This window comes from Acidobacteriota bacterium (assembly GCA_040752915.1).
Lineage (GTDB): Bacteria > Acidobacteriota > UBA4820 > UBA4820 > DSQY01 > JBFLVU01.
Window position 1 is genome coordinate 56051 of the sequence record JBFMHB010000001.1, and the last position, 57321, is coordinate 113371.

Consider the following 57321-nt stretch of genomic DNA (forward strand, 5'->3'; position numbering starts at 1 on the left):
CCTCCCCTTCTCGAAGTCCGTCAGCCCCATCCACTGGTGGACGACCAGAACACCGGGCCGGGACCCCGTCGCCTCACTCTCCGCCACCCGATACCCTTCGAGCACCGTCCCCCCTTCCTTGTACTCGACGGTTTCGCCGCGGATCTCTGCGCCCGCACGCAGGCCCACCGCAAGAACCGCAACCGCCGCGAACACGAGATTCTTCATCGGGAACCTCCCCAAGGGTAACGCGGGGAGGCGGGGGGGCTATTTCGGCAGGGTGGTAGGTCCCTCGAGGAACCGGCGCATTCTGTTCCGGCGGGCCTCACCAGGTCTTGCGAAGCGTTTCCTTGGCCAGGGCGACGCCCAGTTCGGCGAAGGAGACCATGTCCTCCGGTGAGGTCAGGGACCGGCCCAGAAGGACCGTCATCCCTTCCGACCCCCAAGTGAGGGTGAGGGCCCTGGCCTTCTGGCGGCCTCCGAAGTCCGGGGGAGCGAAGGCAAGCAGCGCCTCGGCGCTTCGGGCCGTCACCACGCGCCGGGCCGCTGCCTCATCGGTAGCCAGGACGAAGAAGCGCTCGGTGAAGTGGGGCATCCCTAAATCCACCTCCGCGCCGCGCTCGATGACCTGCTCCATGGGCCCCGTCTCCACCCCTAGCGCGTTGCCGAGGCCCACTGCCCAGCCCGTCACTTTTCGCCCCATGGGCGACCGGAAAAGGGCGGCCATTTCCGCCGCCCCGAGGAGCACCGCCCCTCCATCCAGGGAGGCCTCTCGGCAGGTGAACACGGTTCGGCCGGAGGAGTTCTTTCCACCGCTGCGGCACTCCACCCGCCAGGGCAGCCCGTCTTGCCGACCTTCCAGGCTGTATATCAGGCGATGGCCGCCGCCCGTCGAGTAGGTCCAGCCCCTCAGGGAGGCCGCTTCCGCCCGCGCGGCGGCCCGCTTCCGGTCTTGCCGGATGATCGCGGCCACAAGTAGGGCCATCCCCGCGACGACAACGACGAGCACGAAAGGCCCGAGCGACTCCATGGCCACCCCCTCCGAGAGGGTACCACAGGCCTTTCGCGGTCACATCCCAGCAGCGGTATACTTCGGGCTTCAGGGAGGGAAACCCCACCATGGCCACGACCTTCGAACTCGATTTCGCCGCGCTTCCGCCCAGGAAGCCCTTCGATCCCGCCATCCGGCGGGCTCCCAGCCGAGGTTTCCGCTTGAACCGGAAGGACACGGAGACGGCCCTGAAGAATGCCCTTCGCTACGTACCCGCCCGTTTCCATGAGGAACTGGCGCCTGAATTCATGGAGGAACTGCTCACCCGGGGCCGAGTCTATGGATACCGCTTCCGACCCGAGGGAAGGATCTACGGGCGACCGGTTCAGGAGTATCCCGGGAGGATCCTGGACGCCAAGGGCATTCAGGTCATGATCGACAACAACCTCGATTTCGAGGTGGCTCTCTACCCGTACGAACTCGTCACCTATGGGGAGACGGGACAGGTCTGCCAGAACTGGATGCAATACCTCCTCATCAAGAAATACCTCGCCGAGATGGACGAGAACCAGACCCTCGTGGTCTCCTCGGGGCACCCCCTAGGCCTCTTTCCCAGCCGACCCGAGGCCCCGAGGGCGATCCTGACCAACGGGCTCATGGTGGGGATGTTCGACACGCCCGAGGACTTTCACCGTCTGGCGGCCATGGGGTGCGTGAACTACGGTCAGATGACGGCGGGGGGGTGGATGTACATCGGTCCCCAGGGCATCGTCCACGGCACCTACATCACCCTCCTGAACGCCGGGCGCCTCTACCTGGGCATTCCCCAGGACGGGGACCTCCGCGGCCACCTCTTCCTGACCTCGGGTCTGGGCGGCATGTCCGGGGCCCAGCCCAAGGCCGCCGACATCGCGGGGGCCGTCTCGGTCACCGCCGAGGTGGACGCGAGCCGCATTGAAACCCGGAACCGCCAGGGCTGGGTGACGCGCGTCTCCGGAGATCTGCCTCAAATCGAGGCCTGGGTGCGGGATGCCCTCCACAGGAAGGAGCCCCTTTCCATCGCCTACCACGGCAACGTGGTGGACCTTCTCGAGTTCGCCGAGGCTCACGACTGGCCGGCCGAACTCCTGTCGGACCAGACCTCCTGCCATGCCGTATACGAGGGGGGCTACTGCCCGGCGGGCCTCAACTACGAGGAGGCCAAGGCTCTCCTCAAGGAAGACTTCCCTTCCTTCAAGAAAAGGGTGGACGAGAGCCTCCTCCGCCACTTCCGCGCCCTGAAGCGCTTGACGTCCAAGGGTTCGCGGTTCTGGGACTATGGAAACTCCTTCATGAAGGCCGTGTTCGACGCGGGTGCGAGGGAGATCGCCCGGAACGGACTGGACACCAACGACGGGTTCATCTGGCCCTCCTACGTCGAGGACATCATGGGTCCCATGTGCTTCGACTACGGCTATGGCCCTTTCCGGTGGGTCTGCCTGAGCGGCAAGCCCGAGGATCTCGACAAGACCGACGCCGCCGCGGCCTCATGCATCGATCCGACCCGCCGCGGCCAGGACCGCGACAACTACAATTGGGTCAGGAACGCCAAGAAGAACCGCCTCGTCGTGGGCACCCAGGCCCGCATCCTGTACGCGGATGCCGAGGGCAGGGTCCGAATCGCCCTCACGTTCAACGAAATGGTCCGGAAAGGCGAGATCGGCCCCGTCATCCTGGGCCGGGACCACCACGACACCCAGGGAACCGACTCTCCCTTCCGCGAGACGGCGGACATTTACGACGGGTCCTCCCTCACTTCCGACATGGCCCACCAGTGCTTCGCCGGCAACGTGGCGCGCGGAATGACCTATGTGGTCCTGAGCAACGGAGGAGGGGTGGGCACGGGGAAGTGCTTCAACGGCGGGAACGGGATCCTTCTGGACGGGTCCGAACGCATCGACCGGGTGGTTTCCTCGGGCTTGAACTGGGACGTCATGGGCGGCGTCGCCCGACGGGCCTGGGCCCGCAACCCGAACGCCCTGGAGACGGCGCGCCTCTGGAATGAGAACTTCTCCGGCAAGGGCCACATCACCGAGCCGGCCCTCGCCGACGAAGCGCTCGTTCGTCGAACGGTCGCCTCGGCACTTGGCGAGGAGTGAACCCCGCTCGAGACTCTTGATCGCTCTCGATTCCGGCTGGTCGGGACCCGCCGAGACAGATCCCACTTCCAGGACAAGGGATGTGGAGATCAAGTTCGGAGGGCAGTCGAGTCCGAAGGAGGAGCCGCGCTCCCGCCGGGTTGAGGCCCTCCTCCGCCCGAGACGTACCGGATTGTTCTAAAAGTGCGGCTGCAAGATTTTGATTTTTCTTGACTTCCGGCTTCAAACGTGCTAAGGTTCCCTCGCACACCCTAGCAAATGGTTTGTTTCGGTGGATGTATCAGACCAAGGAGTACAGCGTGGTAAACGGAATCGTGAAGTGGTTCGACGAGAAAAAGGGTTACGGCTTCATCACCGTCGATGGCGGCAAGGATGCGTTCGTCCATCACAGCAACATCGTGGGTGAGGGTTTCAAGACTCTCGCCGAGGGCCAGAAGGTCACCCTCGAAGTGACGCAGGGCCAGAAGGGCCCCCAGGCGGAGCAGGTCCGCGTCGCAAACGACTGACCTGCACGTCAGCGATGCACGAATAAAGGGGCCTTCGGGCCCCTTTTTTCGTTCCCGGCCACTCCCCTGCAGGAGCGAGGATCCCGCCGGACCGAATTCCCTCCAAGATCCGCCCGTGACGGCGACCCCCCCGTGAGTTGACTTCAGCCCAACGCGCTTCGGACCCAGGCCCTTCCGCACAGGATCGCACAAGGGGCCCATTCCAGAGTTTGCCTTTCAACCGTAGGAGTTCCGCGCCGAGGGTCGCGCGGTTTCGACCAGCTTGGAAACCGGCTGGCCGCCCAACGCGTATCTTGGTATCTTGAGACGCGCATCGAACCGGAACGGTCTTTCTCCCCGATGGATCTGGCCGGGCTGTTTTTTCGTGACCGCTGAAGGAGAACCCATGAGGAACCTGCGGATCGCTTGCTTTCTGACCCTTTCCCTTCTAATGGCCTCCGCCGCCTTCGCCGCCCCCCAGGCGGGATCCTACTCGGGCCACGGAGCCGAAACGGTTCCGCCGGAGGTCCTCGCGCAATACGCCCCGCCCCCTCTTCCCGCCGAACTTTCGCGAAAGATCCAGTCCATGATGGACATCCGAGCACCCGGCCTGGGCCTCGTTTCCCCGGATGGGTCCCGGCTCTTTTTCACGTGGTCGGTGACGGGGACGATCCAGATCTGGCGTCTCGACGGCCCCGACCGCTTTCCCATCCAGCTCACAGGCGGCGAGGACCGCACGACCCTCGCGGGCATTTCTCCGGACGGAAAGACGCTCTTCGTTCAGCGGGACCGGAGCGGCGAGGAGAACCCGGGGCTCTACACGATGCCCGCGGAGGGCGGTCCCCTTTCCGTCATCCAGCATATCAAGGGGGTCCAGACCTTCTTCTTCTTCTCGAGCGACGACGGCCGGTGGGTTTACTACGGCGCCAACGACCTCCGGCCGGATTCCTACGCCATTTACCGCTATGATCTGAAAACCGGAACCAAGGAGGCCCTCGTCACCGAGCCGGGGCTCTGGCAGATCGCGGACCACACCGCCGAGGGCCGGCTTCTCCTGGCCAAGTTGACCGGCTCCCTCTCGGCCGAATACTCCGAGTGGGACCCTGAAAGCAGAACGGTCCTTCCCCTTCTCGGCCAGGGGGAAAAGGAGGAGTACGTCGTCCGATACGGGGCGGCGCCCGGCCAATTCCTGGTGCTCACCCCCAAGTTCGGAGAATTCCGCCGTCTCTATCGTCTGGAACAGGGCCGCTTCCTGCCCGTCACGCCGGAGTTCCAATGGGACGTGTCCGGGTTCGACATCGATCCCGCCAGGAGCCGAATCCTGTTCAGCGTCAATGAAGGCGGTTACACACGGCTCCACGGCCTGGACGCCCGGACCTTCGAGACACTTCCCCTCCCTGCCTTCCCTGGCGCGGACCACGTTTACTATGGCGAAACCTCCCGGGACGGACGATACACGGCGCTGGGCATCGAGACCGCCACGTCGCCGAGAACCAATTGGGTCCTCGACTGGAAAACGGGCGCGCTCTCCCGCTGGGTGGTCCCGAGCGCCCCCGAGGTGGATACTCGAACCTTCTCGGTGGCGGTCCTGGAGTATTATCCGGCCCGCGACGGATCGATGATCCCCATGTTCGTGAGGCGGCCCAAGGCCGTTTCGGAGGGCCCCTGCCCGGTTGTGGTGGAGTTCCACGGCGGACCCGAGGGCCAGGCGACGCCCGGCTTCAGCCCCATGGCCCAACTATACGTGGACGCAGGCTTCACCTACGTGGAGCCCAACGTCCGCGGGAGCGACGGATACGGCAAGACGTGGCTCGCCGCCGACGACGGGCCCAAACGCCTCCAGGTCATCACCGATATCGAGGACTGCGCCCGGTTCATCCGGGAGAAATGGGCCGTCCACGGGAAGGCCCCGAAGGTGGGCGTGATCGGAGGGAGTTACGGGGGCTATGCCGTCCTCATGGCCATGACGCGCTTCGCCGGGGCGTACGATGCCGGCTGCTCCACCGTCGGTATCTCCAACCTTTTGACCTTCCTCAACAACACGGCGCCCTACCGGCGAATCCTGCGCATCTCCGAGTACGGGGATCCGGAAAAGGACAAGGAAGCCCTTCTCCAGCTTTCGGCCACCACCTACGTGGACCGGCTTCAGGGGCCCCTCCTGATCATCCAGGGAGCCACCGATCCCCGGGTCCCTGCCGGAGAGGCCCTGCAGATGTACGAGGCCGCCCGGAAGAAGGGCGTCCCCTCCGGCCTCATGATATTCCCCGACGAAGGCCACGGAGCGGGGAAGAGGAGCAACCGGGTCCTCATGTACGGCCACGAACTCCTCTGGATGCAGAAACATCTGCAAGGTCCTCAATAGGCGCACGGCGATCAGAGGGGACCGCACACAAGATCGATGCACCCATGGAGGAAACCGGGGAGCGGAGGGTGGCGCCTGAGAGTCTCCGGGGGCCGGCGGAGCAGGTTTGAATCGCGTGGGAGGCCCGGATTCGTGTGCTGGGGAACCCCCTCCTCTTGCGAGGTCCGGCCATGGCCCTGGGAGGGGGGTGCGTGGCCATCACCCTCCTTCTGCTCCTGTTGACCCGCCGCCCCGCGGCCCTCGTCGTGGGATTCGGCCCGGCCGTTTTGTTCGGGCTCGCATTCGTCGCGGTGGCCGGGGTCGTCGATCTTCTCGGAGGGTTCCGAGCCACGTTTGCATGGACATCCAAGGGGGTTCGACATCTTGCGGGAGGGGCCGCCGACCGGGATCCGGTGCAGGGGAGAGGGGCTTATCCCCCGTCTTTCGGTTCGCGAGAACCAACCCGATTCCATTCCGTAAAATCTCGCACAGGACGGCCCTGGGCCGGGGGAGGGAACCATGCGACATCCGGATGAACGAGCGTGGGGGGGATGGATCGGGATCGCCTTGGTTTGCGCCTGCCTTGGCGTATCCGTATCCGCGCAAGACCGGCCGGCGCAGATAGACGCCTACCTGGCGAGAGTCCATGACCTGCACCAATTCGACGGCGCCGTCCTCGTGGCCGACGCGCAGGGGGTCCTTTTCAAGAAGGCCTACGGCTTGGCGGACAGGGAATGGGACGTCCCCAGCACGCCCGCCACGAAGTTTCGAATCGGATCCATCACGAAGCAATTCACCGCGGCTCTCGCGCTGCAGCTCGTCGAGGAGGGCCGGATTACCCTCGATACCAAGCTCTCGGAGGTACTTCCGTATTACCGCAAGGATACAGGGGAGATGGTCACGGTCCGCCACCTCCTGAACCACACGTCCGGGATTCCCAGCCTCACGCAACTCCCAAGCTTTCAGGAGATTCGGACCCGAAATCCGCACAGCGTGGAGGAAACCGTCAAGCGCTTTTGCAGCGGCGATCTGCAGTTTGCACCGGGCACGCAGTTCAGATACAACAACAGCGGGTATTACATACTTGGGGCCGTGATCGAGAAGGTGACGGGCAAGCCCTACGAACAGGTCCTTCGGGAGCGCATCACCGACCCGCTCAAAATGACTGGGACCGGCTACGACCGCGCACGGGACGTACTTCTGAACCGGGCTTCAGGGTACCAGCGCTTTCCCGGCGGAGTGCGTAATTGTTCCTACATCGACATGGCAGTTCCCTTCGCGGCTGGGGCGCTGTACTCCACCGTGGAGGATCTCTATCTATGGGACCGCGCCCTCGATTCAGGGCAGGTGCTATCGGAATCAAGCAAAAAGGCCATGTTCATGCCGGGCCTGGGCGACTACGGCCTGGGCTGGTACATCCGAAAGGCCCCCGTAGGACCTGGAAACACGGAGCGACTCGTTTTCTCCCATTCCGGTGGAATCGAGGGCTTCACCGCTCACCTGAGGAGACTCCCCGAGGAGCGGATCTTCGTGGTTTTGTTGGACAACTGCACATTCGGGAGACTCGAGGTCATCGCCGACGGAATCCTGGACGTCCTTTTCGGGCGGGTCCCCCCGCCTCCAAGACGGTCCGTGGCCGAAGTCTTCTACGAGGCCCACCGCAAATCCGGGGCCGGCGCAGCGGTTGCGCTTCTCCGGGAACTCCAGGTCCGAAAGGCCTCGGAGTACGATTTTTCAGAAGCCGCCATCAACCTTCTCGGGTACCAGCTTCTGGGCGAACGCGAGCCCGATGCCGCCGTGGCGGTCTTTCAGATGAACGCGGAGCTCCACCCCGACTCATCCAACGTCTACGACTCCCTGGGCGAGGGCCTCGCCGCCCTTGGGAAGAAGGACGACGCCGTGCGAGCCTACGCCAAATCGCTCACCTTGGACCCCTCCAACCGGAACGCGGTGGAATGGTTGGACAGGCTTTCAAAGCAACCGGCCCCTTGAAGGCGCCTCTCGCTGACGCCATGGGTGCGGAGCCGGTCCATGGACTTCGCTTCGCCTGGTCAATCCTTCCCCACGGGGGTCCCGCTCCCGGTTGAATCGGGCGCCTGGGCGCCACCCATTCAATCCACGATGAGGACCTTTGCCCCCTCCGGTGCCCTCCCCCGATGGGGATTGTCAAGATCCCCACCACCCGTGAATCCCATCCCGGCCTCGAGCCGAACCTCCCCCCCCATTTTGAGCTCCACCACGAGGGCGCCTTCGAGAACGTACACCGCGTGTCCCCTGTGGCACCAGTGGTCGGCGACGTAGCCGGGGGCAAATTCCACGATCCGAAGCCTTACCTCGCCGGCGTCCACCGTCCTGGCCGAGGCCGTTCCCTTTGCCCCCGGGGCCTGGACCGCCGGCAGGGCCGCCCAGTCCGTGACCTTCAGGGGACCCCGGAATAGACTCCCCATGGACGCCGCCTCGCCCTCCAACTTCAGAAATTCCACGGGCTGTCCGTCCTCCAAGACGAAGGCGACGGTGGCACCGGGTGATGGGCCATTGGGAGCGATGAGGACTTCCTTACCCCGAAGCTCGGCCTCCAGGTCGTCCACTTCGAAGGCCACGTGCGGAGCCTTCTGGACGGCTTCGGGCACGGGGCTCCCTTCGTCGAAGCGCATCCATTCGATGCCGTACGGATTGCGGTCGTAGGGGAGGACGCGGAGCCCGTACCGCTCAAGGCGCACTTCGCCGCCTCTCACCTTTCGTGTCGGCACTCCCAGGTGGTGGTATCTACACATCTCGGCCCCCCCCGGCCACAATCTGAGGGCCGTCGTTGCAACCGCGGCTTCAGGGTTCCGAGAGAGCGTACGCCGCCACCCGGTTGTCGGTCCAGGTGGGAAAAACCAGGAGGCCTGATTCGGGCAGGAACGCGAAATTCGCCAGGGGCATGCCGACGGCCGTCGTGTCCAGGAGCTTCGTGACCCGGCCATCCATGCCCACGCGAAAGAGGCGTCCCTCGTTTTGGGAGACGAGGAGGCTTCCGGCGCCATCCGATTCGATACCGTCGAGGATCCCCGGCCCCAAGTCGGCGACGACCCGGACCGCTTTCGTGGTGAGATCCACCGCCTTCAAACGCCCGTCGCCGCCGTTCCCCACCAGGAGTTCGCCCCCCACGACATGAAGCCCGTTGGGCCGGGAGATCTCGGGCCCCGACAGCCACTCCTCGGCCTTTCCGCCGGCGAAGCGATAGAGGACCGAGCGTCGCGAATCGGAGAGGTACAGGGCCCCGTCGGGCCCCAGGGCCGCGTCGTTGAGAAAAGCGGCGCCCTCCACCGGATGCCGGGTGAGGAGGCGGCCCGTTGCCGTCTCCACCTCCGCCAGGCCGGTGGGCTCCACGACGAAGAGCGTCCCGCCCGACACCGCCATCCCGGTGGGATTCCGAAGGCCCCTGGCCCAATCCGGATTCACGATGGTCCCGTCGGCGTTCACCCTGGCGATGGACTGGCGGCCCTCGGCTCCGCTCGGATTGTAGCCGTCGTAGTTCGAGACATAGAGGGCCCCAGACGACGGATCGCGCACCACCGTCTCCGGGAGCGCGAAGGACCGACCGGTGGTCCAGGTTCCCCGCACGCCGGGCGCCTCGAACACGGCGGAAGCGTCCTGGAGGATCAGTCCCCAACCGCCCATGTTTTCCGTCACCGCGAACAGGACCTCGTTTTCCCCCTTCCGAAGCGGGAGGTAGAGCGCGTCGAACAGCCCCACGATCCCCAGGAAGGAGGGATCGCGGAACCTGTAGGTGCTGTCCCCGGAGAAAACGGGCGCCCCGTTCAGAAAAACGGCGACTTCGTCGCTGTAGCCGAATCGGAACTTCTTGACTTCGCCGCCTTCGGAAGCGATTCGAATCCGCGCGAAGGAGCAATCCGGCGAGGCCCCCAGGCGGCCGAGGTGACGGGAAAAGTCCAGCAGGCCGCCCTCCTGGGTCCGAACCGTCGTCCATCCCAGGGCAGACATGGCCTGAGACGGATAGGCGTCGCGGGGAACAGCGGCGGCCTTCACGGGTCCCGCGATCTCCCACTCCGTGACGATCCCCGGCGAAACGTGGCGGGGCGGAGGCGGGTCAAAGACCAGGCCGCTTCCGTCCATGTACCGAAAGTTGCTGAACACGGCCGACCCGTCACGAGGTCCGTTCAGTCCCAGGAATCCCTTTTCGGGGTCCCGCTTCAGATCGTGGACGATGAGGGCGGGGCGGGACAGGTCACCGACGTAGACGCGCGCCTGCCTTCCCTTCACCTCGATCCGCAGGGGAACCCACTCGCCATGAGGCAGGAGGGCGCCCGCCGTCACGCCGTCGCCGTTGTACAGCTGCCAGCTGTCCACGCCGTTCCAGGTGGGCACGTACTGGACGGCATCGGGGTATCCCGCGGGACCCGCGCGATGGGGCCGGAGGTACACACGTTCGGTTTCCCCCGGTGATTGCATTCGGAAGAGAACCCCGGGATAGGACCGGGCGCCCGTGCACGCCACGTCCACTTCGACCACCACGTCCTCGAGCGCCACGTCCTTGAGAAAGGCCGTGCCCACCAGACCCTTCCGGCCGAGGTGTTCGACGGTCCGGGCATCCACCATGGTCCAGGCGCCCGAGTCGAAGGGCACGGCTTGCGGAGGGACCGCTGCCGCTGCGGCCCGTCCCCAACAAGCCGCCCACAGAAGCCACGGGAAAATACGACCTATCCAATTCATGATCCCCCTCCCTTCCAGGGGCCGTGCGCCATCGAGACCGGGCCCGCCGCCGACCGGTCTCCCGGCCGAACGCCCTGCCGGCACCCGCTTTTCGTGGTCGCACCCCCTCGACGGAGATCCCCGCGGCCTGAGCGCGTTTACGGCATGGGACTTCGGTGGGTTTCAGAGGCAGGGCCTTCACCGCCATTCAGGGCATGATCCGGTTTCACGGGCGGTTGCAGACCGCCGGCTCTCGGCTTACAATGCCATCAACAAAATGGTTGGCAGCGGGCGTCGCGCCCCGATTTTGGAGCGGAGGGATGGCGTCCGTGCACATTTGCCCTACCGGGGTGGGGGTTAGCCATGGGAAAGAGAGCGGGATTCAGGGCGGTCGTGTGGGGTCTGCTTGGTCTCTTCTGCGGAGGGTTGTCGTTCCTGGGGACCGTTCCCGAGAGCGAGCGGGCGGCCCTGAAGGACTTCTATTACTCCACTAACGGGGCATCCTGGACCGTGAGCACCAACTGGCTCGGCGCGGTGGGAACGGAGGGGACCTGGTTCGGGGTCACGGTGGAGACCGTCGACGGCGCCGACCACGTGACGCGGATCGAACTTCCCGAAAACAACCTCACAGGGGATCTCCCCTTGCATTTCGACGACCTGCCCGAACTTCGGGTCCTGGATCTCCACTCCAACTACCTGCTCAACCCCGGCCCCATACCCGATTGCGGTCTTTGTTCAGACCTCCAGATATTGAACCTGGACGACACGTACCGGTCGGAAACATCCTTCCCGTCATGGATTCCGTCTCTCTCCTCCCTCCAGGTCCTTTCACTCTACTTCAACGACCTGTCGGGGACACTGCCCTCGACCCTTTGGGACATGACGTCCCTGACCAAACTCGATCTGGGCGTTCAGAACCAGTACGATGATACCCACGGTTTCTCGGGTGTGATCCCCGCCGACGTCACCGACCTCGTGAACCTCTCCTATCTCGACCTTTCCTACAACCAATTCACGGGAATGCTGCCCGACTTGAGTTCGATGACCAACCTGAACACCCTCTTCCTCGGCGTGAATCCAGTGGATTCGCAGTCTTTTCCGAATTGGGTCACGTCCATGACCCACCTGACTCAATTGGGCCTGGAGCAGCTCGGCCTCAAGGGATCCATCCCGGCGAGCATCGGCAATCTTACGAACTTGACGCTTCTCTCCTTGGAAAACAATCCCTTCAATCCCGCGCCCGCCCCTCTGGAACTGACCTTCCTCACCCATCTCGAGCAGCTCGATCTGCGGTCGTGCAACCTGACATCTCTTCCTGACCTGAGCCCGCTTACGGCCATGAAGAGGCTGTATCTGGGAAGCAACCCCCTGCCCCCGGGACCGATCCCCCCATGGATCCTCGGCATGACCTCCCTGGAGATCCTCCAAATGAGCGGCGTCAACCTCAACGGCACCGTACCGGAGGGCCTCTGCGCCTTGCCGAACCTCCTTTACCTCAGTCTGGCCGACAACGACCTCTCGGGGTCCATTCCGTCCCAGATCGGAAACCTCACCCTCCTCCGCTACCTATACCTGAACGGGAACGCGCTTACCGGAGACATCCCCGCGGGCCTGGGCAACTGCACGCTCCTTCGGTACCTGTATCTTCAGGACAACCACCTGACCGGAACGATTCCCCCCTCTCTTGGAAACTGCACCGCCTTGCGCAACGCCTTCTTGCAGAACAACGAACTTTCGGGAGGCATCCCGTCCAGCCTGGGCGGGTGCCTTCTCTTGTCGCGGTTGTGGGTGCATAACAACCGCCTGACGGGTCCCCTCCCCTCGGAATTGGGCAACTGCGCCGCCTTGAGATCCCTGTACGTGCAGGGCAACGCGCTCTCCGGCGAAATCCCCGCCTCCTTCGCAAACCTGACCTTGCTCTACCCGGGCCAACTGGACCTCCGGTGGAACGCGCTCCATTCCAGCGATCCCGCGCTTACGGCTTTCCTCGATTCGAAACAGGTGGGTGGCGATTGGCGGAGCACGCAAACGGTTGCGCCCACGTCGCTTAGCGTGGATTCCAGTTCATCGGATCGAATCGCGCTCTCCTGGACCACGGTTTCCTACACCTCGGATCCGGGCGGGTACGTTCTTTACTACTCCGGAGTCTCAGGCGGGCCCTATACCTACAACGGGAGCGTCGCCTCAAAGCTCACCGGTTCGGCAGCGGCTACCGGCCTTCTTTCGGGAACGACGTATTTCTTCGTCCTTCGAACCTACACGGCTCCCCACGCGAACAACAGCAACACCGTTTACAGCGACGACAGCCTGGAGGTCTCCGGCTCGACCACGGGCGAACCCGTGGCTCCCGGTGAGACCGCCCCCGATGGCAGCCTACTTTGGAACGATTCGGGAGGGGTCTCCTGGACTTCGAACCCCGACGCGGCGGAATATCGCGTCTACCGGGGAGACCCCGGCGACCTGCCCAACCTCTTTTCTACCACCGAGAACGCTTGCCTGGCCTGGAGTGGCACGACCGTGACTTCGGCTCCACTCACCGCGGAACCTGCCCCTGGCAGTTTCCACTGGTATGCCGTGGTTGGCGTGAACTCGGGCCTGGAAGGAATCGCCGGGCGCTCCTCCTCCGGAGACCCGGAGGTGGTGGTCAGTTCAGGAAATTGCCCTTAGGCCCAGGGTCCGCCCCGCTGGAAACGGGACGGACCCCTTTTTTCACCGGGCCGGACCGCGCCTATTGGGCCACGAGTTCCACCCGGCGGTTTTTAGCGCGGCCGTCCTCGGAGGTGTTCGGAGCCACGGGGGCGAAGGGCCCGCACCCGAAGGCCTTCAACCTTTCCGGGGCGATTCCGTGGTCCTTGACCAGCGCCTGTTTGACCGACTGCGCCCGAGAATGGGATAGCTGGAGGTTGTGGTCAACGCCTCCCGTATTGTCCGTGTGTCCTACCACGAAGATCTTGAGCCCCGGGTCGGCCTTCAGGAGCGTGGCGATTTCGGAGATGGTCCCGGCGGATTCGGGCTTGATGGCGGCGCTGTCCGTATCAAACAGGATCCCGTACACCGCGGCGTGACCCGTGGCGCGGAGGTCGTTCCGGAACACCTCGGCGTTGGCCTGGATGTCCTGGGTCATGCCCTCCTTCTTCACGATCGTGAAGCCGTGCTTGCCCGTAAACTCGGTGGTCAGGTCCACCCAGAATTCCTGGCCGGATTGGAGGACCTTGAAGGTCGCTCGGCTTTTCCCGGTCCACACGACGGTGCCGCCGATGCTCTTCACCGCATTCTCGAAATTGCGGAGAATTTGCAGTTCGCTCGGCTTTTCCTTGGCCGTGGCCTGGGGATAGTAGAAAACTTTCCAGAGGTGCCCTTCCACCCGTTCGGTGACGGCCTTCCCCTTATCCATCCCCACGACGAACTCGTGGGCGTCGAACTGGCGCTCGTCACAGTGGTGGATCCAGTAAGTTGGCATGCGCGTAAAGAGCGGGTGATCCTTGCACTTGGGGTCGTCCTTCTGCTGAGACGCCGCCCCGATTGTGGCCAGAAGCATGGCCGCTCCCAGAAACCCGATGAGGATCCTCTTCATGGCAGATCTCCTTTTTCCACGACCGGGGCACCGTTCTTTGCGCCGCTCAATTTTCCGGCTACTTGTCGAAGGCCGCTTTCTTCAGGTTGGCGAAGACCTCCTCGACCGCGGCCTTGGCGAGGTCGGGCGGCAAGTCGCCGTCCACCTTCACGACCACGCTGGTCGAGGCGCTGTGGGATACCCCCACCAGATGGACCACCGGGACGGCGTAGGCCGCGGGGTCGGCGCCGTCGGGCACACAATCCCCCGGGCAGTCTCGCTTGTAGTCGTACAAGACAACCGTCCCGCCCTGGACCGTCTCCTTTCGTGTCGCGTGCAGGTCGTTTTTCGGGGTTGGCTTCGGCTGACCGCTTCGAAAGTTGTTCAGGGCGTTCTGGATGGTCTGCTCCTCGACGGCGCCTATCTGCATCTGGAAGATCTCGGTCCCCTCGTCTCCATAGTGCAAAACCTCCAGGCTGATCTGGGCCCGGAGCTTGTCGTTTTTCAGGCAAGGGCACTTCTGGTCGAAAGGAAGTTTCGCGACCCCGGAACCCTTCCCCATGAATCCCATGGTTTGATACGCCCCGGTCGCCTTCGCGCAACCCTTGGGAAGGAGCACGGAGATTTCCGGCGGGCAAGAAGATCCCGCCTGCCCGAGAACGGCGAGTCCTGACCACGCCCCAAGAACAACCGGCAACAACCACCGCTTCATCCCGATCATTGGTCCCCTTTCTCTAACCTTCGCCGAGAAACCCGATGAGCGTTCTTGGCTCGCGGACAAGGGTACCGCTTCCGGCATCGCCTTCGCCAGTCCTCACCACCCCTTCGGAGATTCCGCGTGGCAAAATGGTGGCCCAAGGAGGACACATGGCCACGGCCCTCGCCGTGTTTATTGGAACCTACTTTCTGATCGCCGCCAGGAGGTTCCGCCTCCTTCACATCGGCCGTCCGGCGGGGGCCCTTGTGGGAGCCGTCGCCATGGTTCTGCTTGGGGTGCTATCGCCCGACGAGGCCTTCGCGGCGGTGGATCTCCCCACGCTGGGGCTCCTCTTCGGCATGATGGTCCTCTCGGCATACCTGGAGGAGGCGGGCTTCTTTTCCGCCCTCGCCGCGGCGACCCTCCGAAGGTCCGCCACACCAGGGCGCCTCCTGGGTGCCGTCGTCTGGGTATCCGGGATCTCGTCGGCCTTTCTCCTGAACGACACGGTATGCCTGGTCCTGACGCCCATCGTGGTCGCGCTCGTGATCGCCCTGAGGCTGGAGCCTCTCCCCTACCTTCTCGCCCTGGCCACGAGCGCCAACATCGGCTCCGTGGCCACCCTGGCCGGAAACCCGCAGAACATGCTCGTGGGGACGGCTTCGGGGATCCCGTACCGCGAATACCTGGCCGTCATGGCCCCGGCGGCGGTCCTTTGCCTCGGGCTGAACCACGCTTTGCTTCGGGCCGTGTTCCGCTCCCGGCTGGCTCCCGTGCGGACGACCGCCTCCGCAGACTGGCCCCATCGGGTTCGCAGACCCATGCTCGTCAAAACCCTGGCCGCCCTGGCGGGAGTGGTGGCCGCCTGGCTCCTGGGTGCCGATCTCGCCGCGGCGGCCATCGCGGGAGCCGCCCTGGCCATCCTTCTCAACCGCTTTTCGCCCGAACCCCTCCTTGCCCGGCTCGACTGGTCCCTTCTCGTGTTCTTCGCCGCCCTCTTTGTCGTCATGGAGGGAGTGAACCGCGCCGGCTGCCTCGCCGCTGCCCAGGCGTGGCTCCCCGAATCTTCTGGCCCCCTGGGAATCGCCGCCTTTGCCCTTCTCTCGGTGGCGGGGAGCAATCTCTTTTCCAACGTGCCTTTCGTCATGGCGGCTGGGGGGTGGGTCGGATCACTCTCCGATGCCCGGCTTCATTGGTACCTCCTGGCTCTCACGTCCACCTTCGCGGGGAACCTCACCCTCGTGGGCTCCATGGCCAACCTGATCGTGGCGGAACTCGCCAAGGGTCTTCACCCCATCGGGTTCCGCGAGTACCTTCGGTATGGGGTCCTCATCACCATTGTCACGACGGTGGTCGGCGTCGTATACCTGCTCGCCGTTTCCGACTGGATTCCGCGGCCATAAGGTTTGGGCCACACCTAACCTCGCCAGGTAGTAGGATGGCCGGGAGGCGCCCACCTGCGGGCGCCCGAGGAGGGCGACCGTGCGCATTCTCGCTTCCCTGGCCGTCGCGCTGGTGGCGCTACTCCACTTGGGGTTTCTGGTTCTGGAGATGTTCTACTGGGACAGGCCCCTGGGCCGGAGGCTGTTTCGCCTGACCCCCGAGGCGTCTTCCACCTCCCGCGTGCTCGCCGCGAACCAGGGCCTGTATAATGGATTCCTCGCCGCGGGGCTCTTCTGGGGTCTGCTCCTGGGGCCCGCGGGTTTCGGCGTGACGGTCTTTTTCCTTTCCTGTGTCGTCGTCGCGGGCCTCTTCGGCGCCGCCACGGCGGGGCGGCCCATCCTCTGGCTCCAGGCCGCACCGGGGGCGGCCGCCTTGGCGCTCACCCTCGCGGCGAGAGGGGTTCTACACCATGGCTGAGGTCTTCGTGGACGCGGACGGCTGCCCCGTCAAGGAGGAGGTCTACCGCGTCGCGAAGCGCCACCGCGTCCCGGTCACCCTCGTCTCCAACTCGAGGATGCGCGTGCCACCCTTCGATTGGATCACCCTGGTCATCGTGGGTTCGGGATTCGATGCGGCCGACGACTGGATCGCCGCCCACGCGGGCCGGGGAGATGTGGTCGTGACCTCCGACATCCCCCTCGCGGACCGTTGCTTGAAGAAGGGAGCCAAGGCCCTCAGCCCAAAGGGGAACCCCTTCACTCTCGAGACCATCGGGGAGGCCATGGCGAGCCGGGAACTGCTGGCGTTCCTGCGCGAATCGGGTGCCGTGACGGGAGGGCCCGCCCCGTTCTCGCCGCGGGACCGGTCCCGGTTCCTTCACGCCCTGGACGAACTCTTGCGGAGCCTCTGAATCCGCCACCCCGAGGCATGGAACGCCTGGTTCCGGCAATTCCCGACGGGCCCGCTGCGTTGGGCAGGATGTGGGCAATGGGGTCTTGGGACGATCCGTGCCGGTCGGCAGGCCGAGGTCCCTTCCTCCACGATCTTGCCCCAGGAGGACTCGATGGCTTCCCCCGTCAAACCCGTGCCGGAGGGCTACCACTCGCTCACGCCGTATCTCGTCGTCCATGACGGACACGCCGCGTTGGAATTTTACGCCCGCGCCCTGGGCGCCGTGGAGCTCCTCCGGATCCCGGCGCCAGGAGACAAGGTGGGCCACGCCGAGATGCGGATCGGTGACTCCCCTTTCATGCTCGCCGACGAAAACCAGGACATGGGATTTAAGAGCCCCAAGTCCCTGGGGGGGAACGCCACCAGCCTCCTCTTGTATGTGGAGGACGTGGATGCGGCCTTCCCCCTGGCCGTGGCGGCCGGGGCGAAGGTGCTCCGTCCCGTTGCGGATCACTTCTACGGCGACCGCGCGGGGACTCTTGAGGATCCCTTCGGCCACGTGTGGACCCTCGCCACCCACAAGGAAGATCTGTCCCCCGAGGAGCTGGCCCGGCGGGCCAAGGCTTTCGAAGAACGCTAGCCCTTCAACCGCCCGACGCCTGGACGCGGGATCTCCTCGGGAACCCCGTCGCCCTTCCGAGCGCTACACTGGAGCCGGGAGGGTTTCATGGATAGCATCCTGCGCTGCTATGGATACGAGGTCCTGATCCGCGACTTGGTGCGGGCCTCGGGATGCGACCTGTTCGACGGCCAGGGCCGGCGCATTGTGGACCTCGAGGCAGGGGTCTGGTGCGCCTGCCTGGGCCACAACCACCCCCGCATCACGGCCGCCGTTCGACGCCAACTCGACGCGCTCACGCACGTGGGCTATCGAGCGACGGCCCCGATCGTGGAGCGGGCGGGCGCGGCGCTGCTCGATGCGCTCGCGATGAAGGATGGGAAGTGTGTTCTTCTTTCCTCCGGAACCGAGGCCGTGGAGCTGGCCCTCCTCGCCTCGAGGCGGGTCACCGGACGCTCTCGGTTCGTGACGCTGGAGGGAACCTACCTCGGCGCCTTCGGGGCTTCCTCTCGCTCGCGGCCGGACGAGTGGATCACGGTCCCTGGAACCGCCTGCCCTTCCTGCCTCGGCGGCGTCCTCTGCGCCGGCCACGCGGCCCGACTGGAAGCCCTGAATCTGGAGGACGTCGCGGCCTTCGTTTTCGAGCCGGGAAACGCCTCGGGCCTCGTGAGGCTCCCCCCCACTCCGCTCGTTCGGGCCTTGGCGGCACAAGTGAAGGAGTCGGGGGGGCTCCTGGTAGTCGACGAAGTCACGACGGGGTTCGGCCGGACGGGCGCCTGGTTCGGGTTCGAACATTACGGGCTGAAGCCCGACTCCGTCGCCCTGGGGAAAGGGCTGGGGAACGGGTACCCCGTCAGCGCGGCCGCCTTCTCGTACGAGATGTCCTGCGCCCTCGAGCGACTCGACTTCCGCCATGCCCAGTCCCATCAAGACGATCCCCTCGGGTGCGCGGTGGCAAACGAAGTCCTGGCGGTGTTGCGCGAAGAGGGATGGGTAGAGAGGGCCGCCCTCCTGGGGGAAAGGCTCTTGGACGCGCTCCGGGACCTGGCCCGGAGAAAAGGCGCGGTCACCGACGTCCGGGGACGGGGGCTCATGAGCGTTCTCGAGTTTCGGCCCGACGGCACCGGCTTCTCGCTGGCGGAGGTCCACCGCCGGCTTCTCGGCAAGGGGTTCCTAGCGGGCTTCAAACCCTCCGCAAGGATCCTGCGCTTCTATCCTCCGCTGGTCCTGCCCGAGCCCGAGGTGGACCGGCTCCTGGCCGCCCTGGAGGAACTCCTGTGAGGGCCGGCCCCGGGGCCGGCCCCCCTTTCGCATGGAACGACCCTACTTCTTGTACATCATGAACTGCCCGTCGGCGGAAATCTGGTTCAAGCCCTTCACCTTCCCGCCTTCCATCACGAAGTCCAGGATCAGGTCCGAGTACTCCTTCAGGCGGAACTTCGTTCCCTTGTAGTGGACCAGCGGGTCCGCGGGACGGCCTGGGAAGGCCAGGTACAGGACGCCCTCCTTGAGCAACACCTCGAACTTCATCCCGGTGGCGGTTTCGTACGTTCCGGCCATGAGCGCCAGGGTCTTCTCGTCAAGGCTCTCGGGCCGCCGAACGAAGGTGACTTCCTTCTCGTCCAGGGACACCACCACCTTGTCCACGTCGCCCTGCGGGTTCGTCTGGAAGTTGAGGCTCCACTTCCCGAATTCCTCGTGGTCCGGCGTGTCGAAACGTTCGTAGTGGTAAGGCTCGAGGGGAAGGTTCATGGCTCGGAACCCGAAGGTCAGCTTCCCGTCCTGGAAGGTCACGGGCATCTCGCCGTAGGCCGGGTGCTCATAGGTTCCCGCATAGTCCTTCAGGACGTGGGAGGGAGGGGCGTTCGGAACGCGGTCGGCTCCGGCCTTGGCCCGGCCTTCCTTGCCCGCCTGTTTCCCCTTCTTGTAAAGAGCGAGGTACCGGTCGCTCCAGGGGGTCGGGTCCATCCCCAGAAGGCGCTCGTAGACGTTGTAGCCCACGGCATCGCGAAGCATGGCGCAATGGTCCCCGATTTCCAGGACCACGACGCCGATCTTTTCCTGGGGCATCATGGATACCTGCGAGTGGAATCCGTTGATGTCCCCCCCGTGGTACGAGTACAGCTTTCCCCGATACACGGCCACGTTGCGACCCATGCCGTAGGTGGAATTCACGAGCTCCCACCATCCGCGGGCCAGCCCCGCCGAGTTGGGCAGGGCCACCGCGGGGGTAAGGGTCTCCTTCAGAACCGAGGCGGGTATCACCTGCCTGCCTTCGAACTTGCCGTCGTTCATGAGGGCGATGAGCCAGCGGGTCATGTCTTCCACGTTCGAGACGATGGCCCCGCAGGGGGCCATCCCCTCCGTGTCTTCGTAGTAGGGAATCTCGTACAGCTCGTCGCTCTCCCGACGCTCGGTGTACGGGACACCGTGGTCGGGCGCCTTCTTCAATTCCTCGATCGTGAATCCCGAAGAAGTCATGCCCAATGGCTCGAAGAGCCGGGTCCGGACGAACTCCTCCCAGGTTTTCCCGGACTGGAGTTCGATGGCGTACCCCACGGCCATGAACATCATGTTGTTGTAGAGGAAGGTGGTCCGGATGGGCTCCTTGGGCTCCATGAACTTCAGCCGTTCGAAGAGTTCCTTTCTCGTGAAGTCCGCCCGATACCAGATGAAGTCGTGGCGGGTGATCCCCGTCCGGTGGGCCAGCATGTCTCGCAGCGACACGCTGCTGTTGAGGGCGTCGTTGGCGAATCGGATGGACGGGACTTTCTCCCGTATGGGCTCGTTCCAATCCAGCTTCCCTTCCTCCACCAGGAGCCCCGCCGCCACGGCGGTGAAGAGCTTCGTGTTGGAGGCGATGGGGCAGACGGTCCGGGCGCTCATGGGCACTTTCTTCCCCACGTCGGCGAACCCGTAGCCTTTTGCGAAAACGACCTTGTCGCCCACGACCACTCCCACCGCGACCGCCGGAGCGTTCCAGTCCTTCAGGGTCTTCTCCATGTAGGCGTCGAAGCCCTCCAGCCTCTTGGCGTAGTCAACCTCTTGAGCTTTGGACGAGAGGGTGACGGCAAGGAGAAACGCCGCGGCCAGCGCAATGACCGGACGCGCGGCGAGTCGGGCCGAAATCAAGCACTTTGGCTCCATCATTCTCAAGACCTCCCTAGACGATTTTCCACGTCGCCCGCCTTACTCTGTGTGGGCGGACGAAATGTCCGCCAGGCATTGCGAAACGGCAACCCTCCCTCCTTCCCTCCCTGAGCAGGGCCCGCCCTTCGGGGCGGGCCCGAACGCTTTCCCGAACCTATCGCGGACCGCCTGTGTGGCCCTTCAGCCAGTCGGCCATGGTCTCCCAGTAGCCGGGCACGTACCGCTTGCAAGTCCTCACCTCGGACCAGAGCCCCGTGGAGCATTCCAAGAGACCGTGGTTGGCCGGAGAAAGCACCTTGACCGTGTAGTCCGGGTTACCCGCGGCCGCCAGCGCATCCAGAATCCGCTTTTCGCTCACGGCGGCGGGCACCTGGCTGTCCCGGTCTCCCAGGAACCACAAGACGGGGCAGCGGACCTTGCGGAGCGCGTCGGCGGAGTCCGTATGGCCGCAAAGCCTTACCCATTTCCATAGGTAGTGGTCTCGGGGCAGCTTCCCGAACGCCGCGAAGGGAGCGTAGGGCTTCCCCTCGGCGGCCGCACCCACCGCCGCGATCTCTTCGTGCGGCTTGCCGTCGGCCATCATCCCAAGGAGCCTTCCCACCAGGGCCGAACCCTCCTCGAGGTCGGCGCCGGAGAGCCCCGCCCCCGCCATTTGGGACCGGGATTCGTGCGCCATGTTCTCCACCACCGAGACCCCCGAACCCGATTGCACGACGAGAAAGGACACGTCCGGCGAGCGGGATGCGGCGATGGCGGCCACCCAACCCCCCTGGCTCGCGCCCCAGAGGCCCATGCGTCTCGGGTTTACGTCCGGACGAGATTTCAAGACCTCCAGTCCTCTCAGGACATCTCCCGCCAGGTCCTCGAGGCTCGCCTCCTGCCACCGGCCCGTGGACTGGCCCGCTCCCCGCTTGTCGAAGGCCATGAAGAGGAAGCCCTGCCGGACGAAGAAATTCCCCGCGGGCCCCACGTCGGCCCGCGATCCCTGGGATCCGTTGACGTGCAGGACCGCCGGGAAAGGTCCCCGCCCCTCGGGCACGAGCACGTATCCCTTTAGCGTCGCTCCGCCGCTCTCGAAGGCCACGGGCTCGTATCGGAAAGGGTCCACCTTCCTGGCCTTTACGGGTGACCCGCCCCGGGGGGTCCAGACGAGAGAATCCGGGACGCCCTCGGCGCTCAGGGTGAAGGCGAATTCGTCCTCCGGCGGATAGGGCTCCCCCAGGTCGGGACCGCTGAAGAACCGGGTGGCCGAAACGGGGTACAGGGGACCGGTCCGACGGGTCTGAGAGTCCCTGAAGTACAAGATGTCCTTGCCGCCCGCCGTGAAGATCCCGGCCATGGGTCCCACGAAGATGACCCTCCCTGGGCCGACCTCGAAGTTGCCCCGGAATCGCTCCAGCACGCCGGGTTCAAGGGAGAGAATCTTGTGGGAGGCGTACTGGTCCGCCGAGAGTCGGAGGGTGAGCCTGATCTCGTAGGCTCCGGGCTTGAGGTTCGGGCCGGGTGACGAGACCTGGAACACGTATCGGCCCGACTTGGGGATTTCCCCCTCCCACGGCTCCGGGCCGAAAGCTCCATTGGGGCTGTCCACCTCAGCGATCCTGGCCCCATCGGGATCGAAGGCCGACAACACCAAATCCACACCCTTCTGAAGGGCCACAACCTTTACGTACTCTCCCTTCTCCAGGACCGCCGCGAACCGGTGTGCCTCCCCGGGACCCAGAAGCCCCGTATGAGGCTCCCCCACCTCCAACGAAGGACCCGGCGCCTCCTGCGCCCCCAAAAGCAGGGTCAAGAGAGTCAGACACGCCGCAACGAACCACCTGAATCGTCCCAGCCTCATACCCCGCCTCCTCTCTGTCCCCGCTGAAGGTGATACGGGAGGAGGGAGTTCCAGGTTTAGCGCGCAGGGGAAACGCACTCCATTCGCGCGAAACGCCTCATCTGGACGCACCACCGCCCGCCTTCGGAGGTCGGTTTCGCGCTCGGCCTCGAGGCCCGCCGGCAACCTTGCGGAGGGGCTTTGCGTATAGCCATTCTCGCGCGCCGTCGCTCGGCGCAGGGAGGCGGTTTTGGACGGCAGGCGGCCCCGGGTGGAAGAGTTCAGCGTCTCCGGCCTTCAAGTGCGCGGATGGCTCGTTGCAGGCTGGCAGGCCGTCTTTTCCCGCCGCGTCGTCCTGAAATCTCGCTCCGGGAGGAACCTTCTCTGGATCCCCCTCTTCCTGCTCGCTCCTCTGGTCCTCCTGGAGCCTTTCTGGGTCTTGGTGACCGCCATGCTCCTCCTGGCCCTCGGAGGGCGCCTCTCCCTGGAACGATCCGAAGCCGCGCCCGATGACCTCCCACCGGCCGCGGCTTCCTCCTCGGCTTGAGGGAAAATGGCCCCGCCCGCCAGGGGGATCCACCGAGGGTGTAGACTGGCAGATAGCTGAAAGGGGGTTCCGATGGCCCGTCGACCGTATCGCAGCCTTCCCTCCGACGCCGGGGTGGACCGGCGCCTCTTCCTGAAATCCCTGGGCGCCGCCTCGGCGGCGGTCACGGGCGGAATCGTCTTGGGCGTCCCCGCCGACGCAGAGGAGACCCCCAAGCCGCCGCCCCCCGCGGAAATCGAGACCAACCTCGAGGACTTTCTCAAGGTCCCAAGGGGACCCCATGCCATCCCGGGTCCTTTTCCAGGGAAGGTCGTGCGCCTTTCCAACGAGAAGTGCCTCCGGGGTGATAAGGTGGACCCGGCCGTCGTCGCCGAAATGGTGGAGGCGGGTATCTGCCGCCTCACCGGGAAACGCCTTCGGAAAAGTTTCGACCTCTTCTTCACCAAATCGGACGTGGTCGGCATCAAGGTCAACCCGGTGGGAGCCCCGCTCATCAGCACCAAACCCGAACTCGTCGAGGCGGTCATCGCCTGGCTGGAGCGCTGCGGCCTCCCGCGGAGAAACATCGTGATCTGGGACAGGTTTGACGACATGCTCCGGGAGGCCGGCTTCACGCCCCAGCGCTTCCCGGGCGTCCAGATCGAGGCCATGCAGACCATCGCCGAGGAGGGAAAGTCCTGGAAAAACGAGAAGGGCGAGCATGTCAGCGCCCAGAACTTCGACCTCGGGGCCTACTACTACGCGAAAGGGGTCCTGGGAAAATCGGTCCCGGGGTACGGCAGCGACGACGCCTACCTGAACCAGCACGTCTTCGACGGGGAGTACAGCTACTTCGGAAAGCTCGTAACCCAGAAACTGACGAAGATCATCAACCTACCCGTATTCAAGAATACCGGGAACGGCATATCCATCGCCACCAAGAACCTCGGCTACGGGGTCACGTGCAACACCGGGCGCCTCCACCAACCCCTGTTTTTCAGGGTGTGCACAGAGGTCGTGGCGGCCCCGTGGGTGCGGGACAAGCTGGTCCTCAACATCGCCGACGGAATCCGGGGTCAGTACGATGGGGGGCCCATGGGAAACGAGCAGTTCCAGTTCCCGCACCACACGCTCTACTTCGCCACCGATCCCTTCGCCCTGGACTCGGTCTGCCATGGGGAGATGGTGGCCAAGAGGAAGGCCATGGGGGTCAAGGTCAACGAGGCTCCCCGGTTCACCGATTACCTAAGGCAGGCCGAAAGGCTTGGGCTCGGCGTGGTGGATCCGGCCAAACTTGAGGTTGTTCGGGCATGAGGCGGACCCAGGCGCTCGAGGCGCTCCTGCTCGCCGCCAGCGTCCTGTCGGCGGCCATCCCGTCCCTCTGCGGTGCGCCTGCCCAGGAAAACCCTCCCCGCGACGCCCCCCCCGCGGGCTGGGTTCGATCCGCGTCCCCCCGGATCTTCTCCGGTGAGGCGCTCTACGACCACATCGACGGGGGAGCCGAGACCTTCCTGGAGCTGGGTTTCCGGACCTGCACCGTCTCGCGCTTCGAGAGCCCAGGCGACGCCGAACTGGTCCTCGAATCGTACGAAATGCAGGATCCGGCGGCGGCCCTGGGAATCTACCTCATGCAATGCGGCCGGGAGACACCCGACCCCTCCCTCTCCGAGCGAAACACGGCGGGGAAGACGCAGGTTCGTGCCGTGAAGGGCCGTTTTTATTTTGTTGCGACGACCGGAGACGCGGGCGGCGAGGCTCGGGCCGCCCTCCTTGGCTCCATGCGCGCCGCCCTGGCCGGCACGCCCGCGGAACCGGCCCCCGACTGCCTTTCGTGGATCCCTGAGGACGGGCGCAAGGAAGGATCCCTGCGAATCGCGCGGGGGGGCCTGGGGCTCCAGGCGTCGCTGCCTTTTGCGGATTCGGATATCCTCTTGCTGGCCGCCGGGCGGGCCACGGCCGTGTCGGCGGACTACCCGTCCGACTCCGGGTGGGTCATCCGGCTGGCCGCCGTATACGAAACGCCCCAGGCGGCCCGGTCCGGGGCGCGGCGGCTTGCGGAGGCCCTTGGATGGGAGCCTCCGGCCTCGGAGGCCTCGGTCTGGACGGGGCAGACGCCGGACCATCGGGTTTGCCGGGTCGCGGTTGCGGGCCCGCGCCTCGACCTCGAGGCCGGACCGCCCGCGGCGCCCTGATTCCGCCCTCTCCGACTTCCCGACTCCCCTCCAACCTGTGCTAGAATCGGCCCATTCGAGGATCGGGGCATGCTGAAGGCGTACCGGTACCAATTCAACATCGTGTGCGCCCTGTCTGATCTGGCCGCCCTCGCCGCGGCATTCCTGAGCGCCTACCTTCTCCGCCGCGACGTGCTTCCAATCCTCATTTCGGCGCTTGCCCAAAGACCCGTTTTCCCGCTCGGCGACTATCTCCCCGTTTTTCTCCTCTCCTCCCTGGTGATCCTGGGGTGCCTGTACGCGCTGAAGGGCTACGCCCTGAGCCCGAGCCTGCCCCTCACCTCCGCGTTCCTCCTCAACGCGCGGGCCATGGTCACCGCCTTCCTGGTGACCCTCGCCCTGGCCTACCTGCTCAAGCTGACCTTTCTGAGCCGGCTCTTTCTGGTCTCGTTCCTGCTCCTCTTCATGGCTCTTTCCACATCGCTCCGGTACGCCGCCGCCCTCTGGTTCCGGAGAGCCGCTCAGAAGGGACGCTACGTCAAGCGGGTTCTCCTGGTGGGAGCCGGCCCCCAGGCCAGGATCCTGGCCCGGCGGATCCAGGAACGGCCGGAGCTCGGCGTCCAGGTCCGCGGCTTCCTGAGCGTTCCGGGCGTGGACTCCGTCGAAGACGTCTCCCAGATGACCGGATTCGGCATTCAGAACCTGGGCGAGGTCACCGCCCTCCCCGCCCTCCTCGAAGCCGAAGTGGTGGACGGAGTCATCTTCTGCGTCACCGCGGGGAGCCTTGGGGCCTTCGAGGACCTCTTCCTCATGTGCGAGGACCAGGGTGTGGATACGCTCGTCGCCGCGAACCTCTTCCCGCACCTCGTGGCCCAGGTCCACCTCGAGCGTCTGGAGGAGCTTCCCCTACTCCGCTTCACGACGATCCCCCACAACTACATCGCCCTTTTCCTCAAGAGGACCCTCGACCTGGCCGCCTCGGCCCTGGGCCTCCTCGTCCTGTCGCCCCTTCTGGTTGTCGTGGCCGCCCTCATCAAGGCCACCTCCCGGGGACCCGTTCTCTTCAGCCAGGAAAGGGTGGGCCTCCACGGGCGCCGCTTCATGTGCCACAAATTCAGAACCATGGTGCAGAACGCGGAGGAGCTGAAGGCCCACCTCACCCACCTGAACGAAGCCGACGGCCCCGTCTTCAAGATCCGCCAGGATCCCCGCGTCACCCCCGTGGGCAGGTTCCTCCGCAAGTTCTCCCTGGATGAGCTTCCCCAGCTCTGGAACGTCCTGGTTGGCGACATGTCCCTCGTGGGTCCCCGGCCGCCCATTCCGTCGGAAGTGGACAAGTATGCCCGCTGGCAGAGGAGGCGGCTGTCCATGCGCCCTGGAATCACTTGCCTGTGGCAGATTTCCGGCCGGAGCGAACTGGACTTCGACACGTGGATGCGGCTGGACCTCCAGTACATCGACCACTGGTCTCTGACCCTGGATTTCGTCATTCTCGCCAAGACCCTTCCCGCCGTCCTCTCCACGCGCGGGGCCGCCTGACCTTTCTCGCCCGGGGACGCTGGGCTACAATGCCCCAGGAGAGGAATGACCTTGCCCTGGTACAAGAACGTGCTCGGACTCAGGGGCCCCCAGTCGAAGCGGCGGGGACGCTACGAACTCCCCGACGAGGCCCGCCTGAGCGAGATCCGCAAACACCCGGTCGGCCCCGAGGGAAAGGAAGCCCCCGACCTGAAGGCCCGCGCGGGAGAAGCCCCGCCTGGACCCATCGCAGGCCTTCGGGTGGAGGTCCGCACGGCCGCGGGAATGGAGCGCCTCCCCTTCCTGCTCCGCGTTCTGGAGGAGGAGGGGGCTAGGGCGACCTTCTACATGGGGTTTGGCCCGTGCCGGGCCCACCTCGCGGCGCGCGCCTTTCTGGCCGAGCCTTCCCTCGCTTGGAGGGCCTGGCGGAGCGGCCTTGTCGGCGCCTACGGGTGGAGGACCGCGGGATCGGGGCTCTTCTCGGCTCCTCCCCTGGCCCTTTCGGCCAGAATCAACGCGGTCGCCGTGCGGGACGCGGGCCACGAACCTGGCGCCATGCCGTGGGACCACTTTCTGTGGCAGGCGCGGGTCGCGGACATGGATCCGGAGCGGATCGCGCTGGAACTTGCCCGCGGGGAGGAGGCCTTCATCCAGGTCTTCGGCGCCCCGCCCCACACCATCGGCGCACCCGGATGGATGTGCAGCGACGAAAGCCTCCGGCTCCAGGACCGCCTTCATCTCCTTTTCGGATCGGACTGCCGGGGCACGGACCCGTTCCTGCCCGTCATCCAGGCTCGGGTGCTGCAGACACCGCAGGTGCCGGTCACGCTGCCCACGGCGCGGGAGCTCCTTCTGTCGGAGGGCATGGCGCCGGCCTCGGCCTTCGCGCGCCTGGCGGACGAGGCCGCCTCCTCAACCTGGCCCGTTTACGGAGCCTCCGCCGAACTGGAAGGTGGCCCTTATCTCGAGGACTTTCGCGGCTTTCTCTCCCGCCTTCGGGCCTCCGGAAGGACGGTGGTCGCTCTTCGCCAGGTTCTCGCGGGGCGCCTGGCCGACGGATCCCCCCTTCCCCGGTGCACCATGGCCTACGGTTGCATGGAAGGTCGCCCCGGGGTCGTGTCCCTCCAACTCCTCGAGGTGTAGCTGAACGCGCGGACATGGCACGGTCCGGAGACTCCTTCTCCGGCCCAAGGGGCGGTAGGACCGCCGGACGGGGCTGTCGATGGCTGAACCCATGAAAGCAGGACTCCGAGGATACTTCAGAGGGTCACGCCTCCCCGCCTCCTTGGCGGGCCTTGCGGCAGGCGTCTTCCTCCTCGGAGCCTGCGGGCTCCTATGGGTCGGGTACCTGTCTCCTCGCGTGGAACGGCACCACGCCCAGACCCCACCCGCCTCGCCGGAACACCCGCCGGAGGGAGCCAGGCTCGAGCGTGCGGCCTTCCTCGCCATCGGATTTCTCCTCTCGGTGACGGGAGGACTCGCCGCGTACCTTCTCGTGAACCGCCAGCGAAGGCTGGAGGCGCACATCGCGATGGCCGTGCGCGACGCCCGAGAACTGAACGAGAAGCTGGAGGCTCAGCTCGCGGCACGGCGCGAGATGGAGGCGCGCTTCACGGCGTTCATGAACCACCTGCCCGGAATGGCCTTCATCCGGGACCCTCAGGGCCGCTATGTTTGGACCAGCGGTGGCTGGTCCCGGGAAACGGGCCTTTCTTCGGAGGAGGTCTCGGGGCTCTCACCTTCGGCGGTCTTTCCGGACGTGGTGGCCCGGGACTTCCTCGATCTCGACCGGAGGGTCCTGGAGGAGCGCAGGGTGCTCCGACAGGAGTTCGCCCTCCCGGGACCGGACGGGTACAAGTTCTGGACGGAGACCGTCTTTCCCATCCCCGTGCCCGGCGGAACCGGACCCCTCGTGGGCGGGATCGCTCTCGACATCACGGTCCTCAAGCGAGCCCAGACCGAGCTGAAGGAATCCGAGCGCCGCCACCGCGAGCTCTTCGAAGGAAGCCTCGCGGGCGTCTTCTCCACCACCGTCGAAGGGGAGATCCTCGCCTGCAACGACGCCCTGGCACGCATGTTCGGCTTGTCCTCGGCGGAGGAAGTAAAAAAGCACTCGGCCTGGGAAGGGTACTTCGACCTCGACGCGCGCCGGGCCTTCCTCGACGTTCTGCGCGCCTCCGGTTCCGTGGAAGGCCACGAAATGGCCGTCCGCAAGGTGGACGGCACCAACCTCTGGATCCTCGTGAGCGCCAAACTGGAAAGAGACGCGAGGGATCGCTTGGTCGTGTCCGGAACCGCGGTGGACATCACGGAGCGCAAGCGCGCCGAGAAGGCGCTTCAGGAATCCGAGGCGTGCTTTCAGGCTTTCCTGGCCCGGGTTCCCGGCGTTGTCTTCATTCGCGACGCGGACGGGCGTTACGTATATGTGAACGAAGCCTGGGAGGTCCTGAGCGGACGGCGCGCCGAGGAGGTCCTGGGGAAGACGCCCGCGGACCTCTTCCCCAGTGAAGTGGCTGACCGAATCCTCGAGGAGGACGCGCAGACCCTGGCGGGCCGGGTCCAGGTCTGGGAGGAGGAGCCCGAAGAGATCAACGGTCGAACCCGGTACTTCTTCTGCTCCAAATTCCCGCTTCCCTGCGGCGAAGGACGCCCCCCGAGGGTGGCGGGCATCAGCATCGACATCACCGACCGCAAGGAGGCCCAGGAGGCCCTCCGCGCCTTCGTGGACCATATCCCGGGCCCCGCATTCCTCCGCGACGCCGAAGGAAGGTACGTCTACGTGAACGAGGCATGGGAGCGTCTCATGCACCTGGAGAGGTCACAAGTATTGGGCAGGACTCCCAGGGACCTCTTCCCGCCCAGCCTGGCGGAACCGATCGAAGAAGAAGATCGAGACGCCCTCGCGGGCCGCCTCCTTGAATGGCAGGAGGAAGCCCAGGAATTCGATGGCGAGATCCGGTACTTCTCCTGCGCCAAATTTCCCCTCGGAGAGGTCCGCGGTGGAAACCCCCTCGTCGGCGGCATTTCGGTGGATGTGACCGACCGGCGGCGGGCCCTGGACGCCCTCCGAGAATCGGAACGCTACTTCCGCGACCTCTTCGAGTGCGCCCACGACCCCATCTTGATCTTCGATCCCGACACGGAGGTCATCCTGGACGCGAACCAGCGCGCCGTCGAAGTCTACGGCTTCTCCAGGGAAGAGCTGGTGGGGCTTTCCCTGGAGACGATCACCCTGGACGTTCCTCGGGGGAAGGACGCCATCCGGCGGACCATGGCCGCGGGGGCCTATCTGGATTACCAGACGACGCACAGGCGAAAGGACGGCCGTCTTCTGCACATCGAGGCCAACGCGGCGGTCATCTCCTTTCGGGGGCGTCCCGCCATCCTCTCCATCGCCCGGGACGTGACCCGCCGGCGCGAAGTCGAGCGGGCGCTGGCGGACTCGGAGAGGAGGTACCGCCTCCTCTTCGAAAGGAACCTGGCCGGGGTATACCGGGCGCGCCTGGATGGTTCCCTCATCGAGTGCAACCAGGCCTTTGCCCGCCTCTTCGGATTCGACTCACCGGAGGAAGCGGTGGCCGCCTCGAATCACCAGTTCACGGCCCGGAGGGAGGATTTCGAGGCCTTCCGGACGAGGCTCCTTCAGGACGGCGCCGTCACCGACCACGAAGTGCGGACTCGCCGCAAGGACGGCGCCCTCTTCCGCATCCTGGAAAACGCCGTCCTGGTGCGCGAGCCGGACCAGGAGCCCTACTTCGAGGGCACCCTCATCGACATTACGGGCCAGAGGCGGCGGGCGCAGCTGGAAGCACGCGCCCGGCAGCTCGAGGCCCTCGGCAAGATCGCCCAGGGACTCGCTCACGAGGTCCGGAATCCTCTCTTCGCCATCCAGGTGAACCTTTCGGCCCTCCGTCGGCTCATCCAGGCCTCGCCCGAAGGCGAACGGCACGCGGATCTGATGAACGAGAACGTCCAGCGTCTGGACCGCCTCATGCGGACCATGATGGAGTTGAGCCTCTCGGTGGCGCCCGAGGAGATTGAATCCATTTCCCTCGGCCCCCTCGTGCAACAGGCCGTCCAGGACGCGCGCTCCCAGGAACCCGAGAAGGCCGCGCGGGTGCACGTCCACGTGGATCTCCCCCAACCTTCCCCTGCCTTCTGGGCGGCACCCAAGAAGGTCGCCCTGGCCCTATCCCACGTGGTCGCCAATGCGTTGGCCGCCTCCCCGGACGGCGATCCGGTGGACCTCCAGGCGCGAGTGAAGGACGGGCAGGTCCACTTTCGCGTCGAAGACAGCGGTCATGGAATCCCGACCTCGGATATGGAGCGGATATTCGAGCCCTTCTTTACGACCCGGCAGGGACGTTCCGGCCTGGGGCTGACCCTGGCCCGCCACTACGCTCACATCCACGGGGGATCGCTCACCGGGCGGAACAACGGCGGCCGCGGGGCCACTTTCGTCCTTCAGATCCCCTTGGATTGCCGCCCTTCCCCGCCGCTGGACGCCTAAGGGGGCGTCATTCGCGTGTCCTCCAATCCCCATCCGTTCACGGGGATGCGGAGCAGGCTGCCGGAGCGGTCGCGGACGAGGACGTACCCATCCTGAAGGCCCTTCAGGAAGAGGCGCCCCGTCAGCGCGACGTCCTGTCTGCAATAGGCTTCGATGAGGTCGAAGCGGCCCTCCCTGAACCAGGCCACCGACTGCACGCCGTCGGCGCTCTTGCCCTCGCCGAAGTTGGCCTCTCCAAGGGAGGCGAGGGAAACCCGGAAGCCCATCTTCTTCCTCAGAGCCTTCAACAGGTCCAGGGTCTTGACCTTGTGAAGATCTTGTTCCGTGTAGGGCTGGAGGACCGCCAGGTCGAATCCGTCCACATTGAAGCCCACCACCAGCGGCGCCGCGAGCAGGTCTTCCACGAGCGCGTCGGCCTCTTCCTCGAAATAGGTCCGCCAACGGTCTCGGTCCAGGTCCCAGGTTACCGCCAGGGCCAGGCGCATGGCCGCTATGTGCCCCCACCCGCCCACTTCGGCGGCGAGGCGCTGGGTTTCGAGATCGAAGACCAGTCGCCCGGGAGCTGGGCCAGGGGGGCTCCCCTGCCTTGTCGCGCCGGCCGAGGTGGGGGGCGTGGTGGGGTGTCCCTCCCCAGGATCCAGGTCCTCCTTCCCCAGGAGGATGGAGCAGACGAGACGCGCCCCTTCCTTGTCGAGCGGCTTGTTGCCGGACCCGCACTTGGGCGATTGGATGCACCCAGGGCACCCGGTTTCGCAAGGACAATCCCGAAGGAGGTCGGCGGTCGTCTGAAGGAGTTCCTCGAAGACGCCGAACCCCTTTCTGCACAGGCCCACCCCGCCCGGATACCCGTCGTAGACAAATACGGCGGGTCCGCCCGTCTGGGGGTGAAGAGGGTAGGATATGCCTCCGAGGTCCCACCGGTCCGAAAGGGCCCTTAGGGGGAAGATGCCGATGAGGGCATGCTCGAAGGCGTGGATGCCTCCCATGAAATGGAGACCTCTCCCCGCCGCGGCGGGCTCCGACCCGGGGGGAAGGACCACCCAGAATCCCTCGGTCTCGAAGACGATGGGGGGGGCTTGGAGGGGATGTTCCGACAGGGTCTCCCCTCCACTCAGGCTCTTCTTCACGTACGAAGTGATGTGCTCCGTGACCTTGAGGCGCCCCAGGAACAGCTCCGCCGGCCCCGTCGTCCGGCGATCCCGGACCTCCAGGATTTCGGTTTCCTTGTCTCCCCGAGCCTCGGTGTAGTAGTCCGCATCGGAGATTTTGGCCACCGCCTTCAAGTCCTTGTGCGAGAGGGCCACGATTTCGTAGCTCTGGCCCTGGTGGAGGTACACCGCTCCGACGTGGCACTCCCGGTGGACTCGAACTCCGTCCACCGTTCCGATGGCCTTTCCCGAGGGATCGACGATCCGGTAACTCTCTCCGATTCCCCTGAGGCTCAAGTCGCGGTGGGGCGAGCGATGGAGCGTGTGCCAGGACGTACCCTCCGCATCCAGGACGAGGTCGCCCGCTTCAGCCAGGTCCTCCAGGACGTGCCGGCGGAGTCCCCCGGCGGCGAACTCCTCCTCCCTCAGGGGTGCCTCGCGCGCCGCGCAGAGGAAGTGGGGAGGCCAGAGCAAGGGGTTCTCGGGATCGAGAACGGCCTCCTCCAGGGGCCGGTTCAGCAGGCGGTCCGGGTGCGTCACGAAGTACTGGTCCAAGGCGTCGGGCATGGCGATGAGGAAGACCGCCGCCTCTTCCCCCCCGCGTCCCGCCCGGCCCATGCGCTGAAAAAGGGAGACGAGGGACCCTGGGTACCCCACGAGGACGCACGCATCGAGCCCGCCCACGTCAATGCCCACCTCCATGGCGGAGGTGCTCACAACCCCTCGGAGGGAGCCGTCGAAAAAGGCGGCCTCGATGCGCCTCCTTTCGGAGGGGAGGAATCCGGCGCGGTAGGAGGAGACCGTCTTCCGGTAGGACCGGTCTCTCTGGCAGAGCCACGAATACAGAAGTTCGGTGACTCGTCGGGCCTTGGTGAAGGTGAGTGTCCTCCTCCCCTCCCGTAAAAGACGGTCCATGACCTCCACGGCCAGGGTGTAGGGGCTCCCTTCAGTGGCGAGCAGGTGAAGACGGCGGGGGGGACGCGGGGCCCCGCTCTCTTCCAGGACGAGGGCCTCCCGCCCGGTGAGGGTTCGAAAAAAGCCGGCGGAATCGGACAGCGTGGCGGAGGTGGCCACCCACCGTGCGTCGGCGCCCGCACGGTCCAGGACGCGGCCCAACCTCCACAGAAGGTGGTGGACGTTGGCCCCGAAGATGCCACGGTACACGTGCGCCTCGTCGAGAACCACCAGAGCCAGGCGCCGGAACCATCCCTCCCAATTCTCCCGGAAGGCCAGGAACGCCAGGTGGAGCATGTCAGGATTCGTGATGAGGACGGGCGGCGGGTCCTTTTGGAGGACCTTCCGTTGCGCGCTTCCCGTGTCCCCGTCGTAGACCGCGGCCCGAAACCCGGTCATGCCGAGCGTCTCCGCAAAGTCGTTGATCTTGGCGCACTGGTCCTGGGCGAGGGCTTTGTACGGGTATAGGAAGAGAAAGCGTCGCGCGGGATTCTCGAGCCAGGCGTGGAGGGCGTAGAGCTGATATACGAGGCTCTTTCCGCTGGCGGTGGGCGTGCTGACCATGAGATCCCGGCCGGCGAAGAGACCCTGAAGCCCCCGGACCTGGTGGGAGAAGAGGCTCTTCATCCCCGCACGGGCCAGACCGGCCCGCAGTTCCCCGCGCAAGGCGGCCGGAGGCTCCTCCATGCCCCCCGGTGAGGCGGGGAGGTCGAAGGTGGCCCTCACGTTCTCTCGAAACCGGGGATCCGAGGCGGGCTCCCAGAGGAAGGAGCGGCAACCGGCGCGGGGCTGGTCGGGCATCGGGTTTCCCGGCCCGAGGGCCTACCAGGCCTCTCCGGCCCGGACCTTTCGGAGGTAGAAGATGTCCTTGCGGAGAACGTACCCTTCGCGCTGAAACAGGGCGAGGCTGGGGCCGTTCCAATCTTCGATCAGGCAGGCGACGATGCCGCGCCCCCGGCTTTCGAAGACCTCCTCGCAGGCGGCGATGAGGCGCGCTCCGAGGCCCATCCTCCGGAAGGGCGGGGCCACGGCGAGGCGGTTGATCCACCCTTTCCTCCCATCGTCGGTCGCCAGAACCACCCCGGCCAGCGACGCCCCCACAAAGGCCCCAAGAAGAAGCGTCCCTCCCGAGGCCAGTTCCTCCGCCATCCTCTCGGCCGAATCTCGCCCCTCGGGATGATAGGGCAGCCCCGCCTCGGTCCACAGCCGGTGGACCGCCGGCACGTCCTTGGGGCCCAGACTCCTGATGACGGGTTCTTCGATCACCGTCCAGCCCTCACGATCACCGCTTCTTCCGGATAAAGGACCGGATCGCGCGGCCCTCCTGGAGGAACCCTTCCCACTCGTGCCCCGCGCCCCTGCAAAAAGCCGGGAAATCCGCCTTGACGCCCTGATCGTCCGCCAGAACTTCGAGCAGCTGGCCCGGCGCCAGGGCCTTCAACGCCTCCGCGGCCCGGACAACGGGGAGAGGGCAAAGAAGGCCCAGGCAATCGAGAAGCGCGTCACCAGAGCCTGGGTTGGGGATCGGCGCCCCCTTCGTCATCGCTCCGGCCCACCTTTCTCTTCGGTCCGGAGGTGTCCTCCTCCTCGGAGGCGCCCGCCGGCCGGATGCGGTAGTAGCTTTTTCTCAGGGGGTTGTCCCGCCCCGAAGTGAACGGACCCCCGTTCTCCCCCGCGCGATCCAGCACCGTCAGGCAGTTCTGGACCTTGGCGTCGAGGTTGTCCAGGTGATGGAAAAAGACGGCCTCCGGGGTCTGCGGGTCCACGGGACTCCCGAATCCCTCGGAGCGTTCCCCCTGGTGGCTCAGGACCACGTGAACGAGGTGCCTCCTCTTCTCCGAGGAGAAGCCCGGCAGGGAATCGCAGAGCCGCTCCGCCAGGCGAGCGCCCATGTGAATGTGGCCGAGGAGCTTTCCGTCTGTGGTGTAATCGAACCCCGGGTCGCTGGAGATTTCCAGGGCTTTCCCCGCATCGTGAAGGAAGCAGGCGCAGAGCAGGAAGTCCACATCCAGGCCGGGGTAGTTCGGCGCAAGGGCTCTCACGCCCCGGGCGAGGCTCAGGGAGTGCTCCATCAAGCCGCCCACCCAGGCATGGTGGATGGACTTGGCGGCGGGCGCCCGCCGAAAGGCGGCGAAAATCGGATCCGCCCGGAAAGCCTTCAGGAGCCTGCCCCAATCCCGGTCCTTCATGCGGGAGAGGATCTTGTCGAACTCCTCGTCCATCTCGGCGTCGGAGCGACGGCTTCGGGGTGAAAAGAGCCCCGGGTCCGCCTCTTCTCCTTCCAGGGGCTCTACCGCGCCGATGGTGAGCTGAAGGGCCCCTTGAAACGCGTCCACCCGGGCCCACACCTTCAGGGCGCGCCCGGGCCGGAGAAGGTCCAGGTATTTCTGGACGCGGCCCTTCTTTCCCTCGAAGCTGTCCCACAGCTTCGAAGGCAGGCTCCCCGATGCGTCTTGAAAAACGCCCTCCCAGTAGGGATCCCCGGATTTCGTTTGGCGGACCTGCCCTGAGACGAGCCAGAGGACCCCGCGGAACTCGCTTCCTTCGGTGAGCTGGGCCAGGCGCATGGCGTCCATCGGGTCCTCCTCGGGCAGTCTATCCAAGGGACGCCGGACGTGGCAAGGAGAGCCAGAGGCTTTCGAGGGAAATCACCGAGAACGGGGAGCCGCGTGGGGCCGGTCCCTATTTCGCGATCTGGTTCCCCATTTCCCGTTCCCTCGGCCACCTGGACTCGCGGTTTCACGGGTCCTTCTCCTTCCTCCCCCCTCCCGAGAAGGGCCGCTTCTTCTGTTGCCAGTCCCGCCGTGCCGACCCATAATGACCCCATGGGCGAGAAGGTGGACCGTGCCGGGTTTCTCCGCCGGCTCTTCTTCGTGGATTCGGGGACCCAGGCGGCCAGAGCCCTTCGCGGCGAGGGGTCCTATCCCACCGGGCGCATTCCCTTCACATTCCTCCGCCCCCCCGGAGCCCCGCTCGAGCCCCAGTTTCTCTCTCGATGCACCCGCTGCGACTTGTGCCGCGAAGCCTGCCCGGAGAAGATCCTCGTACCCGCCCAGGAGCCGCTCATGGGGAGAGGCACGCCCGTCATCGATCCGGACCTCGGGCCCTGCACGCTCTGCCTCAAGTGCGTGGAGGCCTGCCCCGACGGGGCGCTTCTCCTCGACGAGGACCGCCGCATGGGAAAGGCGGTCTGGCATGCCGAGACGTGCCTATCCTCCCGAATCGTCGCGTGCGTGAAATGCGTCGAGGCCTGTCCCGTGGGTCCTTCGGCCATCCAGATCCTTCCCGGAAAGGGCGTGGAGATCTACCCCGACGGCTGCACCGGCTGCGGTTTCTGCGTCCGGGCCTGTCCCACGGAGCCCAGGAGCCTTCACCTTCAAGGCCGCCCGCCCATGCCGCTCCGCGGCCATCCTCCGGTTCCGACGAGGCGCCATGGCTGAGACCCCCGCCCTCGCCATCGAGAACTTGAAGAAGTCCTATGGTCGCCTGGAGGCCGTGTCCGACCTGACCCTCGAGGTGGCCGCGGGCGAAATCTACGCCTTTCTCGGTCCCAACGGAGCCGGCAAGACCACCACGCTTCGCACCGCGGCGGGGCTGCTCCTGCCGGACGGGGGCTCCATCCGGATCTGCGGAGAGCCGGTGGAGGCCGACGCCCTCCCGTTCCGCCGCCTCATGGCCTACGTTCCGGACCGGCCCTACTTGTACGAAAGGCTCACCGCCTGGGAATACCTCGATTTCCTGGCCCGTGTTCGGGGCCTTCGGGAATGGCAGGACAGGGCCCGGTCTCTTCTGGAGCGGTTTCGTCTCGAGGCCTGGGCCCACCAGCTCGTGGAGGGTTTCTCTCACGGGATGCGTCAGAAACTCGTCCTCGTCGGAGCCCTGCTTCACCGGCCGCGTCTGCTCATGGTGGACGAGCCCATGGTCGGGCTCGACCCGCGCTCCTCGAGGGACGTACGGGACCTCTTCGGGGAACTCGCCTCCGAGGGGACGGGCCTCTTCCTCTCCACCCACTCCCTTGACATGGCGGCGGAGGTGGCCCACCGCATCGGGATCCTGCACCGAGGCCGACTGGTGGCCGAGGGCGCCTTCGGCGAGCTCCAAACCTTGGCCAGCCGGCCGGGAAGCTCCCTGGAGGATATTTTTCTCACCCTCACGGAGGAGAAATGGGAGGAAGAATCACGAGCCGGATTCGGGGCCTCCTGAAGCCCCGCGTGGCCCTCGTCCTCGGCGGAGGAGGAGCCCGCGGCTTCGCCCACCTCGGCGTGCTCAAGGTGCTCGAGCAGGAGAAGGTCCCCGTGGACCTCATCGTGGGATGCAGCGCCGGAGCGCTCATCGGCACGCTGTACGCCTTCTCGGGCTCCACCGAGGCCGCCGAACGGGGGCTGGTGGAGTTCTCCCATTCACCTGGCTTTTCCGACGGACACTACCGGGACATCCAGGCCATCGTCCCGCTGGCCGGGGGCGAAAAGCGCGGCCTCTTCAGCCGACTCCACAGGGCCTACAAGATGGCCTCCTTCTTCGCCTCCACCCTCCTCAAGGAATCCTTCGTCCATCCGAAGGAGTTCGAGCGAAATGTGGCCGCGGTCATTCCCGACAGGCGCCTGGAGGAGTCCCCCATACCCCTCGCCATCGTCGCGACGGACCTGAAGACGGGTGAGGAGGTCGTCCTCCGGGAGGGTCCGGCGCGTCTGGCGGTCCAGGCCTCCTCGGCCATCGCGGGCGTCTTCCCGCCCGTCCAGGTCGGTCGCCGCGACCTCGTGGACGGCGGCTTCGTCGACAAGGTCCCCGTGGAGGTCGCCATCCGCCTGGGCGCCGACGTGGTCCTCGCGGTCAACGTGGGCCTGGATGTGGATCGAAACGGGGACGTTCAGAAGCGCGGGGCGACCATTTCGGCCCGGGCCAACGCCATCATGTCCGAGGCGCTTACGGAGATTCAGACTCGCTTCGCCGACGTGCTCATCTGCCCCGACGTCCAGTCCGTCCACTGGGCGGATTTTCGCTCCGTCGAACGCGCGGTCCCCCTTGGGGAGGCCGCCGCCCGGAAAGCCATGCCTCAGGTCCGAAAGGCCCTTCGACGAGGCTGGCGAAGGAAGTTGGTTCGAATCGTTGGCCGCTGGCCGAGGCGCACCGTCGTCTTTCGACCCCTCTCCCCTTCCTTCACACCCGCCCTTCCGGAGGCGCCTCCGGCGCCGGCAGAGACGGATCGGGCCCCACACGCCGAGGCGGCCCCTGCGGCGGCGCCGAACTCCCCTCCGAAGGCACGCTGAGGACGAGGGCCGTCCAGGTGGGGAAGAGAGAGAGAACGGGGACCACCTCGGCGCCCAGAGCCAGGACGAATCGCCAACGGAATCCGAGGATCCCCACAAGAATTGCCGCCGTTCCGAGGTCGAGCACGAGGTCAAAGGGCGAGGCCGCTCCCTCAAAGAAGAGGGGGAACAGCGCCATCTCCACGAGGTCCGCTACGCCCGCCACGAAGAGCGCAACCAGCTTCCGGCTCCTGGAAACCCCGGGAAGCGTTCCGGGCCGCAAGTTCCTCATGCCGATCACGGCGCCCTCCTGTGAATCTCAGGCGCGCGGCGCCGTGCGTGGAACCGGCGCGCGCCCGCCCTACGGGTGGTGCCGATGGAACCGGTTGGAGGGGCCTTCCCGCAGAACCCCGCGTTCGGGCATGGCCCTTTTCGACGCCGGGGTCTCACCGGGCTACCCTCACTTTTCCCTCATCCACCGAAGGACCTCCGGGATCGTGGGGCGCTTGCCCGTCATGAGGATGCCCACCCGGTAGATTTTGGCCGCCATCCAGGCCACCGCCAACGTCCCCAGGGCAAGGAGAACCAGGCTCGCGGCGATTTGCCAGTGCGGAACGTCCACGGCTCCCACCCTCAGGAGCATCGTGATGGGCGACGTCACGGGAAACAGGCTCAACCCCACGACCCAGCCGGCGTTCGGGCTCTGCAGGGTCGGCATCATGAGAACGAAGGGAATCACCAGACCGAAGGTGACGGGCGTCTGCCACTGCTGCGCCTCCTGCTGGGTCGTGCAGGTGGCCCCCACGGCGGCATAGATGCTCGCGTAGAAAACGAACCCGAACAGGAAGTACAGAACGAGGACCACCATCTCCAGGGGCTTCATCCATCCCCCTTCGGAGGAGGAGGCCACGTTCATGGGGTTGGCAAGGTACAGCCCAGCGCCCAGGAGAAACCAGATGCCGTACTGGAGGAGGCCGACGGAGGCGATTCCCACGATCTTGCCCATCATCAGCTCGAAGGGACGCACGGCCGAGAGGATGACCTCCACCACCTTTCCGCTCTTCTCTTCCAACACCCCGTTGGACAGGGCCACCCCGTACATGATGATCATGATGTAAATCACCATGGCGAGCAGGATGGGCCGGATGAGGTCCGTCAAGATGCTCCCTTTCCGCGTCTTTCCGCCCTTCTGGACCTTCACGGTCTGAAGGTCCACCCGCCCCCTCAGTTGATCCGCCACGGCCGGATCCAGCCCGAGCTTCTGCAGTTTCTGCTGGAGCCGGGCCTGGTTCAGCCGACCCGTCATGAGCCCGAAAAGTTGGGTGTTCGACAGGCTCTGGGCGTAGAACGTGGCCTTGATTTCCTGCTCCGGATCGGGCTCCACCAGTAGGATTCCGTCCAGCTTCCCGTCGCCCACTTCCAGTTTCAGGGCCTCCAGGTCCGCATCGGGGGGGGCGAGTTGAAATTCCGAGGCGGCCTCGGCGCGCCGGTCGGCCTCCTCCTCGATGCGGTCCCCGGGATCCCCCGACCTCTCTTTGGCCCCTCTGCTCTCGAGGATCATGGGGCCGGCCCAGCCCGTCCTGTCCACCACCGAAATCCTCACTTCTTCGTGCCGCATGATGGACAGGGCCGCCGGCAGGATCATGAGTGCGCCGAAGATCACGGGCGTGAGGATCGTGCTGATCAGAAAGGACTTCTTCCGCACGCGCTCGAGGAACTCCCTTCGAACGATGGCGAGAATGTTCAGCCAGTTAGTTCGCATGGCCATCCTCCCCCGTCACGACCTTCACGAAGATGTCGTGCATGGAGGCCTGGGCCTCCTCGAACCTGGATACCTTGACCCCCATCTCCAGCAGGCGCTTGAGCACCTTGCCCGCGTGGGCCTCGGGGCGCAGGAAGAAGCGCGCCTCGTTGGGTAGGAGCGCCGTGCTCTCGGACAGGTCCTCGAACTTCTCGGGCGACAGGTCCGCCCCGTCCGAGAACTCCACCTTCACGGCGCGCGTTCCGTATTGCTTTCGAATCTCGCCCACGTCCCCCCTCAAGACCACCCTTCCCTGATGGATCAGAGCGATGGACTGGCAGAGCTTTTCCACCTGCTCCATCTGGTGGGTGGAAAGCACCACCGTGGTTCCCTGGGTAATGGCCTCGTCGAGAACCTCCATGAACAGCTCCGCGTTCACGGGGTCGAGGCCCGAAAAGGGTTCGTCCAGGATGGCCACTTTGGGCCGGTGCTGGATGGCGACGAGAAGTTGAATCTTCTGCTGCATGCCCTTGGAGAGTTCATCCAGGCGGTTGGCTTCCCATTTCTCCAGGCCCAATCGCTTGAGGCCCTCCGTGGCCCTGCGGGAAGATTCGGCGGCGGAGAGCCCGCGCAGGCGGCCGAAGAAACGAAGGAGCTCCCCCACCTTCATCTTGACGTAGAGGCCCCTCTCCTCCGGCAGGTAGCCGAGGGCCGAGGCGGCCACCCTCTCCCTCGGACGCCCCATCACGTGGACCGTCCCCGCGTCCGGAAGAAGGATGCCCAGAGTCATGCGGATGAGGGTCGTCTTTCCCGCCCCGTTGGGACCCAGAAGCCCGAAGATCCTTCCCTCCGGAATCTCCAGATCCAGAGGCTTCACCGCTTCGACTTTTCCAAAGGACTTGCGCACACTCCGATACTCGAGCGCGTTCATGGCGCCTCCCCGGTCATTCTACTCGGTTCCCCCGCGCCTTTCGCCCCACCTTTTTCCTTTCGAATCTCCCATCGCACCTTCCGGGTCCCTCGACCTTCCTTCACGCCCCACGTCTCTCGTCTCGCCTTTCTCATCCCGCTCCTGGTCTCACGCCCTTTTCCTCTGGTATACGTCCGTGCTGAGGTACTTGAGGCCCGAGTCGCACAGGAGGGTCACAACTCGGGAGCCCGGGCCGAGTCTTCGAGCCACACGGAGGGCCGCTACAACGTTGGCTCCCGAGGAGGTGCCCGCGAAGAGGCCCTCCTCCCGCGCCAGGCGACGCGCCATTTCCTTGGCCTCGGCCGTCGCCACGGGAACGATTTCGTCTACGAGAGAGGGCTCCCACAGCGGCGGCGTGAAGCCGATGCCCACCCCTTCGATCTTGTGGGGCCCCGGCGGGCCGCCGGACAGGACCGCCGATTCGGCGGGCTCCACGGCGGCGACCCGCAAATTCGCCTTGCGCGCCTTCAGCGCCGTCGCCACCCCCCGCGAGGAGGCCCCGGTGCCCACGCTTTGGACGAAGGCATCCACCTTCCCATTCGTTTGCTCCCAGATCTCTTCTCCCAGCGAAACGTAGCCCGAAACGCTGTCCAGGTTGGTCAATTGGTCCGTCCAGTAGGTGTTCGGCTCTCCGCTCAAGGCCCGCGCCGCTTCGATCATGTCCAGGATCAATTTCTTCGTCGTGAGCCCGCCCTCGCTCGGCACGAGGGTCAGTTCCGCCCCGAGGGCCGCCATGTGGTCCAGCTTCTCTGCGCTGAAGGCATCGGAGGTTACGATTCGAAGTCGGTAGCCTTTCGCCGCGCACACCAGGGCGAGGGACGCCCCCGTACTGCCGCCCGTGTACTCCACGACCGTTCCTCCCGCCCTTAGACGCCCGTCCGCCTCGGCCCGCTCGATCACCGCACGGGCCATGCGGTCCTTCATGCTCCCCGTGGGGTTCTCCCACTCCAGCTTCACCCAGATTTCCCCACAGCCTTCGGGCACGACTTTCCGGAGCCCCACCAGGGACGTGTTCCCGATGGAATCCAGCACGCTCATCGCCACCTCCCTCCCGCCGGTCCATTCCACCACGCGGCGCGTAAACGCCTCAAGCCCGAATGGGAAGACGAAGGGCCGGCCCAGTCTCGCTCCGGGGAAGGCTGTCATCGCGTCCCATGAGGCGGGTCGTTTGGGAAGGCGGCGCGTGGGGCGCAACAGGCCCCCTCCAGGCCGGAGGAGAGCGCCGCCGCGAAGGGGGGGCTTCCACCGAGCCCGCCACCGGGATGACCCTCGGGAAACGGCTCGCCGGTCCGTTGGACGCGACCGCTCCGGCCTGCCCGCTCCGTTGAAAACCGAACACGCCTGGGGCATACTGGGCCGCGGGAGTCGGGATGGCGACAACTCCGGAACTGCGGTACCCCTATCTGGCCGTGGAAGGCCCCATCGGGGTCGGCAAGACGACTCTCGCGCGTCTCCTGGCCCGCCGCCTGGGCGCCACCCTCCTTCTCGAGGATGTGCAGAACCCCTTCCTTTCGGATTTTTATTCCGGCAAGAAGGGCTCCGCCTTTCAGTGCCAGCTGTTCTTCCTCCTGACCCGGTACCAGCAGCAGCAGCACCTCGTCCAGCGCAGTCTCTTCGACTCCCGAATGGTGGCGGACTATCTTCCCCGCAAGGACAAGATCTTCGCGTACCTGAACCTCGACGACTCAGAGCTGGTCCTGTACGAGAAGCTTTACGGCCTCCTGATGGAGAACCTCCCCAAGCCCGAGGCCGTCATCTACCTGCAGGCCACCACCCCCACGCTCCAGAAACGCATCCGCGCCCGGTCGCGCGACTTCGAAAAACGCATTTCGGACGAGTACATCGAAGAACTCAACCGCGCGTACAACCACTTCTTTTTTCACTACCGGGACACGCCCCTCTTGATTGTGAACACGAATGATGTAGATTTTGAGAGGGATCCCTCGGAGCTGGATCACCTGATCGCCCAGGTGAACCGGTTGGAGAGGGAGGTCCTCTTTTACGCTCCGCCCGCATTCCGATAGTCGGGAGCGGGACGGGGTCGGAACGCCTGACCGAGTGCTTTCCCTCAAGCCCAAGGGGCCGCCCCGAGGGATGGGGAGAAAGGAGAACCACCCATGTCCAAGATCCGGGAAGCGATTCCCCAGGCCGTCACCGTTCCTTCTCTGCGGGGGCGCAAGGGCCGGGACAAGATCGTCATGATGACGGCTTACGATTACCCCTCGGCACGGATCGCCGAGGACGCGGGAGCCGACGTCCTCCTCGTGGGAGACTCCCTCGGGATGGTGGTCCAGGGCCAGGGGGATACCCTCTCGGTAACGCTGGACCAGATGGCCTACCACTGCTCCATGGTTTCGCGGGCGGCCCGCCGCGCTCTGGTGGTGGCGGACATGCCCTTTCTCACCTATCACACGGGCTGGCAGGATGCGGTCCGGAACTGCGGCCGGTGCTTCCAGGAGGGCGGCGTTCAGGCGGTGAAGATCGAGGGAGGCCGGCGCCGGGCCGCCTTGATCCGGCGGCTCGTGGCCAGCGACATGCCCGTTCTGGGCCACATCGGCCTGACGCCCCAAAGCCTCCACCACCTCGGCGGGTTCAAGGTGCAGGGAAAGAGCCTGGAGGCCGCCCGGGGCTTGGTGGACGACGCCCGGGCCGTCGAGGAAGCGGGGGCTTTCGCCGTGGTGTTGGAATGCATCCCCATGGAGGTGGCCGCGGAAATCACCGCCGCCGTCTCCATCCCGACGGTGGGCATCGGCGCGGGCCCGAACTGCGACGGCCAGGTCCTGGTCTTTCACGATCTCCTGGGCTTGTACGACGGCAGGCTGCCGCGATTCGTCCGGCGGTACGGAGATTTCGGCCGGCAGATGCGGGAGGCCCTCGCTCGCTTCCGCGAGGATGTACGTTCGGGCGCCTTTCCAGCGGAAGCCGAGTCCTTCCACCTCCCCGAGGAGGTGGCCGTCCACTTCGAGGAGGGGAACCGCCGTGCGGATCCTGCGTCTCGCTGAGGAGGCCCGTGCTTTCAGCCGGTCCGCGCGGGCGGGCGGCGAAACGGTGGCCCTGGTTCCCACCATGGGCTACCTGCACGAGGGACACCTGTCGCTCGTGCGCCTGGCCCGGCGTCGCGCCTCCCGGGTGATGGCGACGATCTTCGTGAATCCCCTCCAGTTCGGTCCCCGGGAAGACCTTTCGCGCTATCCCCGGGACTTCGACCGGGACAGGTCCCTCCTCGAGCGGGAGGGCGTGGATGCCCTTTTCGCCCCCGAAGTGGAAGAGATGTACCCCGCCGGGGCCTGCACTCGAGTCGTGGTGGAAGGCCCTCTGACCGAAGGGCTTTGCGGCGCCCGCCGTCCGGGCCACTTCGCCGGCGTGGCCACGGTCGTGGCCAAGCTCTTCGCCCTCTCCGAGCCGGACGTGGCCGTATTCGGACAAAAGGACGCCCAGCAAGCGGCCGTGATCCGCCGCATGACGCGGGACCTCAACTTGCCCGTGGAAATCGTGGTGGCCCCCATCGTGCGCGAAGCCGACGGCCTCGCCATGTCCAGCCGCAACGTGTATTTGAACGCCGAGGAACGCTCCCAGGCCGTGGTCCTGAGCCAGGCTCTCGCCTCCGCCCAGGCCTCCTTCGAAACGGGCGAACGCCGGACGGCGGCCCTCCTCGAAATCGCGCGGCGAGTCATCGCCTCGGCGCCGCTGGCGCGACTGGATTACGCCGAGATCGTAGACGCCGAGACCTTCTTGCCCGCAGAACAGGTCTCCTCCCCTTCCCTGCTCGCCCTGGCCGTCCATTTCGGCTCCACGCGGCTCATCGACAACACCGTGCTCCAACCCGATCGTGAGGCCTGAGCCATGCTGTTGAACGTACTGAAGGGAAAAATCCACCGCGCCACCGTCACGGACGCCGACCTCGCCTACGAAGGTTCCGTCACCCTCGACGCGGCTCTCATGGAAGCCGCCGGCATCGTCCCCCACGAAGCCGTGGAGATCTACGACGTGACCAACGGCTCACGGCTCCGCACCTATACGCTCTGGGCCCCCCCTGGCTCCGGAGTGGTGTGCATCAACGGGGCCGCCGCCCACCTCGTGAAGAAGGGGGACGTCGTGATCCTGTGCGCCTACGCCCTCATGGATCCCGCGGAGGCCTCGCTTTTCCGACCCCGCGTGGTTCTCGTGGACGGCGAAAACCGCATCAAGAACGTCTCCCGCTATGACGGCGGGCGCCTTCAAGACGATGACCGGTAGGGGAAGGCTGGGGCGGGCCCTTCTCGCGGCGGCGTTCGTTCTCGCCGGGGCCACAGCCCGCGCTCAGGCCGATCCGGCCTTTGACCTGTTTCTCAAGAGCGACTACGGGAGCGCCCGAGTCTGGATCAACACGGCCACGGGAGAGTTCCGGTGGCTGGACGCCGGTAAGGGCCTGGACCTGCGCGGACGGGGGTCCCTCGCCTTCCCCAACCTGGGCCCCGTGGTCTTCTCCGTGTCAGGCGAATTTCCCGGGTACGACTGGGTCAGCGCCACGCTGAAGATCTACGGGACCACGGCCACCGGGTACCTTGCGGCTTTTCCTGCCGGAGAAAGGGTCCGCAAGGTGACTTCGAACTTCTTCGACCGGAACACCCGGGACGACCTCCCCAAGCCCCGAAAAGCCGACCGGGGAGGTACCTCGAAGCCTCCCACGCCTCCCCCGCCGCCGCCCTCGGTGGGGGAAATCCGAACGGCCCCCCCGGAGGTTCCGAAGGGATGACGGCGATGCAGGCGGACCGACGGATGGGCGCGGGCGGGATGGTGGGCATCTCCCCCTGCCGGACCTCGGGTACAAGACGGCCGCCCGCCCCGGACCACGGCCCCTGCGGCCGGCTCGCCCTCGAGGCGGGCTGATTGGCGCCTTCCGCCTCGCCTCCGTCGCCCCTCTAAATCCCGTAGGCCTTCAAGTCGAAGGGAAAGGCGGCGCGCTGAGCGGCCATGAGGCGGTCGATTCCCCCGGCCGCCACGGCGAGGAGCGCGTCGAGATCGGCTTTGGAAAAGGGCTCGTGCTCGGCGGTTCCTTGCACCTCGATGAACCGCCCGTCATCGGTCATGACGACGTTCATGTCCACCTCGGCGATGCTGTCCTCTTCGTAGTTGAGGTCCAGGATCTTCTCGCCCCGCAGAACGCCCACGCTGGTGGCCGCCACCATGTGTTTCACGGGAAAGGTCTTGATGAGCTTGGCCTCGGCGAGGTGATGGAAGGCCAGAACCATGGCCACGAAGGAGCCCGTGATGGCCGCCGTGCGGGTTCCGCCGTCGGCCTGAAGGACGTCGCAGTCGATCCAGACGGTGCGGTCCGGAAGGGCCGAGAGGTCGGCCACCGACCGGAGCGAGCGGCCGATGAGCCGCTGGATCTCCTGGGTGCGGCCCGACTGACGGCCGCGGGACGCCTCGCGCGGCGTCCTCTGCTGGGTGGACCCCGGGAGCATGCCGTACTCGGCGGTGATCCAGCCCTGCCCCGTCCCTTTCATGAAGGGCGGAACCCTGTCCTCCACGGTGGCCGTGCAGAGAACCTTGGTGCGCCCGCACTCGACCAGGCAGGACCCTTCCGGGAAGGCCACGAAGCCCGGGTGGATGGCCACGGGTCTCATCTCGTTCGCGCTGCGTCCGTCGTTCCTCATGGAAGAACCAACCTTTCTTCGGATACGGGCCTCAATTCGGGAACGGGTTCGCCCAGGATCCTTTCGCCCACATCGCGAAAGTGCGTCCCCGCATCGGTGACGTAACAGGTGAGCCGGCCGCGCGGGGCCCCCGGAACGGCAGGCTTCAAGGAGGGCGCGAGGGCATCGGCGGCGGCGGCGGCCGAGGAGATCAACGCCACGCTCGGGCCTGCCACCTCCGCCAGCACGGGGATGAGGACGGGGTAATGAGTGCAACCGAGAATGAGCGTGTCCACCCGGCGCTCGAGGAGGGGTGCGAGGTAGCGCGCCGCCACCTCCCTGGCCACGGGATCCTCGGCCCAGCCTTCCTCCACCAGGGGGACAAAAAGGGGGCAGGGCTCGGAGAAGACCTCAATCGCGGGATCCAGTCTCGCCAGAGCGCTCGCGTAGGCCCCGCTCGCCACCGTGGCCCGCGTCCCGATGAGCCCCACGCGGCCATTCCTTGTAGCCTTCGCGGCGGCTTCGGCCCCTGGACCGATCATGCCCAACACGGGCACCGGCAACTCCTCTTTCAGAACTTCCAAGGCAAGGGACGATGAGGTGTTGCAGGCCACCACGAGGTGGCGGATCCCCCGCCCCGTCAGAAAGCGTCCGATCTCCCGGGAATAGCGCACCACCGTCTCGGGCGACTTGTTTCCGTAGGGAACCCTAGCCGTGTCTCCGAAGTAGAGGATGTCCTCGCCGGGAAAGGCGCGGCGGATCTCCCGGACCACCGTGAGGCCGCCCACCCCCGAGTCGAAGACGCCGACGGGGCCCTTATTCACCCGCGACTCCTCCCAGCCCTTCGGATCGGCGCAACTCAAGGCCCAGAAGGCGGTTTTCGGGGCAGATGGGCTTGGAGAGGTCCAGGTGGCCGAGGAGGGTGTCCGTCTCGCGGCCTTCGATGAGGACCTGCACGGATCGGATCTCGGGGAAATTCCAGACGAGCGTGTTGACGATGCCGTAAATGCGATGGACCTCCGTGTGAACGCCGCCTCCGGAGGTCACGGGTCCTCCCAGGTCCACCACGGCCCTGGCTCCCGAAACAAGGTACAGGGCCCGAAGGGTGCAGTGCTCGGGAAAAGGGGAAAAGCGCCCCTCCCCGGCGGGCCCCTGAATGTACCTCGACACGAGGAGGGCCATGGACTCCTCGGGCGTGGCGCCGGCGGCCATGCGGACCTTCTCCGCGTGAAGCAGGCCGTCCTCCGCGGACGGGTAGAGGAGGGTCCTTTCCGCTTCGTCCCCCTCCGGCACGGCGACGGAGGGCCCGCCCTCCGGTGAGGGTGTGGGCGCCCCGCCTCCTCCGCAGCCGAGCAGATAGACCAGGGGGAGGACAAGCAGGAAGGCGAATGCCCGCCGGTCAGGGGACATCGGCCGGCGCCGCGGGGTTTTCATACCGCTCCTTGAAGGCCGCCACGGCCTCGGCGAGGCCGCGGGCCACCTGCTCTTGGAAGGATGGATCGTTCACTTTTCGGAGGTCATCACCGTGGGTCAAGAAGGCCACCTCCACGAGCACCGCGGGCATGCGCGCCCCTTCGAGCACCGCGAAAGGGGCCTGGCGGACGGACCGGCTGGCGGTTCCAAGGATGGAGTTCAGGTTCTGCTGGATGGTCTCGGCGAGAAAGGCGCTCTCCACAAGGAAGGCTGTCTGGGCCATTTCCCAAAGGACGAGATGGAGGCCGGACCCGGTATCGGTTCCCTGTCCCTCCAAATTTTCCTTGGAAGCCAGTTCGCTGGCCCAGAGGTCCGTGGCATCCCGGCTCATGAAGTAGACCTCGGGGCCCCTCGCGCCGGGCGCGGGGGAAGCGTTGAGGTGGATGGAGAGGAACAGGTCGGCCTGATTGAAGTTGGCGATGGCGGTCCTCTGCATCAAGGAAACAGTGGAGTCCTCCGTACGCGTCAGGACGACCTTGAGTCCCTGCGCCTCCAGCAGAGGAACCAACCTCTGGCTCAGCTCGAGGGCGATGTCCTTCTCGGTCCGCCCACCGGGAGCGACGGCTCCTGTGTCCCCTCCCCCGTGGCCGGGATCGAGGACGACGACGTCCAGGGCAGGCGTCTTCACGGGCATTTCCTTGGCGAATGATGTCCCAGGTGACTCGGGAGCCGACGCTGCCGGCTCCGGCGGTAGCCCTGGCCCTGCATTCCCGGATGGAGGCGGGGCGGGGACCTGCTGACTCTCCCCCTTCACGGCCAGGACAAGCCGTTCAGGGTTTCTGAGTTTGAGGATGTCCAGCTTCTTGAACCGGTCCCCCAGGTCGACCCGAAGGACCTTCCCTTCGCGGTCCGGGGCCACCCGCTCCACGATGCCCCTCCCGAGTTCGTGGGCCGGCGCGGAGAAGGCGCCGCTCCTGAGCCGCACCAGGACCTCTCGTCCCGACCGAGTCACCTCCGCCCCCGTCACCCCCTCCCCGGCCAGGGTGATGCGAACGAAGTCCGCGCTCACCGCCGTGTCCACGGTGACAGCCTGTCCGGAGCCGGCAACGCTCTTCACCGGAGGAACGACCTGGACCATGGGTTTGGCCTCTTCGCCGAGGATTCGAACCGGGCCTCCGAGCGCTTTCGGGAGCACGTTCGTCAGGAATTCCTCGGGGAGCCACAAGCAGCCCTCGGCCTCCCTCGGCACGTGGGCCATCTTCACGATCTGGCCGTCCAGGGAAACCATCGGAGAGGCCGTGGACACGAGAATGCGCCGCCCGCCGAGGAGAAGCGCCGGGTAGGAGGAGACCGAGTCCTTCCCCACGGAGCCCTTCAGATGACGGGCGAGCTCGTCGGCGCAAACCCAACGGACCCCCTGATAGACCCTCTCCCGCACCGAAAACAGGCCCGTCGGGGCCGAAACGTCCATCGCACGAAAACCGACGGCAAGGAGGAGGGCCGCCCCCGCCGACAGCGCGCCTCGATTCAGCTTCATTCGGGCTCCCCGTCCCGCCTTGCGGGACACCAGCGCATTGTACCGATCCCCGCCCTCCCTCGCAATGGAGGCGCGCCCCTCGGGGGGGTCTCCGGCGGCCTTGACCCTGGCTCCGCTTCTGCGCTATCGTTCTGGTCGGCGCGGGCGTAGCTCAGTCGGTAGAGCGCGAGCTTCCCAAGCTTGAGGTCGCGGGTTCGAGACCCGTCGCCCGCTCCAGAGAATCCGAAGAGGGAGGCTGTGCCTCCCTTTCTTGTTTCTGCGGATTCGAAGGCAAAAGGGTCGAGAAGGGCGGGACACGCCGAGGCGTTGCCGCGAGAACGCGACCGAGGAGGGAGCGTTCGCAGCGCAACAACGCCCGGCGAGAGACCCGCCCCGGGAACCGTAGGCGCCGTTGCGCGCGCAAGCGGCCGGACTCCGACGGCCGCGAGCACGCTACGGCGCGTAGGTTCGAGACCCGTCGCCCGCTCCAGAATACCCAAAGAGGGAGGCCCAGCCTCCTTCTTTTTTTTTGGCTCTCCTGAAGAATCTGTGCAGACCCCCGAGGGGAACCGCCGTCCGCAGCAGGCGAATGGCGACCTTCCGGCGCATTGAGGAAAAGTCGATCCGCAAGGCCCCGCCTCCATTGCGCCCTCCGCCCCGATGGCATACCCTTGCTCCTTGCCATCCTGGAGGGAGGGCGGGGGGCCGCGGAAATCAAGAACTCGGCGCCCGCGGGACTCCGAACCCGCCGGAGGAGACATGGAAGGTCTGGTCATCTTGCTCCTGGCGGCCGTTCTCCTGGGAGGCCCCGTGGTGGCCCTCACCCTTGCGATTGTGGCTCTGGTCCGAGGCAACCGGCTCCGACGCAACCTTCTCGATGCCCTGGATGACCAGCGCCGGGAATTGCAACACCTTCGAGCCCAGCTTGCGAAACTCCACTCCGATCTCGCGAGGAGCGATGGTCCCCCAGTTGAAAGGAGCCCCGGTCCCGCCTTGCCCCTTGAGGCTCCAACGGAACTCCCCCCGTTGGCGCCGGAGCCCCTGACCCAGACCGCTTCAGATTCGATTCAGGCTCCGACGCAACCGATTCCTGACCGGACCGCCCCACCTGCTCCACCCGTCGAGCCGCCCACGGCCTCCAGCGCACCGCCTGGGGCCGGACCGCCTCCCCAACCACCCGTCCGACCCGCCATGGGCCTGGAGGAGAAACTGGGGGCCAGGCTTTTCGTGTGGGTGGGAGCCGTCGCTCTGGCCCTGGCCGGAACCCTGTTCGTGAAGTATTCCATCGACCAGGGCTGGATCAGCCCGCCCGTGCGCATCGCATTGGGGGTCCTCTTCGGCGCGGCCCTCCTGGTGACGGGGGAGCTTCTCCGAAAGGGCTACCGACTCCTCGCCCAGGCGTGCTCGGCGGCCGGCATCGCCGACCTCTTCGCGTGCTTCCTTGCGGCGAGCAACCTGTACCACCTCATTCCGAACCTGGTGGCCTTCGCCCTCATGGGACTCACGGCCGCCGTGGGCGTGGCGCTCTCTCTTCGGCAGGGGCCACTGGTGGCCGTGGTGGGGCTCATCGGCGGCTTTTTCACGCCCTACTGGCTCAGCACGGGTTCCCACCGTCCGGGCCCGCTCTTCGGCTACCTGCTTCTGCTCCAGGTAGGCCTCCTGGCCGTCACGCGCCTGCGCAGGTGGTGGCCCCTGGCGGGTCTCACCCTCCTTGCGGGAATGGGCTGGGCGGCCCTCTGGCTCGCGTTCCCGTTCCGGCCCGAGGACGGCCTCTGGGTGGGACTTTTCCTCCTCGCAAGCGTGGGGGCTTTCCTGGCCAGCGGTTTCGCCGGTCGGGCCGCGGCGGCCTGGGGAGACGCGCGGATCCCCCTGGGCCTCGGGTGGGCCGCCCTGGGCTCCGGCCTCGGGCTCCTCGCCGCACTGGCGGGCCGTGGCGGATTCGGCACCACGGAGTGGGTCTTCCTGGGCATCCTCGGCGCCGCCTGCCTGGCCATGGGGCGCCTGGACGAGGCCTTCGAGGGGACGGCCTGGCTCGCGGTGATCCTCACGACGATCTTGCTCGGTCTTTGGGGGGCCGGCCTGGCTCCCGACGCCCTGGGCCTTTACCTCGCGACGGCGGGTTCGCTGGGCGCCCTCTTCGCCTTTGGGGCCTACGCTTGCCTGTGGGGCTCCGCGTCGCCCGGCCGATGGGCCGCCCTCTCGGCCCTCTCGGCGCTGGGCGCGTTTCTGATGGCATGGCGGACCCACCTGGGACTCGTCCATGGGGGCCATTGGGGTCCTCCGGCCCTTGTGATGGCTTTCCTTTTCCTCGCGGGCGCCGTTCCCCTGGCCTCCCGCCGGAACACCTTGAAGGGCGGCGAGGAGGCCCTGGCGGCCATGGCGGCGGCCGCGACGGCTTTCGTGAGCCTGGCCGTGCCTCTGGAACTCCATCGCGAGTGGATGGCGGTGGCCTGGGCTCTGGAGGTGGCGGCGCTGTGCTGGCTGTCCGAACGCCTTCGGGTGGGCGCCCTGGCCAAGCTGGCCTGGGCCCTCGCGGCTGGCGTCGCGGCTCGCCTCCTCCTCAACCCCTTCGTCCTCGCCTACCCCACGGGGTCCACTCCTGTGCTGAACTGGATCCTCTACGGCTACGGCTTGCCATTGCTGGCCTTCGCCGCGGGCGCCTGGTTCGTCCACCGCGACCGCAAGGCACTTTCGGAGGCCCTCCAGTGGGGGGCCCTGGCCTTCGGCGGGGCCCTTCTGGCCCTCGAAGTTCGCCACTATTTTCACCCAGGGCGCCTGGACTCACCCCGGGTGGACCTGGCCGAGTGGGGCGGTTGGGTCGTGGCATGGATGGCGCTGGGGCTTGGCCTCCTTGCGGCCTCCCGCCGCTGGCCCCTTCGGTCCCTGGACTGGGGCGGGCGCCTGCTCCTTCTCGCGGCTCTCGCCCTGGCGGCGTTGGGCCCGTGCCTCGTCGCCAATCCTGCCTGGACCCGCCACCCCGTTGGGGACACGCCGGTTTTCAACGCCCTTCTCTTCGTTTACGGGGTTCCGGCCCTGCTGGTCCTGCTCGGAGCGGCGGAACTCCGGAGCCGTGGCGAAGAGAGGATCTCGCGCGTTCTGGGGGCCGGAGGCCTCATCCTCCTCTTCTGCCTTCTGACCCTGGAAATCCGCCAGGGCTTCCGGGGCAGTCTGCTTCAGGCGGGCCGCGCCACCAACATGGAGAATTACGCGTATTCGGCGGGATGGATCCTCTTCGGGCTGGTCCTCCTGGGGGCAGGCATCGCCCGGCGATCGGCGGCCTTCCGGTACGCATCCCTCGCCGTGATGATTCTCACCATCGGAAAGATCTTCCTCTACGACCTCGCCCACCTGAAGGACACCCTGCTTCGCGCCCTCTCGTTCCTGGGGCTGGGGACGAGCCTGCTGCTGATCGCCTACCTTTACATGCGTTTCGTTTTCCGCCGGAGGGACGAATGCGAATCCGCCGCTTCGCGGGAGTCCTGATCCTCGCGGTCCTTCCCCTGGCCGCCCAGGTTCCGCCTGGCCGATTTGAGCGCATCGCCCAGGCCCCTTCGGAGGGCTGGTACCGTGTCAATCTGGATCCCGCCACGCGGGGGCGCATGACCCCCGACGCCCGGGACTTGAGGATTGTGGACGCTTCGGGCGCCGAAGTGCCCTACCGGCTCCTTCTACCCCCGAAGCCAGCCGAAGCCATACCAGCCGCAGCGCGCGCTGTCCGGGAATCCCCGGATGGGTGGGAACTGGTCTTCGACCTCGGTGCCTCGACGCCTCCCCATCATGCCTTCCGTTTCGAGTTCGCCAACCGCGCGGCGGTTTCCGACTGCCGGCTGGAGTCGGGCCGAGACGGCGCATCCTGGCGCCTTCTGGCCCGGGGGGACCTTTTCCGCCTCGGCGAAGGTGAGGGCCTGTCGAGAACTTCTCTGGCCTACCCGGCCACCTCGGATCGCTACCTCCGCCTGATCTGGCCCAAGGGGGGAGACTACCCCGACGTCCGGCGCGCCGAAGCCCTTCCCGCGCCGCCTTCGCCCGCCACGATCCTCGAGTTCGCTCTGAGCCTGACCCACGAGAGCGATCTACCCGCCGGCCGCGTTTATCTCGTGAGCCTGCCGGGTACCGGCGCCGGCCTGAAGGGACTCCGCCTCGCGGCACACGGCGCCGGGGCCCTTTCCTACCGGCTCTGCGCCGTCCGTCAGGGCCGCTGGGAGACCGTCGCCGAGGGGACGTTGACCGCCGATCCAAAGGGCGCGTGGCCCGATGTGGCCGTTGAGGAGGGCCCCTTCGAGAGCCCCGTGCTCCGGCTCGAGGTCGCCTCGGGGGTTCTTCCCTCGCCCTCCGTTGCGGCGGTTTGGGGTTCTTTTCAGGTTCCCTCGATCTTCTTCCATGCCGGTGCGCCCGGCGCCTACCGCTTCACGTACGGCAGCCTTGGCATGGCGCCGCCTCAGTACCCTTCTTTCGCGGTCCCGTCCCCCCCCGAGTCCGTACCCCTCCTGGTCTTGGGGCCCGAGCGCGATGGAGCGCCCGCAGGCCTGCCCGCCGCCCGGGCGGGCCTGGGTGCCGCCCTGCCCGAGGCCTCCTTCTCCACCGCCTGGCCCGTGAATCCCGGGCTGAGACCCGGGGAATTGGCCCGATTGGAGTTGCCCGGGGCCGTCTACGCCCCGGCCCGGACGGACCTCGGGGACCTGCGCCTGGAGTCGGGCGGGCGTCAGGTACCGTACCTGCTCCATGCGGCCGCCGAGCCGGTCTCCGTGTGGCGGGTCACCGGGCTCATCCCGAGCCCGGGCCGCATCCGGGGTGAAAGCGAAATCCTCCTCCCCGAGGTTCCCAAGGGTATGCACCTGACGGCCCTGGAACTGCGGACCTCCGCCTCGGCTTTCCACCGGCCCCTCGCCGTCCATTTTGTGGCCGATGGAAGCAGGCCTGGTCTCGAATCCCCACCGGCCGTCCACCACGGCGACTGGTCTTGCGCGGGCGCCTCGGCCCTGCCCTGCCGGCTCGTCGTGCCCCTATGGGGCGCCAGCCCCGGCGGAAAGATCCGTGTGGTCTTTCAGGACGGCGACAACCCGGCCCTTTCCTCGGTGGACGCGCTCCTGTGGCGCCGTGGACATACACTCTTTTTTCTGGCGCCCGAGGGGCCCGCGCGCCTCCTGGCCGGCTCGCCGAACCTGCAGCCGCCCCGCTATGACCTGGCCTCCCTGGCCTCCCAGATCCTCGCCATGCCCAGCCAGGCTGCCGACCTGGGTCCCGCCGAGGAAGGGGGCTCCCTGGCGGGCTCCCGGACGGTCCGGCTCGTCCTCGTCGGCGCCCTCATCCTCTGCGGTGCGGTCCTCCTCCTCATCCTCGCCCGCGCCTTGAAAAGGCCCGAGGGTTGACGCGCTCTCAGCCCGCCGGTGCCGGGATCTGCCCACCCACGCGGCAAGTGGTTTCCTGTTTTGCTCTCCTCCGGAATGGCTGATTCTCTCGTTCCCTGTTTCCTTCACCTTGCATCCCCGCCTTCCTTGCCCTAGACTCCCTCTCCCGTCGTGGAGCATGCCATGGCCTGGTTTAACAAGACGCCGCCGCCCCCCCCCAGGACGGTGCTCGCCCCAACGGCCCTCCTGGAGGGAGACCTGGTCACACGCTCCGAGGTGGAGGTCCACGGGCGAGTGGCCGGCACCCTCAAGACCGATTCGACCCTTACAGTGGGGCGGGAAGGCTCCTTGGAGGGTGAAGCCCAATGCTCCGCCCTGGAAGCGGCCGGTCGGTTGAAAGGCCAATTCGCCACGGCCGGGCTCTCCTCCTTCGGGGAGTCCGCACGCTTCGAGGGGGACCTCTCGACCAGACGCCTAAGAATCGCGGCCGGCGCCGTGCTGAGGGGCCGCATCCGGGAGTCCCAGGCTTGATTCTCTACGCCATCACCGACCGCCGGCTCGCCTTCTCCGAGGAGGGCCTCCTGGGTCAGGCCTCCCGCCTGCTGCGGTCGGGAGTGGACTGGCTCCAGATCCGGGAGAAGGACCTCCCCGACGGGGCCCTGTGCGCGGTCCTCGGCGCTCTCCGGTTCGAAGCCCTCCGGTTCGAGACGCGGCTGCTGGTCAACGGGCGTCCGGATCTGGCCCTTGCGGCGGGCGCCTCGGGCGTTCATCTCCCCGCCTCCGGCCTTCCCACGGACGAGGTTCGCCGGTTGTGTCCGCCTCCCATGTTCGTGGTCCGGTCCTGTCACTCCGTGAAGGAGGTGCGAACCGCGGCGGACCTGGGCGCCGACGCGGTCACCCTGGGTCCCGTTTTCGATACGCCCTCCAAGCGCGCCTTCGGAGCGCCGCTGGGCCTGGGAACGCTTGAAGAGGCGTGTCGGGCGGTCTCCATCCCCGTTCTCGCCATAGGAGGCGTTGGAATCCCTGACATCCCCCGGATTCGCGCCGCCGGCGCCGCCGGCCTGGCGGCCATCCGCCTCTTCGCCGAGACGCCCAACCCGTCGGCGACGGTGGCCGATATCCGGAGGCAGTGCCCTGATGGGCCCCCCGCTCCCCCAGGGCCTCGAATTTTTTGACGGGGGAGGCGTTCCATTTTAAATTGTTAGGCGCCGGGGACTCCCGGGCCCTTCGGCTGGAGGTGCCGTAATGAAGGTCAAACTGACCGTCGCCCTCATCATCGTGGCAGGCGCGGTGGGGCTCTTCTTTCTGTCCAACGCGGGAACGGGTAAGACCGTCTATTACTACAGTCCGACCCAGTACATGGCGAACCCCGCCGTGCAATCCGACCGGCTCAAACTCAAAGGGATCATCGAACCCGGTAGCGTCCGTCTATCGGCGGACCGGCTCGACCTCTGGTTCGAGGTCTCGGACGGTGAGAGGAAGATCCCGGTTCATTACCGCGGGGCCGTCCCCGACGCCTTCAAGGAAGGTCTCGAGGTGGTGGTGGACGGCCGCATGAGCGGGAGCGGAACCTTCGAGGGGCGAGAGCTCATCGTCAAGTGTCCTTCGAAGTACGAATCCACAGACGGTCTTCCCAAGGCCTGACCCATGGGGACCATCGGGACTTACGCGCTCTTCATCGCCCTGGCCCTGGCCCTCTGGGGAGCCGTGGCGGCCTTCGTGGCCTATCGAACCAACGACCTTCGGTACCTCCGCAGCGCTGTGCGCTCCATCCACGGAATCACGGCCTTGTCCCTCCTGGCCGTGGCGGCGCTGTGGATCGCCCTCTTGAAAAACGACTTCACGATCAAGTACGTCTGGGAGTACTCCCGCTCCTCCCAGCCCATCATCTACAAGTT

At 66.3% G+C, this 57321-nt stretch carries 50 protein-coding genes and 1 tRNA gene (2 of these 51 only partly in view); 32 read left to right on the forward strand and 19 right to left on the reverse strand.

Features of this window, described 5'->3' with window-relative positions; all coding sequences use genetic code 11:
• Both AB1824_00260 and AB1824_00265 read right to left on the reverse strand, forming a co-directional pair.
• A protein-coding gene (locus AB1824_00260) for a dienelactone hydrolase family protein (GenBank protein MEW5763381.1) crosses the window boundary here: on the reverse strand, window positions 1–207 show its 5' end (the start). Its footprint begins 576 nt before the window's first position; the window shows 207 of its 783 coding nt (coding positions 1–207); its start codon is at window positions 205–207; its stop codon lies off the left edge, out of view.
• 97 nt (window positions 208–304) lie between these two features.
• A complete protein-coding gene (locus AB1824_00265; GenBank protein MEW5763382.1) occupies window positions 305–1009 on the reverse strand; it encodes a hypothetical protein in 705 nt (234 codons plus the stop codon).
• An 89-nt stretch (window positions 1010–1098) separates the two neighbouring features.
• On the opposite strand from AB1824_00265, the gene AB1824_00270 reads away from it, so the two are divergent.
• The 4 genes from AB1824_00270 (at window position 1099) to AB1824_00285 (ending at window position 7926) form a co-directional block, all read left to right on the forward strand.
• On the forward strand, window positions 1099–3108 hold the full coding sequence (locus AB1824_00270; GenBank protein MEW5763383.1) for a urocanate hydratase: 2010 nt from the start codon (window positions 1099–1101) through the stop codon (window positions 3106–3108).
• 275 nt (window positions 3109–3383) lie between these two features.
• Complete coding sequence (locus AB1824_00275; protein MEW5763384.1) at window positions 3384–3614, forward strand: cold-shock protein; 231 nt, start codon at window positions 3384–3386, stop codon at window positions 3612–3614.
• Between the two features lie 385 nt (window positions 3615–3999).
• Complete coding sequence (locus AB1824_00280) at window positions 4000–5955, forward strand: prolyl oligopeptidase family serine peptidase (protein MEW5763385.1); 1956 nt, start codon at window positions 4000–4002, stop codon at window positions 5953–5955.
• A gap of 498 nt (window positions 5956–6453) precedes the next feature.
• Window positions 6454–7926, forward strand: coding sequence for a serine hydrolase (locus tag AB1824_00285; GenBank protein MEW5763386.1), 1473 nt, complete (start codon window positions 6454–6456; stop codon window positions 7924–7926).
• 119 nt (window positions 7927–8045) lie between these two features.
• On the opposite strand, the gene AB1824_00290 is transcribed toward AB1824_00285, so the two are convergent.
• On the reverse strand, window positions 8046–8654 hold the full coding sequence (locus AB1824_00290) for a DHCW motif cupin fold protein (protein MEW5763387.1): 609 nt from the start codon (window positions 8652–8654) through the stop codon (window positions 8046–8048).
• Window positions 8655–8757: 103 nt separating this feature from the next.
• On the reverse strand, window positions 8758–10650 hold the full coding sequence (locus AB1824_00295; GenBank protein ID MEW5763388.1) for a hypothetical protein: 1893 nt from the start codon (window positions 10648–10650) through the stop codon (window positions 8758–8760).
• 342 nt (window positions 10651–10992) lie between these two features.
• Between AB1824_00295 and AB1824_00300 the strand changes: the two genes are divergently transcribed.
• Complete coding sequence (locus AB1824_00300) at window positions 10993–13296, forward strand: hypothetical protein (GenBank protein MEW5763389.1); 2304 nt, start codon at window positions 10993–10995, stop codon at window positions 13294–13296.
• 61 nt (window positions 13297–13357) lie between these two features.
• Here the strand turns inward: AB1824_00300 and AB1824_00305 are convergent, their stop codons facing one another.
• Both AB1824_00305 and AB1824_00310 read right to left on the reverse strand, forming a co-directional pair.
• On the reverse strand, window positions 13358–14203 hold the full coding sequence (locus AB1824_00305) for an OmpA family protein (protein MEW5763390.1): 846 nt from the start codon (window positions 14201–14203) through the stop codon (window positions 13358–13360).
• Window positions 14204–14261: 58 nt separating this feature from the next.
• Window positions 14262–14753 carry a hypothetical protein gene (locus tag AB1824_00310; GenBank protein MEW5763391.1) on the reverse strand — a complete coding sequence of 164 codons (492 nt, stop codon included), beginning with the start codon at window positions 14751–14753 and terminating at the stop codon, window positions 14262–14264.
• A gap of 296 nt (window positions 14754–15049) precedes the next feature.
• Here AB1824_00310 and AB1824_00315 point away from each other — a divergent pair, with 296 nt between their 5' ends.
• From AB1824_00315 to AB1824_00335, 5 genes are all read left to right on the forward strand, one after another.
• Complete coding sequence (locus AB1824_00315; protein ID MEW5763392.1) at window positions 15050–16282, forward strand: anion transporter; 1233 nt, start codon at window positions 15050–15052, stop codon at window positions 16280–16282.
• Window positions 16283–16361: 79 nt separating this feature from the next.
• The gene (locus AB1824_00320; protein MEW5763393.1) at window positions 16362–16739 is read left to right on the forward strand and encodes a DUF1304 domain-containing protein; all 378 of its coding nucleotides are present in this window, start codon (window positions 16362–16364) and stop codon (window positions 16737–16739) included.
• On the forward strand, window positions 16732–17172 hold the full coding sequence (locus AB1824_00325; GenBank protein MEW5763394.1) for a YaiI/YqxD family protein: 441 nt from the start codon (window positions 16732–16734) through the stop codon (window positions 17170–17172). The genes AB1824_00320 and AB1824_00325 overlap by 8 nt, the downstream gene beginning before the upstream one ends.
• Before the next feature lie 153 nt (window positions 17173–17325).
• Window positions 17326–17793, forward strand: a complete 468-nt coding sequence (locus AB1824_00330; protein ID MEW5763395.1) for a VOC family protein — start codon at window positions 17326–17328, stop codon at window positions 17791–17793.
• 87 nt (window positions 17794–17880) lie between these two features.
• Window positions 17881–19053 (forward strand): aspartate aminotransferase family protein, encoded by a 1173-nt coding sequence (locus AB1824_00335; protein ID MEW5763396.1) that lies wholly within the window; start codon window positions 17881–17883, stop codon window positions 19051–19053.
• Window positions 19054–19095: 42 nt separating this feature from the next.
• Here the strand turns inward: AB1824_00335 and AB1824_00340 are convergent, their stop codons facing one another.
• Entirely contained in the window at window positions 19096–20922 is a 1827-nt protein-coding gene (locus AB1824_00340) for a serine hydrolase (GenBank protein MEW5763397.1), read from the reverse strand.
• Window positions 20923–21076: 154 nt separating this feature from the next.
• Entirely contained in the window at window positions 21077–22765 is a 1689-nt protein-coding gene (locus AB1824_00345; protein ID MEW5763398.1) for a prolyl oligopeptidase family serine peptidase, read from the reverse strand.
• Between the two features lie 229 nt (window positions 22766–22994).
• Between AB1824_00345 and AB1824_00350 the strand changes: the two genes are divergently transcribed.
• From AB1824_00350 to AB1824_00375, 6 genes are all read left to right on the forward strand, one after another.
• The gene (locus tag AB1824_00350; GenBank protein MEW5763399.1) at window positions 22995–23291 is read left to right on the forward strand and encodes a hypothetical protein; all 297 of its coding nucleotides are present in this window, start codon (window positions 22995–22997) and stop codon (window positions 23289–23291) included.
• A gap of 72 nt (window positions 23292–23363) precedes the next feature.
• Window positions 23364–24584 carry a DUF362 domain-containing protein gene (locus AB1824_00355; GenBank protein MEW5763400.1) on the forward strand — a complete coding sequence of 407 codons (1221 nt, stop codon included), beginning with the start codon at window positions 23364–23366 and terminating at the stop codon, window positions 24582–24584.
• On the forward strand, window positions 24581–25462 hold the full coding sequence (locus AB1824_00360; protein ID MEW5763401.1) for a DUF6599 family protein: 882 nt from the start codon (window positions 24581–24583) through the stop codon (window positions 25460–25462). Before AB1824_00355 ends, AB1824_00360 begins: the two co-directional genes overlap by 4 nt.
• 69 nt (window positions 25463–25531) lie before the next feature.
• Window positions 25532–26980 carry a sugar transferase gene (locus tag AB1824_00365; protein ID MEW5763402.1) on the forward strand — a complete coding sequence of 483 codons (1449 nt, stop codon included), beginning with the start codon at window positions 25532–25534 and terminating at the stop codon, window positions 26978–26980.
• A 45-nt stretch (window positions 26981–27025) separates the two neighbouring features.
• A complete protein-coding gene (locus AB1824_00370; protein ID MEW5763403.1) occupies window positions 27026–28102 on the forward strand; it encodes a hypothetical protein in 1077 nt (358 codons plus the stop codon).
• A gap of 91 nt (window positions 28103–28193) precedes the next feature.
• Window positions 28194–31469, forward strand: a complete 3276-nt coding sequence (locus AB1824_00375; protein ID MEW5763404.1) for a PAS domain S-box protein — start codon at window positions 28194–28196, stop codon at window positions 31467–31469.
• Here the strand turns inward: AB1824_00375 and AB1824_00380 are convergent.
• Genes AB1824_00380 through AB1824_00395 form a run of 4 tightly spaced genes read right to left on the reverse strand, consistent with a single transcriptional unit; the run spans window position 31466 to window position 36147 of the window.
• On the reverse strand, window positions 31466–34372 hold the full coding sequence (locus AB1824_00380; protein MEW5763405.1) for a DEAD/DEAH box helicase: 2907 nt from the start codon (window positions 34370–34372) through the stop codon (window positions 31466–31468). The genes AB1824_00375 and AB1824_00380 overlap by 4 nt on opposite strands.
• A gap of 21 nt (window positions 34373–34393) precedes the next feature.
• A complete protein-coding gene (locus tag AB1824_00385) occupies window positions 34394–34837 on the reverse strand; it encodes a GNAT family N-acetyltransferase (GenBank protein MEW5763406.1) in 444 nt (147 codons plus the stop codon).
• 16 nt (window positions 34838–34853) lie between these two features.
• Window positions 34854–35114 (reverse strand): sulfurtransferase TusA family protein, encoded by a 261-nt coding sequence (locus tag AB1824_00390; protein MEW5763407.1) that lies wholly within the window; start codon window positions 35112–35114, stop codon window positions 34854–34856.
• On the reverse strand, window positions 35074–36147 hold the full coding sequence (locus tag AB1824_00395; protein ID MEW5763408.1) for an HD domain-containing protein: 1074 nt from the start codon (window positions 36145–36147) through the stop codon (window positions 35074–35076). Before AB1824_00395 ends, AB1824_00390 begins: the two co-directional genes overlap by 41 nt.
• A 249-nt stretch (window positions 36148–36396) precedes the next feature.
• On the opposite strand from AB1824_00395, the gene AB1824_00400 reads away from it, so the two are divergent.
• Genes AB1824_00400 through AB1824_00410 form a run of 3 tightly spaced genes read left to right on the forward strand, consistent with a single transcriptional unit; the run spans window position 36397 to window position 38838 of the window.
• Window positions 36397–37011, forward strand: a complete 615-nt coding sequence (locus AB1824_00400; protein ID MEW5763409.1) for a 4Fe-4S dicluster domain-containing protein — start codon at window positions 36397–36399, stop codon at window positions 37009–37011.
• Window positions 37004–37774, forward strand: a complete 771-nt coding sequence (locus AB1824_00405; GenBank protein MEW5763410.1) for an ABC transporter ATP-binding protein — start codon at window positions 37004–37006, stop codon at window positions 37772–37774. The genes AB1824_00400 and AB1824_00405 overlap by 8 nt, the downstream gene beginning before the upstream one ends.
• Window positions 37735–38838: a patatin-like phospholipase family protein gene (locus AB1824_00410; GenBank protein ID MEW5763411.1), complete on the forward strand. Its 1104-nt coding sequence runs from the start codon at window positions 37735–37737 to the stop codon at window positions 38836–38838. The genes AB1824_00405 and AB1824_00410 overlap by 40 nt, the downstream gene beginning before the upstream one ends.
• Window positions 38839–39277: 439 nt before the next feature.
• Here the strand turns inward: AB1824_00410 and AB1824_00415 are convergent, their stop codons facing one another.
• From AB1824_00415 to AB1824_00425, 3 genes are all read right to left on the reverse strand, one after another.
• Window positions 39278–40579, reverse strand: coding sequence for an ABC transporter permease (locus AB1824_00415; protein ID MEW5763412.1), 1302 nt, complete (start codon window positions 40577–40579; stop codon window positions 39278–39280).
• Complete coding sequence (locus AB1824_00420; GenBank protein MEW5763413.1) at window positions 40569–41489, reverse strand: ATP-binding cassette domain-containing protein; 921 nt, start codon at window positions 41487–41489, stop codon at window positions 40569–40571. Before AB1824_00420 ends, AB1824_00415 begins: the two co-directional genes overlap by 11 nt.
• 147 nt (window positions 41490–41636) lie before the next feature.
• Window positions 41637–42566, reverse strand: coding sequence for a cysteine synthase family protein (locus AB1824_00425; protein MEW5763414.1), 930 nt, complete (start codon window positions 42564–42566; stop codon window positions 41637–41639).
• Window positions 42567–42898: 332 nt separating this feature from the next.
• Between AB1824_00425 and AB1824_00430 the strand changes: the two genes are divergently transcribed.
• The 6 genes from AB1824_00430 to AB1824_00455 all read left to right on the forward strand — a co-directional run bounded on the left by AB1824_00430 (window position 42899) and on the right by AB1824_00455 (window position 46397).
• Window positions 42899–43552, forward strand: a complete 654-nt coding sequence (locus AB1824_00430) for a deoxynucleoside kinase (protein MEW5763415.1) — start codon at window positions 42899–42901, stop codon at window positions 43550–43552.
• A 93-nt stretch (window positions 43553–43645) separates the two neighbouring features.
• Window positions 43646–44530, forward strand: a complete 885-nt coding sequence (panB, locus tag AB1824_00435) for a 3-methyl-2-oxobutanoate hydroxymethyltransferase (protein MEW5763416.1) — start codon at window positions 43646–43648, stop codon at window positions 44528–44530.
• The gene (panC, locus tag AB1824_00440; GenBank protein MEW5763417.1) at window positions 44508–45368 is read left to right on the forward strand and encodes a pantoate--beta-alanine ligase; all 861 of its coding nucleotides are present in this window, start codon (window positions 44508–44510) and stop codon (window positions 45366–45368) included. The genes panB and panC overlap by 23 nt, the downstream gene beginning before the upstream one ends.
• Window positions 45369–45371: 3 nt before the next feature.
• Window positions 45372–45764, forward strand: coding sequence for an aspartate 1-decarboxylase (gene panD / locus AB1824_00445; GenBank protein MEW5763418.1), 393 nt, complete (start codon window positions 45372–45374; stop codon window positions 45762–45764).
• A complete protein-coding gene (locus AB1824_00450) occupies window positions 45754–46263 on the forward strand; it encodes a hypothetical protein (GenBank protein MEW5763419.1) in 510 nt (169 codons plus the stop codon). Before panD ends, AB1824_00450 begins: the two co-directional genes overlap by 11 nt.
• Window positions 46260–46397 (forward strand): hypothetical protein, encoded by a 138-nt coding sequence (locus AB1824_00455; protein MEW5763420.1) that lies wholly within the window; start codon window positions 46260–46262, stop codon window positions 46395–46397. The genes AB1824_00450 and AB1824_00455 overlap by 4 nt, the downstream gene beginning before the upstream one ends.
• 32 nt (window positions 46398–46429) lie before the next feature.
• On the opposite strand, the gene rph is transcribed toward AB1824_00455, so the two are convergent.
• From rph to AB1824_00475, 4 genes are read right to left on the reverse strand one after another with little or no spacing between them, the layout of a single operon-like run.
• Window positions 46430–47167 (reverse strand): ribonuclease PH, encoded by a 738-nt coding sequence (gene rph / locus AB1824_00460; protein MEW5763421.1) that lies wholly within the window; start codon window positions 47165–47167, stop codon window positions 46430–46432.
• Entirely contained in the window at window positions 47164–47970 is an 807-nt protein-coding gene (murI, locus tag AB1824_00465) for a glutamate racemase (GenBank protein MEW5763422.1), read from the reverse strand. The genes rph and murI overlap by 4 nt, the downstream gene beginning before the upstream one ends.
• Window positions 47963–48556: a GerMN domain-containing protein gene (locus AB1824_00470; protein MEW5763423.1), complete on the reverse strand. Its 594-nt coding sequence runs from the start codon at window positions 48554–48556 to the stop codon at window positions 47963–47965. The genes murI and AB1824_00470 overlap by 8 nt, the downstream gene beginning before the upstream one ends.
• Window positions 48546–50096, reverse strand: coding sequence for an N-acetylmuramoyl-L-alanine amidase (locus tag AB1824_00475; GenBank protein MEW5763424.1), 1551 nt, complete (start codon window positions 50094–50096; stop codon window positions 48546–48548). Before AB1824_00475 ends, AB1824_00470 begins: the two co-directional genes overlap by 11 nt.
• A 140-nt stretch (window positions 50097–50236) precedes the next feature.
• Between AB1824_00475 and AB1824_00480 the strand changes: the two genes are divergently transcribed.
• The 7 genes from AB1824_00480 to AB1824_00510 form a co-directional block, all read left to right on the forward strand.
• A tRNA-Gly gene (locus AB1824_00480) sits at window positions 50237–50312 on the forward strand.
• Window positions 50313–50834: 522 nt separating this feature from the next.
• Window positions 50835–53558, forward strand: coding sequence for a DUF2339 domain-containing protein (locus AB1824_00485; GenBank protein MEW5763425.1), 2724 nt, complete (start codon window positions 50835–50837; stop codon window positions 53556–53558).
• A complete protein-coding gene (locus tag AB1824_00490; protein ID MEW5763426.1) occupies window positions 53528–55444 on the forward strand; it encodes a DUF3999 family protein in 1917 nt (638 codons plus the stop codon). The genes AB1824_00485 and AB1824_00490 overlap by 31 nt, the downstream gene beginning before the upstream one ends.
• A 162-nt stretch (window positions 55445–55606) precedes the next feature.
• Window positions 55607–55954 (forward strand): polymer-forming cytoskeletal protein, encoded by a 348-nt coding sequence (locus AB1824_00495; protein MEW5763427.1) that lies wholly within the window; start codon window positions 55607–55609, stop codon window positions 55952–55954.
• Window positions 55951–56598, forward strand: coding sequence for a thiamine phosphate synthase (locus AB1824_00500; GenBank protein ID MEW5763428.1), 648 nt, complete (start codon window positions 55951–55953; stop codon window positions 56596–56598). The genes AB1824_00495 and AB1824_00500 overlap by 4 nt, the downstream gene beginning before the upstream one ends.
• 70 nt (window positions 56599–56668) lie before the next feature.
• Complete coding sequence (locus AB1824_00505) at window positions 56669–57067, forward strand: cytochrome c maturation protein CcmE (GenBank protein ID MEW5763429.1); 399 nt, start codon at window positions 56669–56671, stop codon at window positions 57065–57067.
• Between the two features lie 3 nt (window positions 57068–57070).
• Window positions 57071–57321 carry the start of a cytochrome c-type biogenesis CcmF C-terminal domain-containing protein gene (locus tag AB1824_00510; protein MEW5763430.1) on the forward strand. 1822 nt of this gene lie beyond the right edge of the window, so only the first 251 of its 2073 coding nucleotides appear in the window; its start codon is at window positions 57071–57073; the stop codon falls past the right edge of the window.

Coding starts and splice junctions, on each gene's coding strand:
- AB1824_00265 (MEW5763382.1), bottom strand. CDS start 1,009: ATGGAGTCGCTCGGGCCTTTCGTGCTCGTCGTTGTCGTCGCGGGGATG.
- AB1824_00270 (MEW5763383.1), top strand. CDS start 1,099: ATGGCCACGACCTTCGAACTCGATTTCGCCGCGCTTCCGCCCAGGAAG.
- AB1824_00275 (MEW5763384.1), top strand. CDS start 3,384: ATGTATCAGACCAAGGAGTACAGCGTGGTAAACGGAATCGTGAAGTGG.
- AB1824_00280 (MEW5763385.1), top strand. CDS start 4,000: ATGAGGAACCTGCGGATCGCTTGCTTTCTGACCCTTTCCCTTCTAATG.
- AB1824_00285 (MEW5763386.1), top strand. CDS start 6,454: ATGCGACATCCGGATGAACGAGCGTGGGGGGGATGGATCGGGATCGCC.
- AB1824_00295 (MEW5763388.1), bottom strand. CDS start 10,650: ATGAATTGGATAGGTCGTATTTTCCCGTGGCTTCTGTGGGCGGCTTGT.
- AB1824_00300 (MEW5763389.1), top strand. CDS start 10,993: ATGGGAAAGAGAGCGGGATTCAGGGCGGTCGTGTGGGGTCTGCTTGGT.
- AB1824_00305 (MEW5763390.1), bottom strand. CDS start 14,203: ATGAAGAGGATCCTCATCGGGTTTCTGGGAGCGGCCATGCTTCTGGCC.
- AB1824_00310 (MEW5763391.1), bottom strand. CDS start 14,753: ATGGGATTCATGGGGAAGGGTTCCGGGGTCGCGAAACTTCCTTTCGAC.
- AB1824_00315 (MEW5763392.1), top strand. CDS start 15,050: ATGGCCACGGCCCTCGCCGTGTTTATTGGAACCTACTTTCTGATCGCC.
- AB1824_00325 (MEW5763394.1), top strand. CDS start 16,732: ATGGCTGAGGTCTTCGTGGACGCGGACGGCTGCCCCGTCAAGGAGGAG.
- AB1824_00330 (MEW5763395.1), top strand. CDS start 17,326: ATGGCTTCCCCCGTCAAACCCGTGCCGGAGGGCTACCACTCGCTCACG.
- AB1824_00335 (MEW5763396.1), top strand. CDS start 17,881: ATGGATAGCATCCTGCGCTGCTATGGATACGAGGTCCTGATCCGCGAC.
- AB1824_00340 (MEW5763397.1), bottom strand. CDS start 20,922: ATGATGGAGCCAAAGTGCTTGATTTCGGCCCGACTCGCCGCGCGTCCG.
- AB1824_00345 (MEW5763398.1), bottom strand. CDS start 22,765: ATGAGGCTGGGACGATTCAGGTGGTTCGTTGCGGCGTGTCTGACTCTC.
- AB1824_00355 (MEW5763400.1), top strand. CDS start 23,364: ATGGCCCGTCGACCGTATCGCAGCCTTCCCTCCGACGCCGGGGTGGAC.
- AB1824_00360 (MEW5763401.1), top strand. CDS start 24,581: ATGAGGCGGACCCAGGCGCTCGAGGCGCTCCTGCTCGCCGCCAGCGTC.
- AB1824_00365 (MEW5763402.1), top strand. CDS start 25,532: ATGCTGAAGGCGTACCGGTACCAATTCAACATCGTGTGCGCCCTGTCT.
- AB1824_00370 (MEW5763403.1), top strand. CDS start 27,026: ATGACCTTGCCCTGGTACAAGAACGTGCTCGGACTCAGGGGCCCCCAG.
- AB1824_00375 (MEW5763404.1), top strand. CDS start 28,194: ATGAAAGCAGGACTCCGAGGATACTTCAGAGGGTCACGCCTCCCCGCC.
- AB1824_00380 (MEW5763405.1), bottom strand. CDS start 34,372: ATGCCCGACCAGCCCCGCGCCGGTTGCCGCTCCTTCCTCTGGGAGCCC.
- AB1824_00390 (MEW5763407.1), bottom strand. CDS start 35,114: ATGACGAAGGGGGCGCCGATCCCCAACCCAGGCTCTGGTGACGCGCTT.
- AB1824_00395 (MEW5763408.1), bottom strand. CDS start 36,147: ATGGACGCCATGCGCCTGGCCCAGCTCACCGAAGGAAGCGAGTTCCGC.
- AB1824_00400 (MEW5763409.1), top strand. CDS start 36,397: ATGGGCGAGAAGGTGGACCGTGCCGGGTTTCTCCGCCGGCTCTTCTTC.
- AB1824_00405 (MEW5763410.1), top strand. CDS start 37,004: ATGGCTGAGACCCCCGCCCTCGCCATCGAGAACTTGAAGAAGTCCTAT.
- AB1824_00410 (MEW5763411.1), top strand. CDS start 37,735: ATGGGAGGAAGAATCACGAGCCGGATTCGGGGCCTCCTGAAGCCCCGC.
- AB1824_00415 (MEW5763412.1), bottom strand. CDS start 40,579: ATGCGAACTAACTGGCTGAACATTCTCGCCATCGTTCGAAGGGAGTTC.
- AB1824_00420 (MEW5763413.1), bottom strand. CDS start 41,489: ATGAACGCGCTCGAGTATCGGAGTGTGCGCAAGTCCTTTGGAAAAGTC.
- AB1824_00425 (MEW5763414.1), bottom strand. CDS start 42,566: ATGAGCGTGCTGGATTCCATCGGGAACACGTCCCTGGTGGGGCTCCGG.
- AB1824_00430 (MEW5763415.1), top strand. CDS start 42,899: ATGGCGACAACTCCGGAACTGCGGTACCCCTATCTGGCCGTGGAAGGC.
- panB (MEW5763416.1), top strand. CDS start 43,646: ATGTCCAAGATCCGGGAAGCGATTCCCCAGGCCGTCACCGTTCCTTCT.
- panD (MEW5763418.1), top strand. CDS start 45,372: ATGCTGTTGAACGTACTGAAGGGAAAAATCCACCGCGCCACCGTCACG.
- AB1824_00450 (MEW5763419.1), top strand. CDS start 45,754: ATGACCGGTAGGGGAAGGCTGGGGCGGGCCCTTCTCGCGGCGGCGTTC.
- AB1824_00455 (MEW5763420.1), top strand. CDS start 46,260: ATGACGGCGATGCAGGCGGACCGACGGATGGGCGCGGGCGGGATGGTG.
- rph (MEW5763421.1), bottom strand. CDS start 47,167: ATGAGGAACGACGGACGCAGCGCGAACGAGATGAGACCCGTGGCCATC.
- AB1824_00470 (MEW5763423.1), bottom strand. CDS start 48,556: ATGTCCCCTGACCGGCGGGCATTCGCCTTCCTGCTTGTCCTCCCCCTG.
- AB1824_00475 (MEW5763424.1), bottom strand. CDS start 50,096: ATGAAGCTGAATCGAGGCGCGCTGTCGGCGGGGGCGGCCCTCCTCCTT.
- AB1824_00485 (MEW5763425.1), top strand. CDS start 50,835: ATGGAAGGTCTGGTCATCTTGCTCCTGGCGGCCGTTCTCCTGGGAGGC.
- AB1824_00490 (MEW5763426.1), top strand. CDS start 53,528: ATGCGAATCCGCCGCTTCGCGGGAGTCCTGATCCTCGCGGTCCTTCCC.
- AB1824_00495 (MEW5763427.1), top strand. CDS start 55,607: ATGGCCTGGTTTAACAAGACGCCGCCGCCCCCCCCCAGGACGGTGCTC.
- AB1824_00505 (MEW5763429.1), top strand. CDS start 56,669: ATGAAGGTCAAACTGACCGTCGCCCTCATCATCGTGGCAGGCGCGGTG.